This is a genomic window from Rhizobium sp. BK049, assembly GCF_014193135.1.
Taxonomy (GTDB): Bacteria; Pseudomonadota; Alphaproteobacteria; order Rhizobiales; family Rhizobiaceae; genus Rhizobium.
Map to the genome: position 1 here is coordinate 284,514 of NZ_JACHYV010000002.1, position 57,671 is coordinate 342,184.

General features: G+C 60.7%; 47 protein-coding genes, 1 tRNA gene and 1 riboswitch (2 of these 49 cut by a window edge). Of the genes, 32 read left to right on the top strand and 16 right to left on the bottom strand.

The window, feature by feature from the left end:
• The 13 genes from ybgC to serA all read left to right on the top strand — a co-directional run.
• Positions 1–252, top strand: partial view of a tol-pal system-associated acyl-CoA thioesterase gene (gene ybgC, locus FHT70_RS03295; protein ID WP_183698874.1) — the 3' portion only. The gene continues 204 nt to the left of window position 1, outside the view; the window shows 252 of its 456 coding nt (coding positions 205–456); its start codon lies beyond the left edge, outside the window; its stop codon occupies positions 250–252.
• Positions 253–615: 363 nt separating this feature from the next.
• Positions 616–1,335, top strand: a complete 720-nt coding sequence (gene tolQ / locus FHT70_RS03300; protein ID WP_004671617.1) for a protein TolQ — start codon at positions 616–618, stop codon at positions 1,333–1,335.
• An 18-nt stretch (positions 1,336–1,353) separates the two neighbouring features.
• A complete protein-coding gene (gene tolR, locus FHT70_RS03305; protein WP_008536277.1) occupies positions 1,354–1,809 on the top strand; it encodes a protein TolR in 456 nt (151 codons plus the stop codon).
• 8 nt (positions 1,810–1,817) lie between these two features.
• The gene (locus FHT70_RS03310; protein WP_183698876.1) at positions 1,818–2,954 is read left to right on the top strand and encodes a cell envelope integrity protein TolA; all 1,137 of its coding nucleotides are present in this window, start codon (positions 1,818–1,820) and stop codon (positions 2,952–2,954) included.
• A 21-nt stretch (positions 2,955–2,975) separates the two neighbouring features.
• Complete coding sequence (tolB, locus tag FHT70_RS03315; protein WP_183698878.1) at positions 2,976–4,286, top strand: Tol-Pal system beta propeller repeat protein TolB; 1,311 nt, start codon at positions 2,976–2,978, stop codon at positions 4,284–4,286.
• Between the two features lie 152 nt (positions 4,287–4,438).
• On the top strand, positions 4,439–4,975 hold the full coding sequence (gene pal / locus FHT70_RS03320; protein WP_011426686.1) for a peptidoglycan-associated lipoprotein Pal: 537 nt from the start codon (positions 4,439–4,441) through the stop codon (positions 4,973–4,975).
• A 159-nt stretch (positions 4,976–5,134) separates the two neighbouring features.
• Entirely contained in the window at positions 5,135–6,121 is a 987-nt protein-coding gene (gene ybgF / locus FHT70_RS03325; protein ID WP_183698880.1) for a tol-pal system protein YbgF, read from the top strand.
• Positions 6,122–6,132: 11 nt separating this feature from the next.
• Positions 6,133–7,596 (top strand): tRNA lysidine(34) synthetase TilS, encoded by a 1,464-nt coding sequence (gene tilS, locus FHT70_RS03330; RefSeq protein WP_183698882.1) that lies wholly within the window; start codon positions 6,133–6,135, stop codon positions 7,594–7,596.
• Positions 7,597–7,693: 97 nt separating this feature from the next.
• Complete coding sequence (ftsH, locus tag FHT70_RS03335) at positions 7,694–9,625, top strand: ATP-dependent zinc metalloprotease FtsH (RefSeq protein ID WP_085779317.1); 1,932 nt, start codon at positions 7,694–7,696, stop codon at positions 9,623–9,625.
• A 240-nt stretch (positions 9,626–9,865) separates the two neighbouring features.
• Positions 9,866–11,218, top strand: a complete 1,353-nt coding sequence (gene glmM, locus FHT70_RS03340; protein WP_183698884.1) for a phosphoglucosamine mutase — start codon at positions 9,866–9,868, stop codon at positions 11,216–11,218.
• 257 nt (positions 11,219–11,475) lie between these two features.
• Positions 11,476–12,312, top strand: coding sequence for an outer membrane protein (locus tag FHT70_RS03345; RefSeq protein WP_183698886.1), 837 nt, complete (start codon positions 11,476–11,478; stop codon positions 12,310–12,312).
• 190 nt (positions 12,313–12,502) lie between these two features.
• Complete coding sequence (locus FHT70_RS03350; RefSeq protein ID WP_183698888.1) at positions 12,503–13,681, top strand: phosphoserine transaminase; 1,179 nt, start codon at positions 12,503–12,505, stop codon at positions 13,679–13,681.
• A 77-nt stretch (positions 13,682–13,758) separates the two neighbouring features.
• The gene (serA, locus tag FHT70_RS03355) at positions 13,759–15,354 is read left to right on the top strand and encodes a phosphoglycerate dehydrogenase (RefSeq protein WP_183698890.1); all 1,596 of its coding nucleotides are present in this window, start codon (positions 13,759–13,761) and stop codon (positions 15,352–15,354) included.
• A 106-nt stretch (positions 15,355–15,460) separates the two neighbouring features.
• Here the strand turns inward: serA and FHT70_RS03360 are convergent, their stop codons facing one another.
• Positions 15,461–15,727 carry a hypothetical protein gene (locus FHT70_RS03360; protein ID WP_183698892.1) on the bottom strand — a complete coding sequence of 89 codons (267 nt, stop codon included), beginning with the start codon at positions 15,725–15,727 and terminating at the stop codon, positions 15,461–15,463.
• Between the two features lie 476 nt (positions 15,728–16,203).
• Here FHT70_RS03360 and mnmA point away from each other — a divergent pair, with 476 nt between their 5' ends.
• The gene (gene mnmA / locus FHT70_RS03365) at positions 16,204–17,403 is read left to right on the top strand and encodes a tRNA 2-thiouridine(34) synthase MnmA (protein ID WP_183698894.1); all 1,200 of its coding nucleotides are present in this window, start codon (positions 16,204–16,206) and stop codon (positions 17,401–17,403) included.
• Between the two features lie 136 nt (positions 17,404–17,539).
• Positions 17,540–17,616 (top strand) — tRNA-Met (locus FHT70_RS03370).
• A 405-nt stretch (positions 17,617–18,021) separates the two neighbouring features.
• Here FHT70_RS03370 and FHT70_RS03375 read toward each other — a convergent pair.
• The 7 genes from FHT70_RS03375 to pobA form a co-directional block, all read right to left on the bottom strand.
• Complete coding sequence (locus FHT70_RS03375; RefSeq protein ID WP_183698896.1) at positions 18,022–18,852, bottom strand: VCBS domain-containing protein; 831 nt, start codon at positions 18,850–18,852, stop codon at positions 18,022–18,024.
• Between the two features lie 204 nt (positions 18,853–19,056).
• The gene (locus tag FHT70_RS03380) at positions 19,057–19,773 is read right to left on the bottom strand and encodes an ABC transporter ATP-binding protein (protein ID WP_183698898.1); all 717 of its coding nucleotides are present in this window, start codon (positions 19,771–19,773) and stop codon (positions 19,057–19,059) included.
• A complete protein-coding gene (locus FHT70_RS03385; RefSeq protein WP_085779309.1) occupies positions 19,754–20,518 on the bottom strand; it encodes an ABC transporter ATP-binding protein in 765 nt (254 codons plus the stop codon). The genes FHT70_RS03380 and FHT70_RS03385 overlap by 20 nt, the downstream gene beginning before the upstream one ends.
• Positions 20,515–21,516, bottom strand: coding sequence for a branched-chain amino acid ABC transporter permease (locus FHT70_RS03390; protein ID WP_183698901.1), 1,002 nt, complete (start codon positions 21,514–21,516; stop codon positions 20,515–20,517). The genes FHT70_RS03385 and FHT70_RS03390 overlap by 4 nt, the downstream gene beginning before the upstream one ends.
• Before the next feature lies 1 nt (position 21,517).
• On the bottom strand, positions 21,518–22,381 hold the full coding sequence (locus FHT70_RS03395) for a branched-chain amino acid ABC transporter permease (RefSeq protein WP_183698903.1): 864 nt from the start codon (positions 22,379–22,381) through the stop codon (positions 21,518–21,520).
• A 67-nt stretch (positions 22,382–22,448) separates the two neighbouring features.
• Positions 22,449–23,636: an ABC transporter substrate-binding protein gene (locus FHT70_RS03400; protein ID WP_183698905.1), complete on the bottom strand. Its 1,188-nt coding sequence runs from the start codon at positions 23,634–23,636 to the stop codon at positions 22,449–22,451.
• Positions 23,637–23,821: 185 nt separating this feature from the next.
• Positions 23,822–24,994: a 4-hydroxybenzoate 3-monooxygenase gene (pobA, locus tag FHT70_RS03405; RefSeq protein WP_183698907.1), complete on the bottom strand. Its 1,173-nt coding sequence runs from the start codon at positions 24,992–24,994 to the stop codon at positions 23,822–23,824.
• Positions 24,995–25,112: 118 nt separating this feature from the next.
• Here pobA and FHT70_RS03410 point away from each other — a divergent pair, with 118 nt between their 5' ends.
• Positions 25,113–26,003, top strand: coding sequence for a helix-turn-helix domain-containing protein (locus FHT70_RS03410; RefSeq protein WP_183698910.1), 891 nt, complete (start codon positions 25,113–25,115; stop codon positions 26,001–26,003).
• Positions 26,004–26,051: 48 nt separating this feature from the next.
• Here FHT70_RS03410 and FHT70_RS03415 read toward each other — a convergent pair whose 3' ends face one another.
• The 4 genes from FHT70_RS03415 to FHT70_RS03430 all read right to left on the bottom strand — a co-directional run bounded on the left by FHT70_RS03415 (position 26,052) and on the right by FHT70_RS03430 (position 32,421).
• Positions 26,052–28,439, bottom strand: a complete 2,388-nt coding sequence (locus FHT70_RS03415) for a phosphoketolase family protein (RefSeq protein WP_183698911.1) — start codon at positions 28,437–28,439, stop codon at positions 26,052–26,054.
• A gap of 71 nt (positions 28,440–28,510) precedes the next feature.
• Entirely contained in the window at positions 28,511–29,689 is a 1,179-nt protein-coding gene (locus FHT70_RS03420; RefSeq protein ID WP_183698913.1) for an acetate/propionate family kinase, read from the bottom strand.
• Positions 29,690–29,827: 138 nt separating this feature from the next.
• Positions 29,828–31,399 (bottom strand): bifunctional diguanylate cyclase/phosphodiesterase, encoded by a 1,572-nt coding sequence (locus FHT70_RS03425; RefSeq protein WP_183698915.1) that lies wholly within the window; start codon positions 31,397–31,399, stop codon positions 29,828–29,830.
• A 473-nt stretch (positions 31,400–31,872) separates the two neighbouring features.
• Positions 31,873–32,421 (bottom strand): histidine phosphatase family protein, encoded by a 549-nt coding sequence (locus tag FHT70_RS03430; RefSeq protein WP_183698917.1) that lies wholly within the window; start codon positions 32,419–32,421, stop codon positions 31,873–31,875.
• A 56-nt stretch (positions 32,422–32,477) separates the two neighbouring features.
• Positions 32,478–32,627, top strand: a riboswitch (cobalamin riboswitch).
• Positions 32,628–32,652: 25 nt separating this feature from the next.
• Here FHT70_RS03430 and FHT70_RS03435 point away from each other — a divergent pair.
• From FHT70_RS03435 to FHT70_RS03445, 3 genes are all read left to right on the top strand, one after another.
• On the top strand, positions 32,653–32,862 hold the full coding sequence (locus FHT70_RS03435) for a CbtB domain-containing protein (RefSeq protein WP_085779300.1): 210 nt from the start codon (positions 32,653–32,655) through the stop codon (positions 32,860–32,862).
• 114 nt (positions 32,863–32,976) lie between these two features.
• Positions 32,977–33,711, top strand: coding sequence for a CbtA family protein (locus FHT70_RS03440; protein WP_183698919.1), 735 nt, complete (start codon positions 32,977–32,979; stop codon positions 33,709–33,711).
• 53 nt (positions 33,712–33,764) lie between these two features.
• Entirely contained in the window at positions 33,765–34,337 is a 573-nt protein-coding gene (locus FHT70_RS03445) for a hypothetical protein (protein ID WP_246721719.1), read from the top strand.
• Here the strand turns inward: FHT70_RS03445 and FHT70_RS03450 are convergent.
• Complete coding sequence (locus FHT70_RS03450) at positions 34,322–34,984, bottom strand: sulfite oxidase-like oxidoreductase (protein WP_183698923.1); 663 nt, start codon at positions 34,982–34,984, stop codon at positions 34,322–34,324. The genes FHT70_RS03445 and FHT70_RS03450 overlap by 16 nt on opposite strands.
• A gap of 109 nt (positions 34,985–35,093) precedes the next feature.
• Here FHT70_RS03450 and FHT70_RS03455 point away from each other — a divergent pair, with 109 nt between their 5' ends.
• From FHT70_RS03455 to FHT70_RS03480, 6 genes are all read left to right on the top strand, one after another.
• Complete coding sequence (locus FHT70_RS03455) at positions 35,094–36,968, top strand: sensor histidine kinase (RefSeq protein ID WP_259668404.1); 1,875 nt, start codon at positions 35,094–35,096, stop codon at positions 36,966–36,968.
• A complete protein-coding gene (locus FHT70_RS03460; RefSeq protein ID WP_097597379.1) occupies positions 36,965–38,299 on the top strand; it encodes a sigma-54 dependent transcriptional regulator in 1,335 nt (444 codons plus the stop codon). Before FHT70_RS03455 ends, FHT70_RS03460 begins: the two co-directional genes overlap by 4 nt.
• A gap of 249 nt (positions 38,300–38,548) precedes the next feature.
• Complete coding sequence (locus FHT70_RS03465; protein ID WP_183698925.1) at positions 38,549–39,532, top strand: tripartite tricarboxylate transporter substrate-binding protein; 984 nt, start codon at positions 38,549–38,551, stop codon at positions 39,530–39,532.
• Positions 39,533–39,740: 208 nt separating this feature from the next.
• Positions 39,741–40,202: a tripartite tricarboxylate transporter TctB family protein gene (locus tag FHT70_RS03470; protein WP_097597384.1), complete on the top strand. Its 462-nt coding sequence runs from the start codon at positions 39,741–39,743 to the stop codon at positions 40,200–40,202.
• A gap of 9 nt (positions 40,203–40,211) precedes the next feature.
• A complete protein-coding gene (locus tag FHT70_RS03475) occupies positions 40,212–41,717 on the top strand; it encodes a tripartite tricarboxylate transporter permease (protein WP_064804722.1) in 1,506 nt (501 codons plus the stop codon).
• Positions 41,718–41,808: 91 nt separating this feature from the next.
• Positions 41,809–42,978 (top strand): M20 aminoacylase family protein, encoded by a 1,170-nt coding sequence (locus FHT70_RS03480; protein WP_183698927.1) that lies wholly within the window; start codon positions 41,809–41,811, stop codon positions 42,976–42,978.
• An 84-nt stretch (positions 42,979–43,062) separates the two neighbouring features.
• Here the strand turns inward: FHT70_RS03480 and FHT70_RS03485 are convergent, their stop codons facing one another.
• On the bottom strand, positions 43,063–44,835 hold the full coding sequence (locus FHT70_RS03485) for an SLC13 family permease (protein ID WP_183698929.1): 1,773 nt from the start codon (positions 44,833–44,835) through the stop codon (positions 43,063–43,065).
• 265 nt (positions 44,836–45,100) lie between these two features.
• Here FHT70_RS03485 and FHT70_RS03490 point away from each other — a divergent pair, with 265 nt between their 5' ends.
• The 6 genes from FHT70_RS03490 to FHT70_RS03515 all read left to right on the top strand — a co-directional run bounded on the left by FHT70_RS03490 (position 45,101) and on the right by FHT70_RS03515 (position 52,370).
• A complete protein-coding gene (locus FHT70_RS03490; RefSeq protein ID WP_097597390.1) occupies positions 45,101–46,642 on the top strand; it encodes a UbiA family prenyltransferase in 1,542 nt (513 codons plus the stop codon).
• 9 nt (positions 46,643–46,651) lie between these two features.
• Positions 46,652–47,083 (top strand): GtrA family protein, encoded by a 432-nt coding sequence (locus tag FHT70_RS03495; RefSeq protein WP_097597391.1) that lies wholly within the window; start codon positions 46,652–46,654, stop codon positions 47,081–47,083.
• A 7-nt stretch (positions 47,084–47,090) separates the two neighbouring features.
• A complete protein-coding gene (locus tag FHT70_RS03500; RefSeq protein ID WP_183698931.1) occupies positions 47,091–48,413 on the top strand; it encodes an FAD-binding oxidoreductase in 1,323 nt (440 codons plus the stop codon).
• Entirely contained in the window at positions 48,410–49,159 is a 750-nt protein-coding gene (locus FHT70_RS03505) for an SDR family oxidoreductase (RefSeq protein ID WP_183698933.1), read from the top strand. The genes FHT70_RS03500 and FHT70_RS03505 overlap by 4 nt, the downstream gene beginning before the upstream one ends.
• Positions 49,093–50,790: a hypothetical protein gene (locus FHT70_RS03510; protein WP_210282703.1), complete on the top strand. Its 1,698-nt coding sequence runs from the start codon at positions 49,093–49,095 to the stop codon at positions 50,788–50,790. Before FHT70_RS03505 ends, FHT70_RS03510 begins: the two co-directional genes overlap by 67 nt.
• 86 nt (positions 50,791–50,876) lie before the next feature.
• Positions 50,877–52,370 carry a hypothetical protein gene (locus FHT70_RS03515; protein WP_246721727.1) on the top strand — a complete coding sequence of 498 codons (1,494 nt, stop codon included), beginning with the start codon at positions 50,877–50,879 and terminating at the stop codon, positions 52,368–52,370.
• 393 nt (positions 52,371–52,763) lie between these two features.
• Here the strand turns inward: FHT70_RS03515 and FHT70_RS03520 are convergent, their stop codons facing one another.
• Positions 52,764–53,807 (bottom strand): class I SAM-dependent methyltransferase, encoded by a 1,044-nt coding sequence (locus tag FHT70_RS03520; RefSeq protein WP_183698937.1) that lies wholly within the window; start codon positions 53,805–53,807, stop codon positions 52,764–52,766.
• Between the two features lie 254 nt (positions 53,808–54,061).
• Here FHT70_RS03520 and FHT70_RS03525 point away from each other — a divergent pair, with 254 nt between their 5' ends.
• On the top strand, positions 54,062–56,038 hold the full coding sequence (locus tag FHT70_RS03525) for a GGDEF domain-containing phosphodiesterase (RefSeq protein WP_183698939.1): 1,977 nt from the start codon (positions 54,062–54,064) through the stop codon (positions 56,036–56,038).
• Between the two features lie 110 nt (positions 56,039–56,148).
• Here FHT70_RS03525 and FHT70_RS03530 read toward each other — a convergent pair whose 3' ends face one another.
• Positions 56,149–57,671: the 3' portion of an adenine deaminase C-terminal domain-containing protein gene (locus tag FHT70_RS03530; protein ID WP_183698941.1), read on the bottom strand. It continues 265 nt past the right edge of the window; 1,523 of the gene's 1,788 nt are visible here — the last part of the coding sequence; the start codon falls outside the window, past its right edge; the stop codon is at positions 56,149–56,151.

The window sequence follows — 57,671 nt, forward strand, 5'->3', positions numbered from 1 at the left end:
CTCGTCTTCGTCGTCCACCGCATGGAGATCGACTTCAAGAGCCCCGCGCGCATGGATGACGTGCTGACGATCCTGACGCATACTGAAAAGGCCGGAGGCGCCAAGATGGTGCTCAACCAGCAGATCCGGTCAGGTGAAACCCTGCTGATTGCAGCCAAGGTGATTATCGCCGTCATCAACGCCAGGGGGCGGCCGCGGCGGCTGCCGGAAACGCTGGCGGCAAAGTTCCTGGAAGGCAGCCGGCCGCTGTAGTTCCGAATCGGCCTTGTCAAAACTTGAACTTTATGTGAAGGAATTCCCGCGCCGCAGGATGAGCGCTCTTTCGGCAGCCGGACCATGCTCCGGTCAAGTAATCCATGGAACAAAACCTTCCGAACACAGGCTTTCTGTCATCGTCCGGCACTAACGATCTATTAACCATAATAGTGTCTTACTGGGAAAGTCGGAGTTTGTGCGGTGCACGCCTTCCTTTGACCAAATTTGACGGCAAGAAGGCGGAAGAAGAGCTTGGAAGCTTGACCAGGGCTTTGGGCGGCGGTCCCGGACACTTCTTGCGAGATCATTTTGTGCCGCCCGGTCCAGCGCCGGGCGTTTGGATTCGGGGATTTTGGATCAATGGAACAAGTAGGATTGGCAGCAGCCACGACGGACGTCAGCCTCTGGTCGCTTTTCATGCAGGCCGGCATCGTCGTCAAGCTCGTCATGCTCGGGCTCATCGCGGCCTCGGTCTGGACGTGGGCGATCGTCATCGACAAGTATCTGGCCTATGGCCGCGCAAGGCGCCAGTTCGACAAGTTCGAGCAGGTTTTCTGGTCGGGCCAGTCGCTGGAAGAACTTTATCGTTCGCTGTCCGAACGCAACAACACCGGCCTGGCGTCGATCTTCGTCGCAGCCATGCGCGAATGGAAGAAATCCTTCGAACGCGGCGCTCGCTCGCCGATCGGCCTGCAGATGCGTATCGACCGCGCCATGGACGTGACGCTCGCCCGTGAAACCGAATATCTCGGCGCCCGTTTGGGATCACTCGCCACCATCGGTTCGGCCGGCCCGTTCATCGGCCTCTTCGGCACGGTCGTCGGCATCATGACCTCGTTCCAGGCGATCGCTGGCTCGAAATCGACGAACCTCGCGGTGGTCGCACCCGGTATCGCTGAAGCATTGCTCGCCACCGCGATCGGCCTCGTCGCCGCTATTCCGGCCGTCATCGCCTACAACAAGTTCTCTGCCGATGCCGGCAAGCTCTCGGCGCGCATGGAGGGTTTCGCGGACGAATTCTCCGCCATCCTTTCGCGCCAGATCGACGAGAAGCTGCAGCCCCGCGCTGCCGCGCAGTAACCAACGGAGTATTCTCACATGGGTATGGCTGTTGGAGGCAATGGCGGCGGAGGCGGCGGACGCCGCCGTCGCGGCGGTCGGAACAAGGCCGTGATCTCCGAAATCAACGTGACGCCGCTTGTCGACGTCATGCTCGTGCTTTTGATCATCTTCATGGTCGCAGCACCGATGATGACCGTCGGCGTGCCGATCGACCTGCCGGAAACGCAGGCTAAGGCGCTGAATTCCGAGACGCAGCCGATCACGATCTCGGTCAAGAACTCCGGCGAAGTCTACCTGCAGGAAACTCCGATCCCGGCCGCCGAGATCGCCGCCAAGCTCGAGGCGATCGCTACCACCGGCTACAATGAACGCATCTTCGTGCGCGGCGACGCGACGGCGCCTTATGGTGTCATCGCCGACGTGATGGCTCGCATCCAGGGGGCCGGTTTCAAGAATATCGGCCTCGTGACGCAGCAGAAGAAGGACCAATAGCGTTCAAGATGAAGACTAGCGTCGTCACATCTGCTGTTCTGCATTGCCTGGTGCTCACCTGGGCGATGGTGTCGCTCAGTGCGCCAGAATCCTTCAAGGTTGAGGATTTCGAGGCGATGCCGGTCGATCTCGTGCCGGTGGAATCGATCACCCAGATGCAGCAGGGCGACAAGAAAGCTCCGAAGAAGGAGACGTCCGCGCCCGTGCCGACGACACGGCCGCCGATCGCGCAGCCGGCCGAAAATGCCGGCGACAACAATGTCGACCTGAAGACTCCGCCGGTTCCGAACGCGAAGCCGAGCAATACGGAAGCTGCCGCCGCGAATTCGAGCGAGAAGCCACAGCCGAAGACCGATCCTACTCCCAATGACGTCAAAGAAATCGTCAAGGAAGACACCGAAGTCGAGCAGCCGAAGGAGGTCGCCTCTATTCCGCCGCCGAAGCCTGCCGAAATGACGCCGCCGAAGCCCGAGGAAAAGCCGCCCGAAGAACAGGTCAACCCTGAAGTGCCACCGAAGCCGGAAGCCGAGGCGCTGCCTGATAATGTGCCTACCCCTGTCGCGAAACCTCAGGTGAAGCCACCGGAACCGCAAAAGCCCGCCGAAAAGCCGCCGGAAAAGGCGCAGGATCAGCCGAAGACCGCTGACAAGCCGACCGAGAAGAAGAAGGCGGACCAGAAGCAGGAAACGGCGAAATCGGCTTCGTCGATGAAAAGCGATTTCAATGCGGATGAGATTTCCGCCTTGCTGAACAAAACCGACCCTTCCGCCGGCGGCGCCAAGCGCTCGACGCAGGAGGCATCGCTGGGAGCCAAGAAGAGCAATGGCGGTTCCAAGCTGTCCATGAGCGAGATGGACGCCCTGAAGAGCGCCATCGCCGGCAACTGGACTGTCATTCCCGGCATGGAAGGCATGAGCGACGTTCGCATCAAGGTCCACATGAACCTCGACCAGGATGGCAATATTGTCGGCGAGCCGGAGGTCGAGGCAGTCGGTGGTGATAACGAGTCGACGCGCCGGGCGCTCGCCGGCGGCGCCTATCGCGCCATCATGAAATCGGCACCTTTCTCCTCCCTTCCAAAAGACAAATACGATGCCTGGAGCGAAGTCGTCGTTAACTTCGACCCGAGTGATCTGGGAATTTAAATGCTGAAAGGCTTTTACTCCATGAACAAATGTTCTTTCTTCCGCGCGATCGCCGTCGCTGCCGGTCTCATGACCATTGCTGCGTTCGCGACACCGGCGAATGCGCTGGTCGAGATTAACATCAACAAGGGCAACGTCCAGCCATTGCCGATTGCTGTGACGGACTTCCTGCAGGGCGATATGGGCGCGGAGGTCTCGCAGGTCATCGCTGCCGACCTGCAGCGCTCCGGTCTGTTTGCGCCAATCAACAAGACCGCCTTCATCGAGAAGATTTCCAATCCGGATGCCGCGCCGCGCTTCGAGGATTGGAAGGTCATCAACGCCCAGGCGCTGGTAACCGGCCGTGTCACGCAGGAAGCGGATGGCCGCCTTCGCGCCGAATTCCGTCTCTGGGATACGTTCGCCGGCCAGCAGATGACCGGCCAGCAGTTCTACACGCAGCCGGAGAACTGGCGCCGTGTTGCCCACATCATTGCCGACGCGATCTATAAGCAGATCACCGGCGAAGAGGGATACTTCGACACCCGCGTCGTCTTCGTCTCCGAATCCGGCACCAAGCAGCAGCGCAAGCGCCAGCTGGCGATCATGGACCAGGACGGTTTCAACGTGCGGACGCTGACCGACGGCAGCGATCTTGTGTTGACGCCGCGCTTCTCGCCGAGCCGGCAGGAAGTCACCTACATGTCCTTCGCCAACCAGCAGCCGCGCGTCTACCTGCTGCAGCTCGAAACCGGGCAGCGTGAAGTCGTTGGCAACTTTCCCGGCATGACCTTCTCGCCGCGTTTTTCGCCTGATGGCCAGAAGGTGATCATGAGCCTCCAGCAGGAAGGCAATTCCAACATCTATACGATGGACCTGCGCTCGCGCACGACGACGCGGCTGACCTCGACGGCGGCGATCGACACCTCGCCCTCCTATTCGCCTGACGGTGCCCGCATCAGCTTCGAAAGCGACCGAGGTGGCAAGCCGCAGATCTACGTGATGAACGCCGATGGCTCGGGCCAGACCCGCATTTCCTTCGGTGACGGCTCCTATTCGACGCCGGTCTGGTCGCCGCGCGGCGATCTCATCGCCTTCACCAAACAGTCCGGCGGCAAGTTCTCCATCGGCGTGATGAAGCCAGATGGCTCGGGCGAGCGCATCCTGACGTCCGGCTTCCACAATGAAGGCCCGACCTGGGCGCCGAACGGCCGGGTGCTGATGTTCTTCCGCCAAGCGGCAGGCGCGGGTGGCCCGCAACTCTATTCGATTGATCTGACTGGTTATAACGAGCAGCTTGTGAAGACGCCGAGCTATGCATCCGACCCGGCTTGGTCGCCGCTGCTGGAGTAGCGAGTGCATCACTGCCCTTATGTCGCCTCAAAGTCGTGGAAACCGGGCGACACGGGACAAATCAGTAAACTGTTAACCATAATCTTTGAGGGGCGGTTAACCGAGTGCGGTTACTGTCCGGAAACCCTGATGAACTCGCAAGGAGACCGGCCATGAGCCGAATTCATACCCCGGCAATGAGCCGTATGCAGAATTTCGCCCGCAACCCTGTCATGATCGCGCTTCTGGCCGGTCTCGCGCTTGCAAGCTGCGCGAACAAGAAGAACGGCGGCATGCCGAACAGCGCCGGCGACATGGGTCTCGGCGCAGGCGCCGCGACGCCGGGCTCGACCCAGGACTTCACGGTCAATGTCGGCGACCGCATCTTCTTCGATACCGACTCCACGTCGATCCGCGCCGATGCCGCTCAGACGCTCGACCGTCAGGCACAGTGGCTCGGTCGTTACCCGAACTACCAGATCACCGTTGAAGGCCATGCCGACGAACGCGGCACCCGCGAATACAACCTCGCACTCGGCGCCCGTCGCGCTGCTGCCACCAAGGACTACCTCGCTTCGCGCGGCGTTCCGGCACAGCGCATGAAGACGATCTCCTACGGCAAGGAACGTCCGGTCGCCGTCTGCGACGATATTTCCTGCTGGTCGCAGAACCGCCGCGCGGTCACCGTGCTCGGCGGCGCCGGCATGTAATCTTCGGATATAATTCGTTTTCGCAGAGGCGGTCCCGCAGCGGGCCGCCTTTCTTTTTGACCACACTTTGGCCAGACTCCGTTGCTTTTTGACAGCAATTGGAAAAATCTCCTGTTCGTGCCTCATGGCGCGAAGAATCACTGGGACAGGACGATACATATGAAGAAACTTGTCGTGGCAGGCATGCTGTGCCTGGCGGCTATCACCGGGAGCGAACGGACGGCTTATTCGGCCTCGTTCTTCGGGCTGCATCTCGGCGGCCGATCCGCGGAACAGCAGCCGGCCCCGCCCGTCGTCAAGGTGCAGAGCGGAGACGCGGAAATCCGCGTGCAGCAGCTCGAAGAGCAGATGCGGCAGCTGAATGGCCGAATCGAGGAGATGAGCTTTCAGCTTCTGCAGATGCAGGAGACGATCCGCAAGCAGCAGGAAGACAATGAATTCCGCTTCCAGCAGCTCGAAAAAACCGGTAGCGGTGGCGGCGCCAAGGCTCCGGTCAAAAAGAGCGAGACCGATGCCGCTCCGGGAGTGTCCGGCAGCGACGACGTCGCCAGAGTGATTCAAGCACCGCAGGGGGCCGAAACGGCTCCCTCCACCGATGTGCCTGCCAATACCGGCCTCGGACAGCCGCCGAAGCAGCTCGGCTCGATCGAGTTCGACCAGAACGGCAATGCGATCGGCGGAAGCGTCGATGAAAACGCCACCATCGGATCCGGCCCGGTTCCCACTGCCAACAGCGGCACGCCGCAGCAGACGGCCTCGCTCGGCGGCGAGGCGGATCAGTATAAGTCAGCATACGGCCACGTGCTCTCGGGCGATTACAGCACGGCCGAGCAGGAATTCAATCAGTACATCGCCCGTTACCCGAGCAGCGCACGCGCGGCGGACGCCAATTTCTGGCTCGGCGAAGCGCTCTATTCGCAGGGCAAATATAACGAGGCGGCCAAGACTTTCCTCAACGCACATCAGAAATACGGCAGCTCGGAAAAGGCGCCGGAAATGCTGTTGAAGCTTGGCATGTCGCTTGCTGCCCTCGACAACAAGGAAACCGCCTGCGCGACCCTGCGCGAAGTCTCGAAGCGTTATCCGAAGGCGTCACGCGCCGTCATAAGCAAGGTTGCGAGCGAACAGAAACGCCTCGCCTGCTGAGGTCTTCCGGAATGTCTCCGGACGCCGCATCGCCTCGACAGGCGATCCGCCAGTTTCTCGCATCGCTTCGAAGTCCTGCGCGCATTCTCGTCGCGATCTCTGGCGGCAGCGATTCCACCGGCCTGCTTCTTCTCCTCGATGAAGTCGTGAAGGCCGCGCCCCATCTTGAAATTTCCCTTTGTGCCGCGACCGTCGACCACGCGCTGCGTGCCGGTTCCGCAGACGAGGCGCGAGAGGTCGCAGCCCTCTGTGCAGCCCTCGGCATTCCCCATATGAGCGCCACATGGCAGGGCGAAAAACCGAAAACCGGCATCATGGCCGCGGCACGCGAGGCCCGTTACAGCCTTCTAGCCGAGGCAGCCGAAGCGCTCGGCGCCAACCTCATCGTCACCGGCCATACGCTGGACGACCAGCGCGAAACGCTTGCCATGCGTGGCATGCGAACGGAGCAGGTTTCGACCGGTATTGCCGATGCCGTGCTTTTCGACCGGCGATTCTGGATTTTGCGCCCGCTTCTATTTTCCACTCGGATGGATATCCGCGCTTTCCTGCGGGCGCGGGGCGTGCGGTGGATCGACGATCCGAGCAATGAGGATACGAATTACGAGCGTGTGCGGATGCGCCGGCAACTTTCGGCCCATACATCTGTGGAGAAGGATATACGCGCCGCCTGGGCGGAGCGGCTCACTCTCTCGTCTCGAGCCGCCGAATGGCTGGATCGCCATTTCCAGCTTCACGGCGGCGTGCTTGGGCAGGTGATGCCTGGCGGGTTGCGGCAGGACCCTGCGGTCCTCGACTATACGCTCGGCCGCCTGACGGCGGTATTCGGGGGGCAGCCATTCGCGCCGGGCAGGGTGAAGATGGAACGTATTCTCGCATTCGCCGCCGGCAGCAGCGCGCCGGGACGGATGACCGCCGGCAGAGTGGTGTTCGATCTGAGGCGCGACGGGCTTTATCTGGCGCGCGAGTACCGAGGGATGGTGCCGCTGATATTGCAGTCGGGGGAGACGGGGGTTTGGGATGGCAGGTTCCGTGTTGAAAACCGGTTAGGAACGACCATGAGGGTGGAAGCTCAGGCCGCGCGCTCCTCCCTCCTTCCTGTGCCCGTCACAGGAGTCCAGCCACCGCGCGTCGGCGCGGTGAATGACTCACCGATGCGTAACGAGTCTTCTGCGTCCAAGGGCTTGGGCGCGCTGGATCCCTGTGACGAGCACAGGAATGAGGGAGGGCGCGGCAGGGAGCTTCCCACATCCGCATGGAAACGCGCAATCGCGTCGGCGCCTGCCTTATCCTCAGATGGAGCCTATTTATCTCCAGAATCCGCTTCAATGGTTGAACTGACGCCTTATTTCGCACCCTTCGACCGCTTTTTGACACGATTTGATTTCATCTTTGCCGACAGGCTTTCGGCGGTTTTCGCGATGCCGCCCTATTCGGGGCTGCCTTTAAGAAGTATTGACGGAAAAACCATCTGACTTGGGGGATTGCCTTGGCAATAGCGCGGCGCAACCCTATGTTAGAACCTAATAAGACGGTCGCCATGAGGCGGCTGTTGCAGTGCTGGGGAGTTCAATGAACCCTAACTTACGTAATTTCGCATTGTGGGCGATCATCGCGCTTTTGCTGATCGCCCTTTTCAGCATGTTTCAGACGGCGCCGGCGCAGACGGGCTCCCGTGATATCCCTTATTCGCAGTTTCTGCGTGAGGTTGATGCGGGCCGTGTGAAGGAAGTCGTGGTCACCGGCAACCGGGTCTCCGGAAGCTATGTTGAAAATGGCTCCACCTTCCAGACCTATTCGCCTGTCATCGACGACAGCCTGCTGGATCGCCTGCAGCAGAAGAATGTGCTGGTGTCCGCCCGTCCCGAAACGGATGGTTCTTCGGGTTTTTTGAGCTATCTCGGCACGTTGTTGCCGATGCTTCTCATCCTCGGCGTCTGGCTGTTTTTCATGCGGCAGATGCAGGGCGGCTCGCGCGGCGCGATGGGTTTCGGCAAATCCAAGGCCAAGCTCCTGACGGAAGCGCATGGCCGCGTTACCTTTGAAGACGTCGCCGGCGTCGACGAGGCGAAGCAGGATCTCGAGGAAATCGTCGAATTCCTGCGTGATCCGCAGAAGTTCCAGCGTCTCGGCGGCAAGATCCCGCGCGGTGTGCTGCTGGTCGGCCCTCCTGGCACCGGTAAGACGCTGCTCGCCCGCTCGGTCGCCGGCGAAGCCAACGTGCCCTTCTTCACCATTTCCGGTTCCGACTTCGTCGAGATGTTCGTCGGCGTCGGTGCAAGCCGTGTGCGCGACATGTTCGAGCAGGCGAAGAAGAATGCGCCCTGCATCATCTTCATCGACGAAATCGATGCGGTCGGCCGCCATCGCGGCGCCGGTCTCGGCGGCGGCAATGATGAACGCGAGCAGACGCTGAACCAGTTGCTCGTGGAAATGGACGGCTTCGAGGCGAATGAAGGCGTGATCCTGATCGCTGCCACCAACCGCCCTGACGTTCTCGATCCCGCGCTGCTGCGCCCCGGCCGTTTCGACCGCCAGGTCGTGGTACCGAACCCCGACATCGTCGGCCGTGAGCGCATTCTCAAAGTGCATGCCCGCAACGTTCCGCTGGCGCCGAATGTCGATCTGAAGGTTCTCGCCCGCGGCACGCCCGGTTTCTCCGGCGCCGATCTGATGAACCTCGTCAACGAAGCCGCCCTGATGGCTGCCCGTCGCAACAAGCGCGTCGTCACCATGCAGGAGTTCGAGGACGCCAAGGACAAGATCATGATGGGCGCCGAGCGCCGTTCCTCGGCAATGACCGAAGCGGAAAAGAAGCTCACCGCCTATCACGAGGCCGGACACGCCATCACCGCGCTTAACGTCGCCGTTGCCGACCCGCTGCACAAGGCGACGATCATTCCGCGCGGCCGTGCGCTCGGCATGGTCATGCAGCTTCCCGAGGGCGACCGCTACTCGATGAGCTACAAGTGGATGGTCTCGCGCCTCTGCATCATGATGGGCGGCCGCGTCGCCGAGGAACTCACCTTTGGCAAGGAGAACATCACTTCCGGTGCCTCCTCTGACATCGAGCAGGCTACCAAGCTTGCCCGCGCCATGGTCACGCAGTGGGGCTTCTCCGATCAGCTCGGTCAGGTCGCCTATGGCGAGAACCAGCAGGAAGTCTTCCTCGGTCACTCGGTTTCGCAGTCGAAGAATGTTTCGGAAGCGACCGCGCAGAAGATCGACAATGAAGTGCGCCGCCTGATCGACGAAGCCTACGACCAGGCCCGCACGATCCTAACGGAAAAGCACGATGAGTTCGTCGCGCTTGCCGAAGGGCTGCTTGAGTACGAGACGCTGACCGGCGATGAGATCAAGGCGCTGATCCGGGGCGAGAAGCCGTCCCGCGACCTCGGCGACGATTCGCCGCCGAGCCGCGGATCGGCCGTTCCGAAGGCTGGGGTGCGGCCAGCCACCAAGGGCGATGAGCCCGAAGGCGGCCTTGAACCGCAGCCGCATTGAGCTGCGACACGATCTCGAAAAAGGCCGGATTTCCGCGATGGGAGATCCGGCCTTTTTCATTGGTAACGGGATATAATCATTTTTCTCGCTAATTTACGTGCCGATTGCCACAATTTGTGGCATTCCGCTGAAGAGAAGCAAGCATGAATCACGCTCCTGGACTGACGACAATCCATTGAAGCCGGATTTGCTTGGAATGATGCGCTGCCTTGAATGGCGCGCCAAAGCGCAGGAGTGCAGATGAAAAGACGCTATTTTGGTACGGACGGTATTCGCGGTCAATCCAACGTCTTCCCGATGACGCCGGATCTTGCCATGCGGGTCGGCATCGCCGCCGGCACGATCTTCCGCCGGGGCAACCACCGTCATCGCGTCGTCATCGGTAAGGATACGCGCCTTTCCGGCTATATGCTTGAGAATGCGATGGTGGCAGGCTTTACGGCTGCGGGCCTCGACGCCTTCATTCTCGGCCCGATCCCGACGCCTGCCGTCGCCATGCTGACGCGTTCGCTGCGCTGCGATATCGGCGTAATGATCTCTGCTTCGCACAATCCTTATGAAGATAACGGCATCAAGCTGTTTGGTCCCGACGGTTACAAGCTGTCGGACGACATCGAGGCCGAGATCGAGGACCTGCTCGAAAAGGACCTGAACGCGCAGCTTGCCAAATCCGACGATATCGGCCGGGCCAAGCGCGTCGACGGCGTGCATGACCGTTATATCGAACATGCTAAGCGCACGCTGCCGCGCGACGTGACGCTGCAGGGACTGAGGGTGGCGATCGATTGCGCCAATGGTGCTGCCTACAAGGTGGCGCCCGCCGTGCTCTGGGAACTCGGCGCCGATGTCGTCACCATCGGCAACGAACCGAACGGCACCAATATCAATCTCAATTGCGGTTCCACAAGCCCCGTCGCATTGCAGAAGAAAGTCGACGAGGTTCGCGCCGATATCGGCATCGCGCTCGACGGCGACGCGGACCGCGTCATCATTATCGATGAGAACGGTTCGATCGTCGACGGCGACCAGTTGATGGCCGTCATCGCCGAGAGCTGGGCCGAGAACCAGCAACTGCGCGGTAACGGCATCGTCGCCACTGTCATGTCCAATCTCGGCCTTGAGCGTTTCCTGGACGAACGCGGCATGGCGCTTGCCCGCACGAAGGTCGGCGACCGCTATGTTGTGGAGCATATGCGCCAGCACAATTATAATGTCGGCGGCGAGCAATCGGGCCATATCGTGCTTTCGGATTACGGGACGACGGGCGACGGTCTGGTCGCGGCGCTGCAGATCCTTGCCGCTGTCAAGCGCACCGGCCGTACTGTCAGCGAGGTCTGCCGCCGCTTCGAGCCGGTGCCGCAGCTCCTGCGCAATGTCCGCATCAGCGGTGGCAAGCCGCTGGAGGATATTCAGGTCCAGAAGGCGATCGCCGATGCAGAAGCCGAGCTCGCCAGAAACGGCCGCCTCGTCATCCGGCCTTCCGGCACCGAGCCGCTGATCCGCGTCATGGCCGAGGGCGACGACCGCGCCCAGATCGAGCGTATCGTCAACGAGCTGATCGGCACGATCTCGAATGTCCGGACCGCTGCCTGACCCTGCAAGAACAGACAATCAAAAAGCCGGTGCGCGAGCGCCGGCTTTTTTGTTGCGTACGCGGGTGGCATGTATCTCTGCGCAAATCATTTCACGACGCGGTCGATCTTCTGTTTCATGCGGCCGAGATGCTTGAAATCAAAGTAAACAAGCGTGGTTAAGCAGCTTTTAACGTTTCCAATTCATTATCCATGCAAAGCGTATCAGATTGGCAGCGACGGAGCTTGCCGACGCAACGGGATTTTGGAGTGAAATCCATGAAAAGAAGCTTATCCGGCATCTTCGCCGCATTCTTGATAGCGACAAATGCCTATTCTGCGGATCTCGCCCCTGCCGAGCCCATTCCGGAGCAGCCGCCGGAGGTGACTGTCAGCGAAGCGACCGGGTGGTATCTGCGCGGCGATGTCGGTTATGCTTTCACAGATCTCCGCGGCGCGCGATATTTCCAAGGCAGCAACGCCACGGAGGTCGATTTCGACGACGCCGATCTCGATGACGCATGGACGGTTGGTGGCGGTGTCGGTTACCAGATCAACAGCTATCTGCGCACCGATCTGACTTTCGACTATCTCACCCAGGCGGATTTCAAGGGCTCGACATCTGGGCAGTGCGGCTTCCCGCTGGTGGATTGCACCTCGAGCGACCGCTCTTCGCTGACCGCCTATACGCTACTGGCCAACGCCTATGTTGATCTCGGCACCTACGGCTATGTGACGCCCTATGTCGGCGCCGGTATCGGCGGTTCTTACGTCAAGTGGAAAAACCTGCGCAACGTCGCCTGCGCCGACGACGGCAGCTTCTGCGACGATGAGGTGACCCATGGCGGCAAGGGCAACTGGCGCTTCACCTACGCCCTCATGGCCGGCGCTTCGATCGACGTGACCTGCAACATCAAGGCCGACGTCGGTTACCGCTATCTGCATATCGACGGCGGCAATATGTTCGGCTACGCCGATAATGGCGGCCCGGGCCGCGACAGGGGCCTCAACGCCCATGAAGCCCGCTTGGGCGCCCGCTACCTCTTCGGTGGCTGCGCTCAGCCGGTCGCCTACGAGCCGCCGGCAATCCCGCTGCAGCAGCCGGTCTACAAGTAGGCCGATCAACCATCGCATCAGAAAGCCGCCCTCGCGCCGGGCGGCTTTTTCATTTTTTCGCCACCCTGCCTGCGTCAAAATATCTACAGCTTGCGACACTTCGATCTTGACTATGACGCTTCCGATCCATACACACGGCGGCGGGACACCCTTCCCCAACGAAGGGCTTTCTATCTGAGAGGATAGCATCATGGCGAAGACCGCAAAGCCGGACATCCGTCCGCACAATACCCATTTTTCTTCTGGCCCCTGCTCGAAGCGCCCCGGTTGGTCGCTCGAAGCCCTTTCCGACGCGGCCCTCGGCCGTTCGCACCGCGCGAAGGTCGGCAAGGCCAAGCTCAAGCAGGCCATCGACCTTACCCGTGAAATTCTCGAAGTGCCGGCGGCTTACCGCATCGGCATCGTGCCGGCTTCCGACACCGGCGCCGTCGAAATGGCGCTCTGGTCGCTGCTCGGCGAACGCGGCGTCGACATGCTCGCCTGGGAAAGCTTCGGCGCCGGCTGGGTCACCGATGTGGTCAAACAGCTGAAGCTCAAGGATGTGCGCAAGCTCGAAGCGGGCTACGGCGAGCTTCCCGATCTATCCGCCGTCGATTTCGACCGCGACGTCGTCTTCACCTGGAACGGCACGACCTCGGGCGTGCGCGTGCCGAATGCCGATTTCATTCCTGCCGACCGCAAGGGTCTGACGATCTGCGACGCCACCTCGGCCGCTTTTGCCCAGGAGCTCGATTTCGCCAAGCTCGACGTCGTCACCTTCTCCTGGCAGAAGGTGCTGGGCGGTGAGGGCGCCCATGGCGTCATCATTCTCTCGCCGCGGGCCGTCGAGCGTCTCACCACCTACACGCCCGCCTGGCCGCTGCCGAAGATTTTCCGCATGACCTCGGGCGGCAAGCTGACCGAAGGCATTTTCCAGGGCGAGACGATCAATACGCCTTCGATGCTCTGCGTCGAGGATTATATCGACGCGCTGCTCTGGGCCAAGGAGATCGGCGGTCTCCAGACGCTGATTGCTCGTGCCGATGCCAATGCCAAGGTCATCCACGATTTCGTCGCGGCGAACGACTGGATCGCCAATCTCGCCGTCAAGGCGGAAACGGCCTCCAACACCTCCGTCTGCCTGAAGATTGTCGACAAGGACATCACCGCGCTCGATGACGACAGCCAGGCGAATTTCGCCAAGGGCCTCGTCGGCCTCCTGGAAAAAGAAGGTGTCGCTTATGACATCGGCCATTACCGCGACGCGCCGTCGGGCCTGCGCATCTGGGCCGGCGCCACGATCGAGGCATCCGACATGCAGAAGCTGATGCCTTGGCTTTCCTGGGCTTTCGAAACGCAGAAGGCGCAGCTCGCTCAGGCCGCTGCCTGACGTGATCGCATCCGGCTCCGCCACTGGGCGGAGCCCCTGATTTCAATCATCGCTGAACACTTTTGAAGGAGGCCACAATGGCACCTCGCGTTCTCGTATCCGACGAATTGTCGGAAACCGCTGTCCAGATCTTCCGCGACCGTGGCGTCGAAGTCGATTTCGAGCCGCAGCTCGGTAAAGACAAAGATCGTCTGCTCGAAGTCATCGGCAAATATGACGGCCTTGCCATCCGCTCCGCCACCAAAGTGACGGAAAAGATCATCGCAGGGGCGACGAATCTCAAGGTCGTCGGCCGCGCCGGCATCGGCGTCGACAATGTCGATATCCCGGCCGCCTCGCGCCGCGGCATCATCGTCATGAACACGCCCTTCGGCAATTCCATCACCACGGCCGAACACGCAATCGCGCTGATGTTCGCCGTCGCCCGCCAGCTGCCTGCGGCCGATACCTCGACCCAGGCCGGCAAGTGGGAAAAGTCGAAATTCATGGGCGTCGAAATCACCGGCAAGACGCTCGGCGTCATCGGCGCCGGCAATATCGGCTCGATCGTCTGCGCCCGCGCTATCGGCCTGAAAATGCATGTCGTCGCCTATGACCCGTTCCTGTCCAAGGAGCGCGCCGAGGAGATGGGCGTCACCAAGGTCGAGCTGGACGAGCTTTTCGCCCGCGCCGATTTCATCACGCTGCACGTGCCGATGACCGACAAGACGCGCGGCATCCTCAACAAGGAAGCGCTGGCCAAGACCAAGCCCGGCGTGCGCATCATCAACTGCGCCCGCGGCGGCCTCGTCGATGAGGCAGCCCTTGCCGAAGCCATCAAATCAGGCCACGTCGCCGGCGCTGCCTTCGACGTCTTCGAGGTCGAGCCCGCCAAGGAAAGCCCGCTCTTCGGCCTGCCGAACGTCGTCTGCACGCCGCATCTCGGCGCTTCGACGACCGAAGCGCAGGAAAACGTCGCCCTGCAGGTCGCCGAACAGATGTCGGATTACCTCGTCAACGGTGCCGTCTCCAATGCCATCAACATGCCGTCGATTACCGCGGAAGAGGCGCCGATCCTGAAGCCCTTCATCCGTCTCGCCGATGTTCTCGGCGCCTTCGTCGGCCAGGTCACCGAAGAGCCGATCAAGGAAATCGAAATCCTCTATGACGGCGTCACCGCCAACATGAACACGCGGGCGCTGACGAGCGCGGTGCTTGCCGGCCTCATCCGCCCGCAGGTCGCCGACGTCAACATGGTTTCGGCGCCGATCATGATCAAGGAAAAGGGCATCGTGCTTTCCGAGGTCAAGCGCGACAAGACGGGCGTCTTCGACGGTTACATCAAGCTGACGGTGACCACCGAAAGCATGACCCGTTCGGTCGCCGGCACGGTGTTTTCGGATGGCAAGCCGCGCTTCATCCAGATCAAGGGCATCAATCTCGATGCCGATGTCGGCTCGCATATGATCTACATCACCAATACCGACGTCCCCGGCATGATCGGCTTCATCGGTACGACGCTCGGCACTGCCGGCGTCAACATCGCCAACTTCCAGCTCGGCCGCGACAAGCAGGGTGGCGACGCCATTGCGCTGCTCTATGTCGACGGCGAGGTGGATGATGGCGTGCTCGCGCAGCTGACGGCGCATCAGGCGATCCGGCAGGCAAAGCTGCTGACCTTCAACATCGACTAAAGCGCGTCGCGGCGCGACCTGCTCTGGTTTCCTCCTCCGAAGGAAACCATGGACAACCCGGTGCCGGAAACGGCGCCGGGTTTTCTACGTTGGGGAATGATGATTTTCAGTGGTGCCGGCGTTTGCGGCGGACCATCTTGCCGAAGCGGGCTCTGTCGTCCTCGGCCTTCGTGCGGTGAAGGAAGGCGAGTCTGCTTCCGTCAAAACCCCGGAAGAACTCGTCCCAGGAGATTTCCTCCTGTGAGTCCGCCGAGAAATCGACGCGAACAGTTTCGCTATCCCTCGCATCCTTGATCCGGGCGGGATGACCGCCGCGCGCCTCGATCCAATCTCTGATCCTGCTGTAATCTGTCGTCGTGCCGAACCTGGCCATCAAACCCTCCGCAGCATTCGATTGCGACATTGATTACTTGCAACGCATGATCGACGGAATAGTTCCATAGGGTGGTAATTAATTGTCCGGCGATCTCCAGTTGAGCTAGTTGATGTTCAAGCATTCGTTATTTTGAGTTAATTCATATGAGCTGAAATGGAGGATGATGTGAAACGCTATTCATGCTCGATAATCGGACTGGCGATCGTGTCTGTTGTCATCGCCAATCCAGGCATCGTATTCGCCTGCAACAAGCTGATCGGCACCTGAGCCGCACCCCGCTTCCAAGGCGTGACTTCGGCCGCGCCTTCCTTTGTGACGCAATTGCGAAACGATCGGCTCCCCTTGCGTCCTGCTGCAATCCTTTCTATATCGGTCGCTTACCCAGAAAGGCGGCCGATCCCGCCTGAGATCAGCAATCCGCCGCAATTGCAGCGCAAGGGCGGGTTATGAGCGCGCAGAATTTGGCACCACCGTTGAACACACTGGATTTTGATAAGAAGCCGGAAGAGACCCGCGTTGTCGTCGCCATGTCGGGCGGCGTCGATTCTTCCGTCGTGGCCGGCCTTCTCAAGCAGCAGGGTTACGATGTGCTTGGCATCACGCTGCAGCTCTACGATCACGGCGCCGCTGTTCACCGTGCCGGCTCCTGCTGCGCCGGCCAGGATATCGACGACGCCCGCCGTGTCTGCGAAACGCTCGGCATTCCGCATTATGTGCTCGACTACGAGAAGCGCTTCCGCGAAACGGTGATCAATCCTTTCGCCGAAAGCTATGTAGCCGGCGAGACGCCGATCCCCTGCGTCTCCTGCAACCAGACCGTCAAATTCGCCGATCTTCTGGCAACGGCCAAGGAGCTCGGCGCCGATGCGCTGGCGACCGGCCACTATATCCGGTCGCGGCCGAACCCTTCGCCTGACCATCCCGGCCGCCGCGCGCTATTCCGCCCGGCCGATGCCGACCGCGACCAGAGCTATTTCCTCTTCGCCACGACGCAGGAGCAGATCGACTATCTCCGCTTTCCCCTGGGCGGCCTGCCGAAGGCCGAGACCCGCCGGCTTGCCGAAGAAATGGGCCTCGTCGTTGCCAAAAAGGCCGACAGCCAGGACATCTGCTTCGTGCCGCAGGGCAAATATTCCGACATCATCACCAAACTGAAGCCGAATGCGGCGCTCGCCGGCGAAATCGTCCATCTCGACGGCCGCGTGCTGGGAAACCATGAAGGCATCCTGCATTTCACCATCGGCCAGCGCCGCGGCATCGGCATCGCCACCGGCGAGCCGCTCTACGTCGTCTATCTCGACGCCCGTTCGCGCCGCGTCATCGTCGGTCCAAAAGAGGCGCTGGAGACGCACCGCGTCTATTTGCGCGACGTCAACTGGCTGGGCGACGAGACGCTCGCGCAGGCTGCTTCCGGTGATGGCTTTGCCTGCTACGCCAAGGTCCGCTCGACGCGGGCACCGGCGCCTGCCATACTGCATGTCGATGCGACAGGCACCTATGTCGATCTGACCGTCGGCGAGGCGGGCATCGCGCCGGGGCAAGCCTGCGCGCTTTATTCGGCGCCCGGCGACGACGCCCGCGTCTTCGGTGGCGGTTTTATCGAACGCTCCGAACGCGAACCTTCGGCCGAAGCCTCGCTGAAGGCTCTGCTGACCGGCCCCGTCGCCGCCTGAAACCTATCGGAAACGACGGGCGGCAAAGCTCAGCGTTTTTCTCTATCCTGCGCTTGACACAGAGCCGAAGCGCACCTTATAAGCCGCTCATCCCACGAGCCCGCAGCGCTTCGCGAGCAGGTATCGTTTGACCAGTGGCGGAGTAGCTCAGTAGGTCAGAGCAGAGGAATCATAATCCTTGTGTCGGGGGTTCAAATCCCTCCTCCGCTACCATCTCTTTGTTAAAGAATTTGTGATCCTTGCGGCTCGATATTGAGCCGCATTCACGCGGGCCGGTAGCACATTCCAGCTCCAAACGCTGCGGCAAGCGGACAAAACAGTTCGGCCTACGCCGAGAACAGTTATCTGTAGAGCGCTAAATGCAATAGCGGCATTTTCATCGCGTAGAGATGGGATGCGGCAGCGATGATAGCAGCCCATACGGCCAGTGAGAACATCACCGCCGCTAACTTAACCCCGACTGACTGCATCATTTCCTCCATCCGAGTATGTTCGTGCTCCTCCGCACGATCGAAGGCTAGCAGGGTGGAGGTCGATTAGCTATCGCAAGAAATCGCTACCAGAAAAGCCGCTCGGTAAGCTGGGAAAGCCTTCGGGAACCCGACGCCTCCCCCATTCTCAAACGACAAAGTAAAAATTGTCGTATTGCGCGCCATAATAATCAGGCCCGCTCGTTTCGGTGATGACGGGTTCGGTGTCGAGTATGAGATAGTCTATCAGCCCATAGGCGCTGAGATCAATCACTTGCGGGTCATGGATGCTGTCGGCGGTCACGTTGACCGTGACCAAGAACACGGTATCGCCGTTCAGCCTGCCTTCGATCGTCAGAACGTTGTCATAGTCTGATGTACCGTTTGCCACGCTGAATTGCTCGATCTGAAAGGTGCCGCCATCTGCGGCCTGGATGGGTGTCCAGAATACGCCGCCTGAGAGATAGTGATTGCCATCAGCTTCCTTTTGTATCGTTGCATCATCGCCATCGTGCCAGGCGCCCCAATCGAAGCCCTTGTAGCCTGTGGGGAAATCGTGTTTGCCGACATCCTCGAAATTGACAAAGATGTCGCCGCGCTCCGGCAGGTCAACAGCGATATTGAGCAAGCCGACGTCGGTAGCGCCTCTACCGTCCGAAATCTTGAAACTGAACTGGTCGAGGAGTTGATCTCCCGGGCCGAGCGCTGATACCACCGGATTGGAGGGATCGAGTTCATAGGTGTAATAGCCGTTGGAATAGACGGTCAGCGTGCCGTACTTTCCCTCGATCGTCGTCGTGGCCGGTCCATCCGGATTGGGCGGTTGCGGAATTCGCTGCCCGTTCACGAAGTTGAGACGCACAAGATCTCCGTCGGCATCCATGTAACTGGTGCTGTCCAGAATGTTGCCGTCAATCGGCTTGTCGACATCGAAAATAGGCTGGTATACGTCACCTGCGATCGGCTTGTGGTTTGCCATTTCCACCTCCCGTCTAAAGTATTGTTTGAATATGCAACCGTATCGGGTGCTTGGCAACGAAATTGACGGAGCGTCAGATCAATTCAGCTGTCAAATCCAACAGGCGCAATTTTTCTGCAGCTCAAATATCCAAGTAGAGGCGTCGGCTTCGACGTCTGCGAGCCGATGATGACGTGATACCGACGATATACTGCATTGATTGCTTCAATGCAGGCCGCCCACTCCGAGCAAGCTTTCTACTGCTTCGTGATCCTTCGACAAGTCCGACGGCGTACCGGTCCAGGCCACCCTCCCGCGTTCGAGAATGATGACCCGATCGGCGAAATCGAGCGCGCTCTGAATGCGTTGTTCGACCAGAAGGATCGTCATGTCGCCTGATTTGGCGAGTTCTGTGAAGGCCGCCATCAGTTCCTCGCAGATCACGGGGGCCAAGCCCTCCAACGGTTCGTCGACCAACAGCACGGACGGGCGTCCGAGAATGGTGCGGGCTGTTGAAAGCATCTGCTGCTCGCCGCCGGAGAGCTGGTTGCCGAGGTTTCGGCGGCGCTCCTTCAGGCGCGGGAACATGGCATAGGCTTCCTCCAGCGCCGTCTTCGGCCGCGCCTTCAGACCGACGAAAAGGTTCTCTTCGACCGTCAGCGTCGGAAAGACGCAGCGCGTCTGAGGCACATAGCCGAGGCCCCTATGGGCGCGCATTGCGCTCGGTGCTGCGGTGACATCCGAACCACCGAGGTGGATCCGGCCTTGATACCGCCTGGTCTGGCCGGCAAGCGTTGCCAGCAGCGTGGTCTTACCCATACCGTTACGGCCGAGCACGGCGAGACGGGCGCCCGCCGGCACGGTGAAGGAGATGCCTTCGAGCACCCGCGTCGGCCCGTATCCGGCCGACAGGTTTTCAACCTCAAGCGACAGGGCTGGCATTGGCATAGCTCCCGAGATAGGCCTCGCGCACGCGGGCATCCTTGGTGACATCGGCCGGCAGGCCGTCGAAGATGATCGCGCCGGCCGCCAGCACGATGACGCGCTTGGCAAAACGGAAGACGAGGTCCATGTCGTGTTCGATCATCAGGACGGCGAGATCGGCGGGAAGGTCGGCCAGCGCCTGTTCGATGCGGCCGGTATCGCTTTGCGGAACGCCGGCCGCAGGCTCGTCGAGCAGCAGCACCTTCGGCCTCAGCGCCAGCGCCACGGCGATTTCGAGGAGCCGCTGCTGGCCATAGGCGATCTCGCTGACTCTGCGATGCATCAGCGAGGCCAGCCCGAGTTTACCCAGGAGATCGTCGACCTCCGCCATGACGTCGGGCATGGCGAGGAAATTCCCGAACATCTTGCGGGTCTTTCCGTCACGCTGAAGGACGGCGAGCCCCACATGTTCGGCGGGCGTCATATCCTGAAAAAGCCGCGTCACCTGAAAGGATCGGACGAGGCCGCGTTTGACCCTGCCGATCGCATCCACCTTCGTCACCGCCTCGCCGCCGAGGCGAACCTCGCCGGAATCGGGGGAGAGATTGCCGGTGACGAGGTTGACGAATGTGGTCTTGCCGGCGCCGTTCGGGCCGATCAGCGCGATGCGGTCGCCGGGCGCCATTGCCAGCGAGACATCATTGGTGACGGCAAGGCCGCCGAAGGCTTTCCTGAGATTGGTTACTTCGAAGACCGGGCTCATGCGCGCGTCTCCTTCCGGCGGCCGATGAAGGCGGCGGCCGTTCCGTAGAGGCCTTTCGGCGCAAACAGCACGACGGCGATCAGCAGGGCGCCGACCATGGTCAGCCAGTGAAAGGGATTGGCCGCCGAGACATAATCTTCGAAGAGCATGAAGATGACGGTGCCGGAGAGCGCGCCGAAGAGGGAGCCGGTGCCGCCGAGCACGAGCATGACAAGCGCTTCGGCCGATTGCGTGAACGACAGGCTGTCGAGCCCGACGACCTGGGTCGAGATCGCATTCAGCGCGCCGCCGACGCCGGCAACGGCGCCTGAGATCACGTACATCTTGATGAGAGCGGCCTTCGGCGAGCCGCCCATGGCGCGGATGCGCAGCGGGTCTTGCCGGATACCGCGGCAGAGCATGCCGAAGGGTGAGCGAACCAGCAATCGCAGCAGCACGAAGACGATGACGAGCAGCGTCATTCCGAAGAAGAAGGCGGTGTGGCCGTAGAGATCGAATTCGAAAATGCCGAATATCGGATCCGGCGCGATGCCGGAAAGCCCGTCGCTGCCTCCCGTCCAGGCGGAGGCCTTGTTGGCAAATTCATGGAAGAGGTGGACGAGCGCAATCGACAGCACGAGTTGCGGCAGCCCATGCGCGCGCAGGATGATCGCGCCGCAGAGCAGCCCGGCAACCGCGCCCCCTGTTATGCCGGCAAGCATCATCAGCACCGGGTCGTTGATGCCGTAATGCGCCGACAGGATCCCGGCGGCATAGGCGCCGGAGCCGAACAGCGCGGCATGGCCGAGCGTTGCGACGCCGCAATAACCGGTCACGAGATCGAGCGACAGGACGAGCAGGGCGATCGTGATCATCCGCGTCAGAAGCGCCAGATTGTCGGGAAAGGCGAAATAGCCGATCGCGGCGATGGCCGTGATGGCCGCTACTCCGAGAAGATCGGCATTGACTGCGCGCTGATGCCGGAGGCGTTCGGTTTCGTTGTTCATGACGAGCGTCATCCTATTTCATCCTTCCGGCAAGGCCGCGCGGGAAGACGCAGATGATGGCGATTACGGCGAGATAGAAGAAGAATTCCCCGAATTCCGGCATCAGATAGCGTCCCGTCGTATCGATGGCGCCAAGCAGCAGGCAGGCAATCAGCGCGCCGGGAATGGAGCCGGCGCCGCCGACGGAGACGACGACGAGGAAGGTCACCATATAGCGAAGCGCGTAGTAAGGTTCGACCGGCAGCAGTTCGGCGCCGACCACACCGCCGAAGGCGGCAAGCCCGACGGCAACGGCAAAGCTCACCGCATAGATGATCTGGGTGCGCACGCCGAGTGCGGCAGCCATCGCCGCATCGTCGACGGAGGCGCGCAGCTTGACCCCGAAGCTCGTTCGCTCGATCGCGAACCACAGGGCGAGCGCAACGGCGAGACCGCAGAAGATGACGAAAAGCCGGTGCACGGGAATGGTGCGGAATCCGAGATCGGCCGATCCCTGCAAGGCGCCGGCAAGCGGTATCGTCTTCAGCGTCGGTCCCATCACGTAGTTCGCGATGCCGATGACGCAGAAAGAGATGCCGATTGTCATCAGCACCTGGGTCAGTTCAGGGGCGCCATAGATCCGGCGGTAGAGAAAACGCTCGAGCGGAATTGCGATGATGATCGTGACGAAGACGGCCGCGACGACTGCGACAGCATAACTAAGACCGAGGTCACGGGCGGCATAGGAGGCGATGTAGCCTCCGATCATGGCGAAGGCGCCATGCGCCAGGTTGACGACACGCATCAGCCCCATGGTCACGGAAAGGCCGATCGAGATCACGAAGAGCGCCATGCCATAGGCAAAGGCGTCGACGGCGATGCTGAAGACTGTCTGCATGTAAATACCTTACTTCGATGCGGCGGGCGCGATGCGCGAGCCCGCCGCCGGTCCGGATGCCGCAATCTTACTTGGCCGCGGTGAGGCCCGGATCGCCCTGTTTTTCGAAGGTCTGGACCTCCTTGTTGATGTAGGTCCCGTCATCGGCCTTGGCGACTTCGCGCAGATAGATGTTCTGGGTGATGTGCCGGCTTTCCGGATCGATCGAGACCGGGCCGCGCGGGCTCACCCAGGCAAGGCCCTTGACCGCGTCGACGGCCTTCTCTGCATCCTGCTTGCCACCCGTCGCCTCGATCATCTTGTAGATGACATACATGCCGTCATAGGCGCTGACGGCCGGGAAGGAGAGTTCAGCCTTGTTGCCGATCGCCTTGGCGGCAGCCTCGACAAAAGCCTTGTTCTCTGGCGAGTCGTGCGACACGGCATAGTGGAAGGTCGTCTGGATGCCGAGTGCGGCGTCGCCAAGCGCCGGCAGATCGGATTCCTGCGTCAGATCCCCCGGCGCGAAGAACTTGATGCCGGCGGCCTTCAAGCCATTCTCGTTATAGGCCTTGACGAAGCCGAGCGTCGTCGGGCCCGATGGCAAGAAGGCGAAGACGCCCTCGGCGCCGGAATCCTTGATGCGCTGCATGATCGGGCTGAAGTCGTTGGTGGCAAGCGGCATGCGGATGGCCTCGACCACTTGGCCGCCGGCCTTTTCGAAGCCGGCCTTTTCGAAGCCGGCCTTGAAGGCATTCTCGGCGTCGATGCCGGGGCCGTAATCGCTGACGACCGAGATCACCTTCTTGACGCCTGCGTCGAAAGCGACCTTGGCGATCGGCGTCGAGGTTTGCCACGTCGTAAAGGAGGTGCGCACCACGAGCGGGCTCTTGGTCACGATCGCCGAGGTGGCGGCGTTCATGATAATCATCGGCACGTTGCCCTGTTTCAGGATCGGCGTCACCGCCATGGCGTCGGGGGTGAAATAGAAGCCGGCGAGATACTGGACCTTTTCCTTGACGATCAGTTCCTGCGCCAGCGCCTTGGATTGGGCCGGGTCGGCCTGCGGCACGTCGCGGTAGACGATCTCGACCGCGTCGCTGCCGACCTTGTTGCCGTTGACAGCCATATAGGCTTCGATGCCGGCCTTGAAGTTCTTGCCCTGAAGCGCGAAGGGACCGGAGAACGGCCCGATGACGCCGACCTTGATCGTGTCGGCATAGGCGCTGGTGCCCATAACAATTGCCGCAGCGGCGGCCAGAAACAGCTTCCTCATTCTTCTCTCTCCCTTTTCGGCGTACTCCAGCGCCGTATTGAATTTCTGGTTAGCTTGTCATGCGAAATGGTGATGTAAAATGAAATAAATCCCCAAACACATGATTTGCCGGTTATGGTTCTGCGTGGTCATGACCACTCGTTGTTCGCTGCGTCTATGTGCGACTTTCATGCTCGATCTTCGTGTCAGAACGGCAATCCCACGTAGTTTTCCGCGAGCACCGTCGAGGCCGCACGGGAATGTGTGAGATAGTCGAGTTCGGCTTCCTGGATCTTCTGATCGAAATCGCCGGTATCGGGAAATCGGTGCATTATGGTCGTCATCCACCAGGAAAACCGCACGGCTTTCCATACGCGGGCGAGCGCCGTCTGCGAATAGGCGTCGATGCCGCTGTCGGAGCCTTCGCGGTAATGCTCGAGGAGCCCGCAGAACAGGTAATGGACATCGCTAGCTGCAAGGTTCAGCCCCTTGGCGCCGGTTGGCGGCACGATATGGGCGGCGTCGCCGACGAGAAAGAGCCGTCCGAAACGCATGGGCTCGGCGACGAAGGAGCGCAACGGAGCGATCGATTTTTCGAAGGATGGGGCGGTCGTCAATGCTTCGGCGTGATGGGCCGGCAGGCGCCGTCTCAACTCGTCCCAGAAGCGCTCGTCGCTCCAGTCTTCGATCTTCGCGTCAAGCGGGCACTGGATATAGTAGCGGCTGCGCGTGGCCGAGCGCATCGAACAGAGCGCGAAGCCCCTCGGGTGGTTGGCGTAGATCAGTTCATGGCTGACCGGCGCCACGTCGGCGAGTAGGCCGAGCCAGCCGAAGGGATAGACCTTCTCGAAACTTCGGATCGCCCGTTCGGGAACGGCTCTGCGGCTTATTCCATGAAAGCCGTCGCAGCCGGCGATGAAATCGCAATCGATGCGGTGGCCGATACCATCCTTCGCGTAGGTAACGAAGGGCGAGCCACGGTCGATATCATGCGGAGCCACATCGGCGGCATCATAGATCGAAAGGGCGCCACAAGCTTCCCGCCGCTCCATGAGATCGCGCGTCACCTCGGTTTGTCCGTAAACGGTCACGCGCCTGCCGCCGGTCAATTCGTGAAGATCGATGCGATGGTCGCGGCCGTCAAAGGCTAGCGAGAAGCCGTCATGCGGCAAGCCTTCGGCATGCAATCTTCTTCCAGTTTTGGCCTCGTCCAACAGCCCGACAGTGCCTTCCTCCAGCACGCCGGCGCGGACGCGGCCGAGGATATAGTTCTTGCTCACGCGGTCGAGGATGACGTTGTCAATTCCAGCTTCGGTCAGAAGCTGACCGAGTAGAAGGCCGGATGGCCCCGAACCGATGATGGCGACCTGAGTTCGCAAATGCTTCCTCCCTCGCATTTTTGCGCTTTGTCAGATTCTGCCGTGCCGCCATTGCCGCAACAATGGACATTCCGACCGAAAAATTGCACTTATCGAACATTGGCACAGGAGAGAGCCGATGAGCAGGCATATACCGACCTACGAGCTCTATGGCGAAAATACCGGGCGATCTCCGGAATTCTGGTTGCATTGCGAAACAATTCGCTCCCGCAGCAGCCTGCATCAATGGGAAATTCGGCTTCACCGCCACGAGAGCTTCTTTCAGATATTGTACATCGAAGCCGGTTCGGGCGATGCGATCTTCGGCAACAGGAACCACGCCATCTGCCCGCCTGCGATCATCACGGTTCCCCCTGGGCTCAATCACGGCTTTCGCTTCTCGCGTGATATCGACGGCCTGGTGATCACTATATTGAAGTCCCATCTTAGCCACCCGCCAGGCGAGCGAAGCCAGCTGGGCGAGTGGCTGGCGATGCCGCTTCTGACGCCGCTCGCTCCCGATAACGCCGAGGCTGCCTATGTCATGCAGACGCTGAGGCGGCTCGGCGACGAATTCGAAAACCGCCGCGGTGGCCGCAACGAGGTGTTGGCTGCCTATGTCGGGCTGGCGTTGCGGCTGACGGCGCGGATTTCGCATGAAGGACATGCACAGGAGCTTCCGTCAAACGAGAACGAGCGGCGGATGGAGATGCTGGACGAACTGATCCAGCAGCATTTTCGATCGCACAGGCCGGCTTCCTTCTATGCCAAGGAACTCGGCATTTCGTCGACGCATCTCAGCCGTATCGTTCGCTCCATGACGGGAAACACCCCGCATGAGCTGATCGCCGGGAAATTGATCGAAGAGGCGAAGCGCCAGCTCGTCTTTACCATCGGCAGCGTTCAGGAGATCGGATTTCGCCTTGGCTTTGCTGATCCCGCCTATTTCTCGCGCTTCTTCCTGAAATATACGGGCGAAACGCCGCGGGTCTGGCGGATGAACGAAAAAGCTCGGCTTGAACGGGCGTAGGGTCCGGCATTCGGTCTTCCGACATCGCGTGCGTCAGTCGCAGATGTCTCACGCGGCCGGCCACACCCAGTTCCGCACCTCCGGCATGTCCTCGCCATGTTCCCTGACGTAATCATGATGTTCCGCGAGCTTGCCGCGGAAGGCGGCGAGCGCGTCCTTAGCCTTCTCCTTCAGGCCCGGCACGCGCTCGATGGCTTCGATGGCGAGATGGTAGCGGTCGAGTGCGTTGAGGACGGTCATATCGAAAGGCGTGGTCGTCGTTCCCTCCTCGACGAAGCCGCGGACGTGGATGTTTTCGTGGTTGGCGCGCTTATAAGTCAGGCGATGAATGAGATAGGGATAGCCGTGATAGGCGAAAATGACCGGCTTATCGGCGGTGAAGATCGCGTCGAAGGCCTCGTCGGCAAGGCCGTGCGGATGCTGGTCTCTGGATTGCAGCGCCAAGAGGTCGACGACATTGACGGTGCGGATCTTCAGCTCGGGAATGGCCTTGCGCAGAAGATCGACGGCGGCGAGCGTTTCCATCGTCGGGACATCGCCGGCGCAGGCCATGACGAGATCAGGCGAGATCGTGTCCTCCTCGTTGCTTGCCCAGTGCCAGATGCCGATGCCGGTCTCGCAATGTTTCACCGCCTCGTCCATCGACAGCCATTGCGGCTCCGGCTGCTTGCCAGCGACGATGACGTTGACGCGGTCATAGGTGCGCAGGCAATGATCGCCGACCCAGAGCAGGCTGTTGGCGTCCGGCGGCAGGTAGATGCGGACGATATCGGCCTTCTTGTTGGCGACGAGATCGACGAAACCAGGATCCTGATGGCTGAATCCGTTATGGTCCTGTCGCCAGACATGCGAGGTCAGCAGGTAGTTCAGCGATGAGATCGGCTTTCGCCATTCGAGCTCGCGCGTCACCTTCAGCCATTTGGCGTGCTGGTTGAACATGGAATCGATGATGTGGATGAAGGCCTCGTAACAGGAAAAGAGGCCGTGCCGGCCAGTCAGGAGATAACCTTCCAGCCAGCCCTGGCAGAGATGTTCCGAAAGCACCTCCATGACACGCCCATCGCGAGAGAGGTGGACATCATAGGGCTCGATGTCCTCCATCCAGACACGGTCGGTGACGTCGAAGACGCTGCCGAGGCGGTTCGATTCCGTCTCGTCGGGGCCGAAGATGCGGAAGTTTGCCGCCTTGGCGTTGAGCTTCATCGTGTCACGCAGGTAACGGCCGAGGATCTCCGTCGATTGGGCGACAACGCTGCCGCGCCTGCCGATGTCGACTGCATAATCCCGAATATCGGGCACGGCCAATTCCTTGCGCAGCAGGCCGCCATTGGCATGTGGATTGGCGCCCATGCGGCGTTTGCCAGCGGGGGCAAGCGCCCGCAGTTCCGGTTTCAGCCGGCCGTCGGCGCCGAACAGGTCTTCGGGATCATAGCCGCGCATCCAGTCCTCGAGAATCTTGCGGTGGTCGTCATTCCCGCGGCAGTTGGAGACCGGCACCTGGTGGGCTCGCCAGAAATCTTCCACCTTCTTGCCGTCGACCTCCTTTGGGCCTGTCCAACCCTTGGGGCTGCGCAGCACAATCATTGGCCAGCGCGGGCAGCCGGCTGTGCTCTTGCCGCTGCGGGCTTGCTCCTGGATCTCGCGGATGCGCTCGAAGACCCGGTCCAGCGTCGCAGCCATTTGTTGGTGCATGTCGCGCGGCTCATGGCCGGTGACGAAAAGCGGCTCGTAGCCGTAGCCTTCGAAGAGACGTCGGAGGTCGTCGTCACCCGCCCGGCCTAAAATGGTCGGATTGGCGATCTTATAGCCGTTCAGATGCAGGATTGGCAGAACGGCGCCGTCGCGGGCGGGATTGAGGAACTTGTTGGAATGCCAGCTGGCGGCGAGCGGCCCGGTTTCGGCCTCACCGTCGCCGACGATGCAGGCGACGGTGAGGTCGGGATTATCGAAGGCGGCGCCATAGGCATGGACGAGGGCGTAGCCGAGTTCGCCGCCCTCATGGATCGACCCCGGTGTTTCCGGCGCCGCATGGCTCGGAATGCCGCCGGGAAAGGAAAATTGGCGGAAGAGTTTGCGCATCCCCTCGGCGTCTTCGGAAATATCGGGATAGATTTCGCTGTAGGTGCCTTCGAGATAGGTGTTGGCGACCATGCCCGGCCCGCCGTGACCGGGGCCGCATATGTAGATGATGTCGAGATCGCGGGCTCGGATGAGGCGGTTCAGATGCGCATAGATGAAGTTGAGGCCGGGCGTCGTGCCCCAGTGGCCGAGCAGACGGGGCTTGATGTGCTCTGACTTCAGCGGCTCGCGCAGCAGCGGATTGGCAAGCAGGTAGATCTGGCCGACCGAGAGATAGTTGGCGGCCCGCCAGTAGCGGTCGATCAGGGTGAGTTCAGCATCGGTCAGGGCGGCGGCGGTCGAGACATGCTTTTCCATTGGCTTCTCCCGTTCGAAAACACGTTCAACGTCAGTTCTAGCCGTTAGCGCCGGCGCGCCATTGATCTGGATCAGCGGGCGCGAAGAACGGACAGCGCTTCATCGGCGATCACCTGTTCTTCGTCCGTGGCAATGACATGGGCGACCATGCGGCTTTCCCTGGTGCTGATCGTTAAACCATTGGCTGCATTGGCCTTCTCGTCGATCGAAAGGCCAAGCCAGGACAGGTGTTTCGCCACGCCGGCGCGGATTTCCGGCTGATGCTCGCCTATGCCGGCGGTGAAGACGACGGCATCGAGGCCGCGGAGGGTTACCGCCATGCGGCCGATCTCGCCGGCAATGCGCAGTGTGAAAAGGTCGATCGCCTGGCGCGCTTCCGGCCGGCTGTCCTTCAACAGATCGCGCGTGTCGGCGCTGATGCCGGAGACGCCGAGCAGGCCTGAGCGGTGATAGAGCAAATCCTCGATCTCACCCAGAGACCGTTTTCTCTCTCCTGCCAGGTGCAGGATCACGCCGGGATCGAGGCAGCCCGGGCGTGTCGCCATCGGGATGCCGTCGAGGGTCGAAAAGCCCATGCTGCAATCGCGGCTGATACCGTCTTCCATCGCACAGAGGCTGGCGCCGCTGCCGAGATGGGCGACCACAGCCCTTGCCGTATGCGGCGTCTTGCGAGCGAGTTCACTGGCGATGAACTTATAAGAAAGCCCGTGGAAGCCGTAACGCTTGATGCCCTCCTCATGCAAGGAACGGGGTATGGCGAGGCGGCGCACGAGATCGTCCTGCGTGGCATGGAAGGCCGTGTCGAAGGAGGCTGTCTGGACAAGATGCGGCTTCAGATGGCGGAGCGCGCGGATGAAGCGCAGCGCTTGCGGCTGGTGCAGGGGCGCGAGCGGGATCAGCGCTTCGATCCCATCGGTGGCGGCGTCATCAAGCGCGACGGCGCTCGTGAAGCGCTCGCCGCCATGGACGACGCGGTGGCCGGCTACGGCCGCCGCTGCCATATCGAAGTGATCGGCGAGACGCGTGAAGGTCTCGTCGATGACCCCGTGCAGATCGTCCGTCACCTCCGCCTTCAGGGACATATCGAATGTCTGCGATCCCTTGGTCAGGACAAGCGAAAGCGGCTCGGCGCGGAGATCGATGACGCCCTTTCCTAGGTGTCGTGCCTCGGCACCATCAATCGAGAAGACGCCGACCTTCACCGTCGATGAGCCGGCGTTGAATGTCAGGAGGAGGTCGGTGGATGACATGTCTTCAGAGACTCCGCACAGTCGTCACGATGACCGAACTTAGCGCCGAAACTCCCGCCGGAAAGGCATGGCCGCCCGAGCGCCACATGCTGACGGTGCGTGGCAGCCTTGGGGCAGTTTTGTCGAATTACGCGAGGGTCACGCGGTTGACGCCAGATTGGCGTTACGATCGCGGATGAAGATGCTCGCCTCGGCGGCGGGCATCGCCTTACCGAAAAGATAGCCCTGGCCGATGTCGCAGCCGAGCTGCAGCAGGAAGGCAAGCTGGCCATGCTCCTCGACACCTTCCGCGGTCGTCTTGATGTTGAGGCTTCTGCTGAGGCCAAGCATGGCGCGGACGATTTTTTCCTGCCGTTCGTCATCGCGATAGGTGGCGATGAAGCTTTTGTCGATCTTGATCTTGTCGAAGCGGTAGCGGGCGAGCTGGGCAAGGCTCGAATAGCCCGTGCCGAAATCGTCGAGAGCGATCTGGATGCCAGCCGCATGCAGCTCTTCGAGAATGATGGCGGCGATAGCGGGATCCTGGATCAGCGCGTTTTCGGTGATCTCAATCTCCAGGCGTTGCGGCGGCAGCCGGCTTGCTGAAAGGACCTTGAGGATGCGGGAGGCCAGCAGCCTGTCTTCCATCTGCACCGGCGACACATTGAAGGACAGGGTGACATGCGCTGGCCAAGTGAGCGCATCGCCGCAGGCCTGCGCAAGGAGATCCTCGAACAGGGCGGTGATCATCCCGGTTTCCTCGGCAATGTCGATGAAAACAGGCGGCGGAATATTGACACCATCCTCGCCGACCCAGCGCGCGAGGGCTTCGAAACCGCAAAGCTTGCCAGTCTTTAAATCAATCAGAGGTTGATAGAAAGGCATGATCGCCTTGTCGGCGATTGCCGCGCGCAGCCTGCTTTCCAGAGAGGCGCGTTCCGTTACCTTGTCCTGCATCGAAGCTTCGAAGACGAGATAATGGTTAGGGCCGCGTGATTTGGCCTCATACATGGCGAGGTCCGCACGGTGGGCGGCGTCTTCCAGCGGCTCGCTGCCCTCAAGCCAGCGATCGTAGCCGACGCTGGCGCCGACTTCGACGGCAAAGCCATCGATATGGATCGGCCGGGTGACGGCCTGGATCAGCAACTTGGCGAAACGCTCCTCGCGCTCTGCCGTCAGGGAAAAGGCGACGATGATGAATTCGTCACCGCCGAAGCGGTAAACGCAATCCGCGTTGCCAAGCGCGCAGATGCGTCTGGCAACTTCGACCAGCAACACGTCGCCGCCCTTGTGGCCGACGAGATCGTTGACTTTTTTGAAGCCGTCGAGGTCGACGGAGAAGATCGTGACGTTGTCGTCCCATTCCTCGATCTCGGCCTCGCCGCTTCTGACCGGCCGTGAGAGGATTTTGCGCTCGAAGGCGTAGCGGTTCGGCAGCTTGGTCAGATGGTCGTGGGTTGCCGTCCAATCGGCCTTAGCCTGTTCGGTGGCGCGCAGCTCCATTTCCTTGCGCAGGTCGGCGATGCGCAGCACCGAATAGATGAAGCTCATCGCGCCAGCGATGCCGAGAGCCAGAACGAGCTTATCCGCCCCGTACTCGCCGAAACTGGTCATGAAGGAGACGAGGCGGTCGTCGAAGTGCAGCACCGTGCCGAGGATCCAGAGGGTTACTCCGAAAACCACAACCGACACGCATTGCCTTCCGGCCCTGCTTCGAAAAAACGCAGGCATTATCGCATTCTCCATCTCCACCCTCTGCCGGACTATCACGAAAATCTGAAATGTTCGTTGAAACCATAAGGCGAATTGTTGGAGGTGGCAGCCCGTCCGTTGCGGTGCTGTCCGGACCTCGGCTGCGCTACGGCGTTTCGCTGGTGCTGCTTGGAAGATTAGAGGATGTCCGGATTCAAGACGAGGGGAGCCCCACGAAAGAACGAGGGCGAGCGTGCTGTCGCATCGCTCGCCCTGTCTCGCTCTTCAGGCGGTGACGATCAGCAGCGGAACGCTGACGACCAGACCGACCATAACTAAGGTGAGCGTCACGACCCTCATCAAGCGCAGGCGCCGCGTACGCTCCCCACTCCAATCATATGCCATAGCTTCCGTCTCCTTGGGACAAGGAAGTAGTCCCGGTCAGACCGGTTCAATAGAGATGACGCGATTTGCTTGCGTAAGGCTGGATAGTATGAGGGATGTCTAATTCTCTAGAGGCGCAGCGACCAGCGCTGTCCATTGCTGGTCATCCGAACGACCACCAGCGGCTCGACATCGATGAGCCAGAAGGAGGGGAGGGGAGCCTGAAGCACATGCGCAATCGCTGTTCTTATAATCGATGCATGGGTGACGGCTATCACATGACCGCCGAGCGTGGATTGTTCATCCATCCAGCCGGCGACGCGCGTCCGCAGACCGAGAAAACTGTCGCCGCCATGTGGGGCGGCTTCCGGATCGCTCATCCAAGCCATGAGGTTCTCCGGCTCTTCGGTGCCGATTGCCGCAATCGGCCTGCCGGCCCAGCGGCCATTGTCGCAGTCGGCAAGCCGCTGTTCTATTTGAGCGTCGAGACCGAGGGCTGTAGCGGTCTGGCGGGCACGCAAAGCCGGGCTCGTGACGATCCGGTCGGCGCGAGGCAGGGCGGTCATCCGGCCGGCTTCTTCAGCGGCCTTGTCTTCCAGCGGCTCATCCAGCGGGAACAGGGCCTTGCGGCTCGCCGCCGTGGCGCCGTGACAGATCCAGGTGAGGCGGGTATTCACGGTTGTTCCGATCTTCGCAATATGGTGGGGACGACCCTTCGCCGGCGTCTCGAAGTTTCGTTGACAGTCTCTTCGGCGTCCAGATATAACCGTGCTGTTGCGGGTTTGGAAGCCGGTGGAAATCCGGCGCGGTCGCGCCACTGTGACCAGCGTTTCGAAGTTCTTTACGCTGGAAGTCAGACCCTGCCGCACAACACTCTTTCGACTGAACGCGTCATTCCGGAGGGATACATGTCTGACACCACTTTCGCGCCCGTTGCGGCACCGGCGCCAATCCCTGTAGGGGAAATCCTGCCCTGGGCGGTTTTCGGCGGCCTGCTGATGCTCATCGTTCTTTATTTCGTCGGCACCGAGGAAGGCGCGATGGCGCTGTTCAACGGCATGTATGTGCACGAATTCGTGCATGACGGCCGCCATCTGCTCGGCTTTCCCTGCCACTAAAGCGCATCGCGATCTTTCAGATTCGCTTTTCGCGCTTTAGGTCTTTGTTTACGCATGTCGTTATCGCAAAACCGCTGCACACTTTTGCGCGACATGCTTAGGGGGAATATTGACATGGTTGGAAAGCTTCTGCTTCGCGGCATGCTCGCGGGCCTGATTGCTGGTATCCTCGTTTTCGCTTTCGCCCATATCTTCGGCGAGCCGCTGGTCGATGCGGCAATCGCCTTCGAGGAGGCGAGCGCCCAGGCGGCGGGCGAAGCTACCGAACCTGAAATCGTCAGCCGGGCCACGCAGGCTGGTCTCGGCCTTTTCACCGGCGTCATGGCCTACAGTATCGCCGTCGGAGGGCTCTTTTCGCTCGCCTTCGCCTTGGTACATGGCCGCTTCAGCAGCCTCTCGGCGCGCGGCACCTCGGCCGTTATCGCCATTGCCGCCTTCGTGGCAGTGGTGTTTGTTCCCGGAATCAAATATCCGGCCAACCCCCCGGCGGTCGGCAATCCCGAAACGATCGGCGTCAGGACCGAGCTGTTCTTCCTGATGATTGTCGTTTCGCTCACCTCGCTGGTTGCCGCGGTCGCGCTGTCGCGCCGCCTTGGCGAGCGCTTCGGTCTCTGGAACGGCGCGATCATCGCCGGCATCGCCTATCTCGTCTTCATCGGCTTCGTGCTTTATCTGTTGCCGCCGATCAACGAGGTGCCCGAGAATTTCTCGGCGATGGTACTCTGGCGGTTCCGCACCACCTCGCTCGGCATGCATGCGATCCTTTGGGCAACGCTCGGTCTGGTTTTCGGAGCGCTGGCAGAAAGGGGTCTTGCCGCCAAGAGTGGACTGCGGTCGGCGTTCCGGTGATGCAGCATATTGGCAGGTTTGCTTTTCTCGGTCTCATCGCGAGCCTGTTGCCAATGTTTATCGGAAATGCTTTCGGCCATGGGAGCAGCTCTGGCGGCTCCGATACCGGGCTCGATATTCCGGCAATTTCCCACGGCGAGATGGCGATCATTTCGGAGTATCGCAGCAGCATCAGCATGCTGGCGTCACGGGCGGCCGATACGAACGAATCGTTCCGGCGTGTCCTGAACTACGCCGAAATCCAGTATTCCTATTGCCTCTGGGGTCGGATGCCCGGCAGCGTGACGGACGAGGAGAGCCCGTTCAACCAATGCGCCCATGCCTATCTCGCGGCGACGAAAGCCGTGCTGCTGGCGATGCGTGAGATGCCGCGGGAGGCAACCGCGGCGGGCGAAATCATCTCGGCCATCGACGCCGAGATGGCGGGTCGCGGGCTTGCCTTCATTACCTGCCAGTTCAGCGGCGAGGCATTCAATACCGCCAATATCGTCAAGCCGAGTTGGAGCAAGGTGCCGCTTCATCCTGCCAGCATGGCGTCCCTGACGGCGTTGGCCGCCATGTTGGGGCTTGCCATCCTGACGCTTCCCCGCCGCTTCCTGCGGCCGAAGGCTCAGTCGTCGGAATAGCGCTGCTCGCGCCACGGATCGCCATACATATGGTAGCCGTTCTTTTCCCAGAAGCCGGCCTCGTCGGCGGCGAGCAACTCGATGCGGCGCAGCCATTTGGCGCTTTTCCAGAAATAAAGATGCGGCACGACGAGGCGCATTGGGCCGCCGTGCTCCGGTGTCAGCGGCAGGCCGTCCCAGGAGGTCGCCAGGATCGCATCCTCGGCGGCGAAATCGGCGAGCGGCAGATTGGTGGTGTAGCCGTCATAGCTCGTCAGCATCACGTAGGCTGCTTCCGGGTTCGGCATGGCGCGATCGAGCAGATCCCGCGTCGAAACGCCTTTCCAGTTGTTGTCATAACGCGACCAAGTGGTGACGCAGTGGATGTCGCTCACCCCAGTGCTCTGCTCCATCGCCTGGAAATCGGCCCAGGTGAGGGTGAGAGGCGTTTCGACCAAACCACGCACTTCAAGCCGCCAGCTCTCGGTTGAAATGACCGGCTGCTGGCCGAGATCGAGCACCGGCCAATTCTTGACGAGGTGCTGGCCGGGCGGCAGGCGCTCGGTCTCGGGCCTGCTGATGCGCCCGGTCAGGAACTTGCCCTCTGACGCCCAGCGGCGCTTGGAGTTGGTGAGTTTGCTGTCGGCGGGCGTCTGGTCGTCGCTCATGAATGGGTTTCCTTGCGGTGCAGCAATAGGACATCCGTCCCTGCCGAGTGTCAAGTTCCGGTGAGCCCTTGGAAATCCTCGCTTGCCTCATTAAACTGAGCCGTCGGGCATGCCTTGCTGGGGAGTGAAGGCAGAAAGGGAGGAGCCGGATCTGTCTTCGAAATATCGTGCCATCGCGGCGCTGCTGCTGGTGCCGCTCGTCATCTTCGCCTTCTTCACCTATGGAAGCGCGATTGCGACGCGCGCCTATATGCAGGAGGCTTCCGCTCAGGCGGGAACGGCGCTGCGCCTCGCCGTCTCGGCGCTCAGCGGCCACCTCAACCGCTACGAGGCGCTTCCGGCGCTGATCGCCGATCACGACGATATCAAGGAACTGGTGAGCGCGCCCAACGATATGGCGCTGCGTGATGCGGCCAATCTCTATCTCAAGGAGATCAACGGGCTTTTAAAATCCTCCGACATCTATGTGGTGAAGCCGGACGGGGAGACGATCGCGGCGAGCAATTACGATGGACCGGGGAGCTTCGTCGGCCAGAATTTCAATTACCGGCCCTATTTCCAGGAGGCGATCGAAGGCCGGCAGGCGCGGTTTTACGCACTTGGCACCACATCGCTAAAGCGAGGATATTATTTTTCGGCTCCGATCAGGGTCGGTGCGGACATTCGCGGCGTCATCGTCTTCAAGGTCGATATCGACATGATCGAATCCTCCTGGAGCGGTGGCGAATACAAGATCTTCGTCTCCGATCCCGAGGGCATCATCTTCATGTCCGGCAGCCCGGAATGGCTCTATGGCGCGATCCTGCCGCTGACCGCCGATCGTATTGCCCGGACCGAGGCGTCGCGGCGATACGCCAATGCGAAGCTGACGGCGCTGCCGGTGACGCGCCATCGCTTCGAGCCGCATGATCTGATGACGCTTGCGAGTGATCGGGGCGCAAGCGAGTATCTGGTGCTGTCGCATTACATGCCGGCCGAGGACTGGACGGTGAATGTGCTGATGGAGACAAGCTCCATCCGCGCTCAGGCGCGCACCGCGCTTGTCGCCGTCTTTCTCATCCTTTGCATCGCCGGCCTTGCTGTCGCGGTCATTCGCCAGCGGCGGGCGCGACTTGCCGAGCGCATGCAGATGCAGGCCGAAGCGCGGGGTGAGCTCGAGCGGCGGGTGGAGGAGCGCACGGCGGATCTTGCCCGCGTCAATAGCCGCATCGAGGAGGAGATCGCCGAGCGGCGGTTGACCGAGCAGCAGCTTCGCCAGACCCAGGCCGATCTCATCCAGGCGGGCAAACTCGCTGGGCTCGGGCAGATGTCGGCTGCCCTTTCGCATGAATTCAATCAGCCGCTCGCCGCCGCCAAGACCTATACGGACAGTGCCTCGGTGCTGATCGATCGAGGCCGGACGGAGGAGGCGCGCGACAATATAAGGCGGATCGGCGGGTTGATCGACCGCATGGCCGCGATCAGTCGGCACCTGCGCAATTTTGCCCGCAAGCCGAACGAGAAGCTCGGGCCCGTTTCACTCGACGAGGCGATGCGCGATACACTCGAGATCATCGCCTGGCGGCTGAAGGCGGCGGACGCCGAGCTCCGGCTCGATCTCGGAACGCAGCCGCCGGTGGTGCGCGCCGGCTCGGTGCGGCTGCAGCAGGTGCTGGTGAATGTGATCTCCAACGCGGCCGATGCGGTGGAGGGGTTGGATGACAGGCGCATTGAGGTTTCGGCCTTCGAGGAGGCCGGCAAGGTGGTGCTGACGGTGCGCGATCACGGACCCGGCGTGTCGGCGGCGATCGCCGAGCGCATCTTCGATCCCTTCTTCACGACCAAGGGTGTCGGCAAGGGGCTCGGCTTGGGGCTTTCGATCTCCTACAACATCGTCAAGGATTTCGGCGGCAGCCTGACGGCTGCCAATCATTCCGAAGGGGGCGCGGTGTTCCGCATCGAGCTGCAATCGGCGGCAGGGCTGATTCCGGAGGCGGCTGAATGAATGATGCGAAGATCCTGCTCGTCGACGACGAGGAAGAATTGCGCCGCTCGACTGCGCAGGCGCTGGAACTCTCCGGCTTCAGCGTCGAGACCTTTTCGAGCGGCGAACATGTGCTGGAGCTGATTGGCTACAGTTTTCCCGGCGTCGTCGTCAGCGATATCCGAATGCCCGGCATTGATGGCATGACTTTGATGCAGAAGATCCGTGAGATCGATCAGGAGGTGCCCGTGATCCTCGTCACCGGCCACGGCGATGTACAGCTCGCGGTCAAGGCGATGCGCGAAGGCGCCTATGATTTCATCGAGAAGCCGTTCACGCCTGAAATGCTCGCCGGCGTCATTCGCCGAGCGATGGAGCGGCGCGGGCTGGTGCTCGAAAACCGACTGCTGAAGGCGGTTGCCGGCAAACGCGACGACATCGAGGCGCGGCTGCCGGGGCGCACGCAGGTGATGGTGGATCTGCGCTATCGCATCCGCGCGATCGGCGCCAGCGATGCCGATACGCTGATCGTCGGTGATACCGGGGCGGGCAAGGAGGTCGTGGCCCGCGCACTTCACGATATCAGTGCCCGGGCGAGCCGGCCGTTCATTGCGATCAATTGTGCCGCGCTGCCGGCGAACCTCATCGAAAGCGAGCTCTTCGGCCATGAGGCCGGCGCCTTTCCCGGCGCCGTCAGGCCGCGTTACGGCAAGTTCGAACATGGCCGCGGCGGCACCATCCTGCTCGACGAGATCGGCTCTATGCCCTTCGACCTGCAGGCGAAGTTCTTGCGGGTGCTGCAGGAGCGGGTGATCTCCAGGCTCGGATCGAACGAGGTCGTGCCGCTCGACGTGCGCTTCATCGCGACGAGCAAAGTCGACCTAGAGGCGGAGGTAGCCGCTGGCCGCTTTCGCGCCGATCTGTTTTACCGACTGAACGTCGCGACGCTGCATGTGCCGTCGCTGTCGCAGCGGCGGGCGGACATTCCGCTGCTTTTTCTGCAGTTGGTGCGGGAAGCGGCTGCCCGCTACGGCCGCGACGAGGTGGCCGTGCCGCCGGAGGTGATCTCCGACATCGCCCAGCGCGACTGGCCCGGCAATGTGCGTGAGTTGAGGAATGCCGCCGACCGTCTGGTTCTGGGTCTCGACAATGGCGGACGGCATACCGAGGAGGCAATCGGACTTGCAGAGCGGGTCGCCGAATTCGAGCGAGGGATTATCGCCAGCGCGCTCGTGGCGCATGGCGGCAGCCTCAGGCCTGTTTATGAATCCCTCGGCATCTCCCGCAAGACCCTTTACGAAAAGATGCAGAAATACGGCCTCGACAAGCGGATGCTGACTACCGAAAGCTGATCCTCGTTTGCGTCGTGCATTCTCCGGGACAATGGTGCTCCAGCCCCGGAACGTTGCGCGTTGGGTGGAAATCCACCCATCGCCTATGCCGTTTGTTTCCAAATCGACCCATGCTGCATTGCACCGCCGCAGAATCATCTTGCGGAAGCGACGGTAATGATTGCGGCGCGATTTCTCTCGGCGGCAAATAGGTCATCCCCGGCACGGAGGATGTGTCGGCGGGGTTGCTGTTTCATCAGGGAGGAAACGATGAAAATCCTGAAGGCCGTGCTCGGCCTGACCGCGGCTGCCGCGGTTTCTCTTCTTGGCGGTGTCGCTTCGGCGCAGACCTATCCCGAGCGCACCATCACCATGGTCGTCCCCTTTGCGGCGGGCGGCCCGACCGATACCGTCGCACGCTTGGTGGCGGAATCCATGTCGAAGGATCTCGGTCAGCAGATCGTTGTCGAAAATGTCGGCGGTGCCGGCGGTACGCTCGGCGCCGGCCGCGTCGCGAACGCTGATCCCGATGGCTATACCATTCTTTTGCACCATATCGGCATGGCGACCAGCGCCACGCTCTATCGCAAGCTCGCCTACGACACGCTCGGCGCCTTCGAATATGTCGGACTCGTCACCGAGGTGCCGATGACGATCGTCGCACGCAAGGATTTCGAGCCGAGCGATCTCAAGGGACTGATCGACTACGTTAAGGCGAACAAGGACAAGGTGACGGTCGCCAATGCCGGCATCGGTGCGGCTTCGCATCTCTGCGGCATGATGTTCATGAGCGCCATCCAGACGCCACTCACGACCGTACCCTATAAAGGAACCGGCCCTGCGATGACGGATCTGCTCGGCGGCCAGGTCGATATCATGTGCGACCAGACCACCAACACGACGAAACAGATTAAGGGCGGCACGATCAAGGCCTATGCGGTGACCTCGCCGAAGCGTCTCGAGGTGTTGAAGGATGTACCGACGGCTGTCGAAGCCGGCCTGCCGGGCTTCGAAGTGGGCATATGGCACGGCATCTACACACCGAAGGGTACGCCGGCCGCGATCAACGAGCGCCTGTCCAAGTCGCTGCAGCTGGCGCTGAAGGATCCGAATGTCAGCGCCCGCTTCGCCGAACTCGGCACGGCGCCGTCTTCCGATGCAGATGCAACGCCTGCTGCTTTGAAAGCCAAGCTCGAAAGCGAGATAGCCCGCTGGAAGCCGGTGATCGAGGCTGCCGGGGAATATGCGGACTAGTGAGGGATGTGCCAGGAATAGCCCCTCACCCTAACCCTCTCCCCTAAACGGGGAGAGGGGACGTGCCATGCGAGACGTGGCGGGGGACGGAGAGGCTACGGCATGTTCCCTTCTCCCCGCGAGCGGGGAGAAGGTACCCGCAGACGGATGAGGGGCCATCGCGGCAGTGACGGCATCACGAGAACCATCTCCAACTTCAGGAGACACCATGAAATCTATCAGTCTCGATAGCACCAATGCGATCTGCGGTGCGCTTTTCGTCGCGATCGGCGCTTTCTTTGCCTATCAGTCGGTCGGGCTCGACCTCGGCACGGCATTGCGCATGGGCCCCGGCTATTTTCCGTTTATCCTTGCCTGCGCGCTGATACTTCTCGGCGCGATCATCTTCATTCAGGCGCTGCGTGTGGAGGGGGAGCCGGTCGATCCCTTCGCCTGGCGCGGTATGCTCTTCATTCTGCCGGCTCCCGTCTTCTTCGGATTGACGGTGCGCGGGCTCGGATTTGCGCCGGCGCTGTTCTTCACCGCCTTTATCGCCTGCTTTGCGTCGCGCAAGATGAATCTGGTGTTCGCGGTCATCCTGTCGCTGCTGCTGACGGTCTTTTCGGTCGCCGTCTTCAGCTATGGGCTCGGACTGCCGTTCGAGCGTTTCGGCCCCTGGGTCCGGTTCTAGGAGGCGGCGATGGATCTTTTCAGCAATCTCGCGCTCGGCTTTGCCACGGCGGCAACGTTCGATAATCTCCTCTTCTGCCTGATTGGCGTGCTGCTCGGCACGCTGATCGGCGTACTGCCCGGTATCGGCGCCACGGCGACGATCGCCATGCTTTTGCCGATCACCTTCCAGCTCGAGCCGGTCTCCTCACTCATCATGCTCGCCGGCATCTACTACGGCGCGCAATATGGCGGCTCGACAACGGCGATCCTCATCAACATGCCGGGCGAATCCTCCTCGGCCGTCACCGCGATCGACGGCTATCAGATGGCGCGCAAGGGCAGGGCGGGGGCGGCGCTGGCGATTGCCGCGCTCGGCTCGTTCTTCGCCGGTACGGTCTCGACCTTCCTCGTTGCGGTCTTCGCGCCGCCGCTGACCGACATCGCGCTGCAATTCGGATCGGCTGAATATTTCTCGCTGATGATCGTCGGCCTCGTTTCCTCGATCGCGCTGGCGCATGGCTCGGTCGTCAAGGCGCTGGCGATGGTGGCGCTCGGGCTGCTGCTCGGCCTCGTCGGCACCGATATCTATACCGGCACGCCGCGTTTTACGCTCGGCATCCGTGAATATGCGGACGGGCTGAATTTCGTCGCGCTCGCCGTCGGCGTCTTCGGCGTCGCTGAAATCCTGCGTAATCTCGAGGGAGAGTCGACAAGAACGGTGCTGATGGCCAAGGTATCGGGCCTCTTGCCTTCGCGCCAGGAATTCAAGGAGATGATCGCGCCCATCATTCGCGGCACCGCCATCGGCTCGGCGCTCGGCATCCTGCCGGGTGGCGGGGCGATCCTCGCTTCCTTCGCCTCTTATACGGTGGAAAAGCGCTTGTCGAAGACGCCGAAGGAATTTGGCCAGGGCGCGGTTGCCGGCGTCGCAGGGCCGGAATCGGCCAATAATGCCGGAGCGCAGACCTCATTCATTCCGTTGCTGACGCTCGGCATTCCGGCCAATCCGGTGATGGCGCTGATGATCGGCGCCATGATCATCCAGGGCATCGTGCCAGGCCCGAACGTCGCCACCGAGCAGCCGGCGCTGTTCTGGGGCATCATCGCCTCGATGTGGATCGGCAATCTGATGCTCGTCATCCTCAACCTGCCGCTGATCGGGCTTTGGGTGAAGCTGTTGACGGTGCCTTATTACGTACTCTTCCCCATCATCATGGCCTTCTGCTCGATCGGGGTCTACAGCGTCAATTCCAACGTTTACGACCTCTATGCCGTCGCCTTCTTCGGCCTCATCGGCTATGTGCTGGCCAAGCTGCGCTGCGAACCGGCGCCGCTGCTGCTCGGCTTCGTGCTCGGCCCGCTGCTGGAGGAGAATCTCAGGCGCGCCATGATCCTGTCGCGCGGCGACCCCAGTACCTTCATCACTCGGCCGATCAGCGCCACGCTTCTGGCAATCGCGGTCGCCGTGCTCATCGTCGTCTTCCTGCCGAGCGTCAGGAAGAAGCGCGAGGAGGTATTCGTCGAAGAAGCTTGAGGGTTGAACTCGCCAGCTGTTTGATGAAAAACGAATGATCTGACGCGGGCGCCGTTCGGGCGCCCGTTTCACATGGAGGGATATCCAGCCCATGAGTATTCCTGCCCGGATCAACGACGATCTGCCGTTCCTCACCGCCTTGCGCCGCGATCTGCACGCCCATCCGGAACTCGGTTTCGAGGAAGAGCGCACCGCCGGTATCGCCGCGAAGCTTCTCGAGGAGGCCGGCATCACCGTGCATCGCGGGCTCGCCGGCACCGGCATCGTCGGCACGCTGCAGGTCGGCAATGGCACGCGCAGGATCGGGCTGAGAGCCGATATGGATGCGCTCGCCATGCCTGAAATGGCGGAGCGGCCCTATAGATCGACAGTGCCCGGAAAGATGCATGCTTGCGGCCATGACGGCCATACGGCAATGCTGCTCGGCGCCGCGCGGTATCTGGCGGCGACGCGGAATTTTTCCGGTACCGTGCATTTTCTCTTCCAGCCGGCCGAAGAAGGCCGCGGCGGGGCGAAGTGTATGGTCGAGGAGGGGCTCTTCCGGCTTTTTCCCTGCGATGCCGTCTATGGCCTGCACAATATGCCGGGGCTTGCGGTCGACGAGATCGCCGTGGTCGAGGGACCGCAGCTCGCCTCCTCCGACAGCTGGCGCATCACCTTTCGCGGCGTCGGCACGCACGGCGCCAAGCCGCATCTCGGCCGCGATCCGATCACGGCAGCCGGTACTTTCCTATCATCGCTGCAGACGATCGTCGGCCGCGTGGTCGACCCGCTGCAGCCCGCGGTCGTCAGCGCCTGCTTTCTGCAGGCCGGCGATGCCAAGGCGTTGAACGTCATTCCCGATATTGTGGAGATCGGCGGAACGGCACGGGCCTATTCGCCTGAGGTGCGCGACCAGCTGGAGACCGAGATCGCCCGGTTGGCGAGTGGGACGGCTGCGATGTACGGCGTATCGGCCGACTATCGTTTTGAGCGGCGGATACCGCCTGTCGTCAATGATGCGGATGCGACATCACGGGCGCTTGCCGCCGCCGGCATCGTCTTTGGTGAAAAAGTGCGGAGGAGTTTTCCGCCATCGACGGCCGGAGATGACTTTGCCTTCTTCGCTGAGAATGCGCCGGGCTGTTATGTCTGGCTGGGCAATGGACCGGCGGTTGACGGTGCGCTGCACCACAACACGGCTTATGATTTCAACGATGAGGCGCTTGGATACGGGGCGGCTTACTGGGTGGCGCTGGTGGAGGGGGAGTTGAAGGTTTAAGCGATGTCCATTGCTCCGTTTTCGCTGTCTTGCGGCGCTGCGGCAGTCACGCACGACTTTTTGGAAGTGAGGCGTCGTTCCACACTAGTTGACGGGCCAGACAAATAGCAGCGCCGGCACGCTGACGAGAATAATCAACGCCGACAGCGGCAAGCCGAGCCGCGGATAATCGGAAAACTTGTAACCGCCAGGACCGAAGACGAGCGTGTTGCACTGATGGCCGACGGGCGTGAGGAAGTCGCAACCCGCGCCAATGGCCACCGCCATCAGGAAGGCTTCCGGTTTGAAGCCTAGACCCGTTGCGAAGCCTGCGGCGATCGGTGCCATGACAAGAACCGTTGCAGCGTTGTTGAGGAAGGGAGTAACGGCCATGGCGGTCACCAAGATCAGGCCGAGCGCACCCCATGCCGGCAGATTCATCGCCGCCCCACTCAGCCAGCCGGCAATCAGATCGCTGCCGCCGGAGGTGCGCAACGAATCCGAGACGGGAATAAGGGCTGCGAGCATTACGAGGATCGGACCATCAACCGATCTATAGACATCCGCGAGTGGAACAGCTCGGAAAACGACCATGCCCAGGGCGGCTGCGAAGAAGGCCACCGGAACCGGCGCGAGGCCGGCCGCGGTCGTTGCCATCGCGAGCGCCAGGATAAGAAGCGGAATGAAGGCACGGCGGCGGGTGCCAAGCAGCACCTCGCGCTGTGCGAGTGGCAGCAGGCCGAAATCCTGCAGAAGGGCAGTCAGGCTTTTCCGGTTGCCTTGCAGAAGGAGCACATCACCGGTGCTGATGGTCAAGTTTCCAAGACGTTCCTTGAGGCGTTCACCGCGCCGGCTAATCGCCAAAAGGTTGACGTCGCGCGTGTAGGAAAGCGCCAATTCTTTGGCCGAAAGGCCAGCGAGGGATGATTCCTGACTAACGATTGCCTCAAGCGAAATGATGTCTGCTTCCGGATGGCCGCCTTCCGCCAGAGGCTTGCCGGAAAGCTTCAATTTCCCCTGGGATACAATGCGGTCCATCGCTGCCGATGGACCTTCCAGCATGATAATATCCTCAGTGCGAAGCGTGAGATCAGGGAATGCAGCCATTCGGGTACCACCCCGTAGCACAGCCGTGGCTATGACCTCACCATCACCGAGCTTCAGGAGATCGCTCAGCGCCTGCTCAACCAGAGTTGACTGGTCTGTGATCGCGACTTCGCTGGTGTAATTCTTGATTTCGATTGCATCTTCAATCGAGCTGTTCTGCTTGGTGCGGCTTGGCACCAGCCAGTGGAAGAACAAGAGGAAGGTGATGCCAACAATCGTGAGAACACCACCTGTCGGCGTGAAGTCAAACATGGTGAAGGAGGTCCCCGTCATCTCCTCCCGCAATCGTGAAACGACGATGTTGGGCGAGGTGCCAATCTGCGTCATCAATCCGCCAAGTAAAGCGGCAAACGACATCGGCATCAGGTATTTTGAAGGAGAGGCGCCGGATTTTTTCGCGAACTTGAAGGCGACCGGCATCATGATCGCAAGCGCGCCGATATTTTTAATGAAAGCAGAAAGCATCGCCACCGCAATCATCAATAGCGCAAGCTGCGTGTAGAACGTGTCCAGGTTCGGGAAAAATCTCTTGATTGCCGAATCCACAATGCCTGACCGCGCTACGCCTGCGCTGACGACCAGTGCGCTGCCAACGATAATGACGATGTCATCCGAAAATCCGGAAAACGCTTTTTCCGGCGGCACAATGCCCGTCGCGACTGCCAATACAAGCGCACAACACGCGACAACATCATAGCGGAAGCGATCCCATATAAAGACCGCCATCATGAGCCCGATGACAGAAAAGGCGATTATCTGTTGTGTTGTCATGCGGCCCTGGGAAGAGGCTGGGATGTTGCGAACAGCCGAGCTGAAAATGATATTCAGAAACGCTGTAACGTCTGTGCAAGTTCCTCGGCACCAACTCCGGGGCCCGAACCTCTGGATCTGCGGAGATACTCTCGGTTTTACGAGAAAAAACTCAACCTCCGATAAGGTTCTCCCCGGCGGCACCTCACCCATTTTGGTGATGGAACTAAACTGCTTAGCCGTGGTTCGGCGAGCTTTCACGGTTTCGAAGCATAAGGGAAATCCTTTGAACGAGCTGCATCACGAATTCCAGCTACGAAGAGATTTTCTGCCGAGAGCCGAGGAGGACCAGTGGCCTCAACCTGAGCCTGCGGCATTGTCGGTGCACAGTCCACCGGACCTGCAAAGATCGCTGTCGCCCCGCCCATTAGTGGTTGATCTTGACGGCACCCTGGTCCGATCCGACTTGCTAATAGAGGCGGCCTTCTCGGAGCTTAGCCGTCGGCCCCATTCGATCGTCGATTTCATCAGGTCGCTTTCCGCGGGAAAGGCATGTCTGAAGCACCGCCTGTCTCAGCCGGCGGATTTCGATCCATCCATCCTTCCCTATGACGCGGAAGTGCTGAAGGTCATCAAGACCGCACGGGAGGAGGGGCGTTCGGTTTATCTCGCTTCTGCAACCCACGAGCGCCTGGTTTGCGCGGTTGCAGACCACCTCGGCCTCTTCACCGGCTGGTTTGCAACAAGCGAGACGATGAATTGTGTCGCCGAGCTAAAGGCGGCAAAACTCGTCGCCGCCTTCGGAGAGGGTGGCTTCGACTATATCGGCAACGACTCGGCCGACTTGGCAGTCTGGCGCCACGCCGCAAAGTCTTATGCCATAAGGACATCGGCGGCAGTTGCGCGAGCGCTTTCGTACCAATGCGAGAACGTCGAGCATCTGAGCCACGACAAACCGACATGGCGGACTTGGGCGCGTTCGTTGCGAGTGCATCAATACGTCAAGAACGCGTTGGTATTTGTCCCGCTGCTGACAAATCAACTCTTTGAGCTCCATAGCCTTGCGAATGCCTGCTTGGCTTTGGTGGCTTTTTCGCTCTGTGCCTCGGGCGTTTATCTCCTGAACGACTTGGTCGATCTGCAGGACGACCGCCGCCATAAAACCAAATGCCGCAGACCCCTTGCCTGTGGCGAGATACCGCTGTCGCGCGCCGTTCTGGCAATCCCGATCCTGCTTTTGCTGGCGCTAACGGTCGCCGCCATGGTTTCATCGGTCTTTGTGCTCGTGCTGGCGGGATATTTCGCCTTGACCACCGCCTATTCTTTCTTCCTCAAGCGGAAGATGATCCTGGACGTGGTGGCTCTCGCCTCCCTTTACACCACACGGGTGATCGGCGGCGCTGCCGCCGTCTCGGTGTGGCCATCTCCCTGGCTGCTTGCCTTCATGATGAGCTGGTTTCTCTCGCTCGCTTTGGTGAAGCGATACACCGAGCTCATTTCGCGACGCGCCGCGCACCTGCCGGACTCCAGAAACCGCGATTACAGGAAGGCGGATATCGGTATGGTGGGTGCCCTGGCAGCTGGAGCAGGAATGAACGCGCTGACGTTATTTGCCCTCTATGCCGCAAGCGACAGTGCCCAAGACATCTACACTAGGCCAGCTATGCTGTGGTTGGCCGGGCCGATCCTTGCCTGCTGGATTGCCCGCATCCTCATGCTCGCCCATCGGGGGCAGATGCATGACGATCCAGTCGTCTTCGCGATGAAGGACAAGGTCAGCCTTGCCACGCTCGGCGTTGCCGGCGCACTTGTCATCGCCGCGATGTGAGGTGGTCGCATGGGTCGTCAGTGTTCAGAGCGAAGCACTTCTGCCAGCCTCGCAACCCGCTACCTCGCCTTTGCCATGCTCTCCACGGCCGCCAATTTCGCGGTCCAGGCTAGTGTCATGCAGCTGGCCCCGTCGCCGAGCCTCATGCCATCTATGCTCGCAGGGACTGCTGCCGGCTTCGGCTTGAAATACGTCCTCGACAAAAGATGGATCTTCTTCGACGGCTACACGTCATACGGCGACGAGATGCTCAAGGTGGCGCTTTACGGCCTGTTCAGTGTTCTGACGACGCTCATATTCTGGGGGTTTGAAATTGCTTTTTGGACGGTCTGGAAGACGGACCTCGCAAAATACACCGGCGGAGCGCTCGGCTTGGCGATCGGCTACATCTCCAAATACGCATTGGACCGGAAATTCGTCTTCAAACCAGAGGAGGCGTGACAAACTCATGGAGGGCTGGGGACGCTATCCGCACCATGAGAGCGAGGCGATCGACTGCCGGCTGCCGGAAGCGCTTGCAGGCACCGTGGCGGCTCGCGTGGGACTGATCGGGCGCGGAAATGGGCGCTCGTATGGTGACGCGGCGATCGGCGAACACTCCACCTTAATGTGCCGTGGGCTGAGCCGGATTCGGAGCTTCGATCCCACCAATGCGACGCTGACCGTGGAAGGGGGCGTAATGCTCTCGGACATTCTGCGCTCGTTTGTCCCGAGAGGCTATTTTCCGCCTGTGGTACCGGGCACCAAATTTGTCACAGTCGGCGGGATGATCGCCTCTGACGTGCACGGCAAGAACCATCATCGCGACGGCGGGTTCGGTGACCATGTCAGCGAGCTCAAGCTGGTGGTCGCCGGCGGAGAGATCCTCACCTGTAGCCGCACGCGCAACCCTGAGCTTTTCTTCGCGACGGTCGGTGGCATGGGCATGACCGGGATTATCGCGGAAGCGACCTTCCGCTTGAGACCGATCGAATCCGGCTGGATCGCGCAAAAGACGATCGTCACGAAAAACCTTGGCGAGGCGTTGAAGGCGCTGCAGCAGACCGAGGATGCCACTTATTCGGTTGCCTGGATCGATTGCCTTTTGCAAGGCGCTTCCCTTGGACGCTCGCTGATTTTCGCCGGCGAACACGCGTCGCTGGACGAGGTCGGCGGCATGCCGAAGGCCGATCGTTTTGCAGCGGAAAACGCGGGGAGGTTTTCACTGCCATTCGATCTGCCGCAATGGGTGCTCAACAAAACAAGCGTAGCAGCCTTCAACGAGCTTTATTTCAGGGCGGGAGCGCGAAAGGCGGCCAAGACGTCGCTGGTTCACTGGGATAAATACTTCTTTCCATTGGACGGTATCTTTGAATGGAACCGGCTTTATGGCAGGAGGGGCTTTCTGCAGCATCAGTGCGTGGTTCCTGCCGAGGATGCGCTGGCAGTCCTGAGTGGCATTCTCGAGCGCTTTGCGCGCTCGGGAAAAGGCTCCTTTCTTGCCGTTCTGAAGAAGCTGGGGCGCGGGAGCGGGCTGCTGTCCTTTCCTGCCCCGGGCTACACGCTCGCACTCGACCTTCCCGTCACGCAGGAAGTGTTCCGGCTGCTCGACGAAATCGACGAGCTGGTTGTCAAGGCAGGGGGGCGGCTCTATCTCGCCAAGGATGCACGACAGTCACGTCACACATTCGAGGCCGGTTACCCTCGGCTGGCTGCGTTCAAAGAGCTACGCAAAATAACGGGCGCCGATCGTCACTTTAATTCCCGCTTGGCAAAGAGGCTCGGCATATGACGGGGATCTGCAAGACATTGCTCCTGATAGGCGGGACGTCGGATATCGGTCGCGCGACGGCGCTGATCTATGCGGAGGCCGGATGGAATGTGATTCTCACCGGACGAAAGCTTTCCGCCGTACAGCGCGAAGCCGACGACATCAGCGCGCGGATCGGCGCTAATGTCCTGGTGCACGAACTCGATATCCTCGCCACGAGCCACTTCGAAGATTTTGTGGGCGTCGTTTCGCCTCTGCCCGACACGGTGGTCTGCGTTGTCGGCGAACTGGGCGAGCAGTCTCGCGCTGAACGGCAGCTCGAGCACGCCGCCATGATCATGCGGACGAACTTCGAAGGACCAGCTTTGCTTCTTGGCCTTCTGGCAGAACGTTTTGCGGCAAGGGGATCAGGTACCATCGTCGGCATAAGCTCCGTCGCCGGAGATCGCGGACGCGCGTCCAACTATGTCTATGGCGCCGCAAAAGCCGGGTTGACCGCCTACTTGTCCGGCCTGAGAAACCGGCTGTCCGGGTCCGGCGTGCGCGTGCTCACTGTGAAGCCGGGTTTGGTTCGGACACGCATGACGCATGGCATGAAGCTGCCGCCGCTTCTCACAGCCGAACCTCGGGAGGTCGCGCAGAAGATCTTTACTGTCGCGGAGGGAGGCAGAGGCGGGGACGTCGTCTATGTCAGACGCATATGGCGGCCGCTCATGACGGCGATCCGGTTAATCCCGGAACCGATCTTCAAGAGGTTGCGGCTGTGACGGAACCAGGCAATCACGCCGCTTACGCGGCCATCGGAACGAGCGCAGGTGCCAGCAAGCGACCGGCGGCGAGGATACGGCGGTTGCTGTCGGCCGAAGGCGCAATCATTCTAACAGCATTGGCCTGCGCAGCCATGCTTGCCCTGCCCGGGAGGACCATCAACGCCGCCTTTATCAATGACGTGCTGGTCTTTATCGACGGTGCGCACCGCATCACGTTCGGTCAGGTGCCGAATCGCGATTTCCACACGGCGCTCGGGCCACTCGTCTTTTATCTTCCGGCGGCTGGATATCAACTGACGGGGAATTTCGGCGCTGCCATACCGGTCGGAATGGCTATTGTTGTCGTCGCCTTCATCCCGGCGATGATCCGCATTCTCGTGTCCCGCCTCAGCCCGTCATTGGCGGCCGCGCTCGGCATATTCCTCATTCTCATCCTCGCGGCGCCGATTAATCTCGGCAGTTCCATCTGGTATCCTTCCTTCGCGATGTTTTACAACCGCTTCGGTTGGGTCGCGCTTGGCCTGCTGCTGGTGATGTATCGGACGCCGCAGCCCGCGCGCGGGCGAAGCGATGCCGCCGATGCTCTTGCCGCCGTCTTTCTTCTGCTCGTCTCATTCTACACCAAGGCGACCTACGGGCTTGCTGGAACCGCCTTGCTCGTGATCATCCTATTGGATCGGCAGCAGCGTCGCTGGGTCGTGACCGCCCTGCTGCTGACGGGGCTGGCCATGATCGCCATCGAGTTCTTCTGGGGCGGAACCGCTCAGCACATTGAGGATCTGCGGGCGGCGGCGCGTGTCAGCGGCGGCCATGATCTCGGCAGCATCCTGAAGAACCTACGTGAGAACCTTTCCGACCTCGTCGTATTTGCGACCTTCGCTTTGATCGCCATCTGGCAAACCCGCAGCTTCCGAGATTTTCTCTTCTCCGGGTTCTGCGTGGGCGCCGGCTTGGCGATCATCAACCAGAACGCCCACAGCTGGGGCATCATCACGCTCTACTGCGGCGCAGTCGTTCTGGCGCAGAAAGCCGCGTGGCTTCAGCAAGGTGATGAAGGGAGACGGGCGGGAGGTTTGGCTCTTCCTGCCACGGCTCTGCCGCTGCTTGCGACCTTGTTCCTGTTGCCGCCGATCGTACACCACGCCGCAGCTCTCATTCTGCACACATCGCTTGCGGCTGAGAAAGCAGGGAAATCTCTCGGGCTGCCGCGTTTCGACGATGTTCGGGAGATCGATCCGCCCGGCGGCGAGCCTGACTTCATAAGGCGTTATCTCGACGACATCATCACCGGGGGAAGTCTGCTGCAGGCATTGCCGGTACCGCCGGAGCGCGTTTTCGTGCTTGATTTCGCCAATCCTTTTTCAGCGGGGCTCGGCATTCGTCCGCCTACCGGTGACTCCGCATGGTTTCACTGGAACCGCAATATCAACGAGAAAGCCTACATCCCACCGGAAGTGCTCTTTGCGGATGTAAAGTTCGTCATGGTGCCAAAAACAGGAATCAACAGCCTGCCGCTGCAGGCGCTGTACGGCCCGTTTCTTTCGGCTCGGTTCGAGGTCGTTCAGAAAACATCCGAGTGGACGATCTACCAGTGGCGCCAGGCGAAGACGCAAAGCGAGGTGCAGTGACTGAGACGGAAAGGTCGGTGGAAACGGCAGACGCCGCATCGCCCCTGGCGTCACGGTTGAGCCGGTCGTGGGTTGTCATCGTCGGCATGGGTTTCGTTCTCGCCGCCCTTCTCGCTTTGCCTGGCCGAACGGCGACGACCAAGTACGTCAACGACCTCTTCGTTTTCCTGGATGGTGCTCATCGCATCGTGCGTGGCCAGGTGCCGAATGTGGATTTCCATTCGTCGCTTGGGCCGCTGACATTTTATATTCCCGCTGCCGGCTATGGCTTGTCGGTCAATCTGGGCGGCGCGATGCCGTCTGGAATGGCGATAGTGGTCCTCCTGCTTACTGCCATTGCCGCGGAAATCGTGAGCGGCCGGATGCATAAGGCGTTCGGACTTCCGCTTACGCTCTTCCTGCTCCTGATAGTTGCGGCTCCCGCGAATCCGGGCGAGCGGATAGGGGAGCTAACTTTTGCCATGTTCTACAACCGGATTGGATGGGCGTCGCTCGGCTTTTTGCTGGTGATGTATCTGCCTCGATTGCCGGCCGCCGGGAGTAGCAAAGCAGTCGATGCGGCATGCGCCAGTTTCCTTGTGTTGCTGATGCTCTACACCAAAATCACCTATGGGATCGTAGGGCTTGGCTTCCTATTGTTCATGCTTTTCGATCGTCGCCAGATCGGTTGGGTGAGGTTGGCGCTGGGGATGATCGCCTTCAGCGTCATCGGGATTGAAGTCGTCTGGCGCGGCGGGTTCAACTACCTTGCTGACCTTGGTCTTTCAGCAAAGAACAGTGGCGGCGTTCTGACGTTGACCGCCCTCGGTCATTTGGTACGGAACAATCTCGCCGACCTTCTTGTCTATCTGACAGTCGTGCTCATCGTGCTCAGCCTGACGCCGAGCTATCGGCATCTGCTCTTCGTTGCCTTCTGCGGCACGACCGGACTCCTCTTGATTGGGCAGAACTTCCAGACCGTCGGTATTCTGACTCTGGGTGCAAGCGCCGCCATCATCACGGAAAGCCTCTTTCGCGCCAAGCTGCTCTCCCGATTCGGGAAAGCGCGGTTCGCGCTGCCGCTACTCGTGGGATTCCTGTTATTGCCCGCCGCCGTCGGCAACGCTGCATCATTCGCAATTCACGCCTATTACGCTGCCGGCGGCCGAGGCAAAGCGATCCCGCTGCCGGCGTTTTCCGAGATCAGGCTCGTTGAGATGTGGAGCTCCGGCCAATACGAATATTTCGAGGAATACAACAGGACACTGGTGGACGCCTCGGCCATCCTGTCGCAACTCATGTCTGGTGACGAGCGCGTCGTGGTTCTCGATTTCGTCAATCCCTTCTCCGCCGGCCTGGGGCTGACGCCGCCCGCGGGCGACAGCGTCTGGTATCATTGGGGGCGAACTCTTGGGCCGTATGATCATCCGGCCGCGGAAGAGATGTTCGCCGACGTCGATCTTATCCTCGATCCGAAATGGCCGATCGAGATCTGGACGGGCAACGGGCTGCGCGATCTTTATGCCCACTATATCGCCCGCCACTATGCGCTGGTGCGGGAGACGGCCGATTGGCGCATTTACCGCAGAAAGGCTTCCTGAGCGGGCGCAGCCTGTTTTTTCACCTCCGCGGCGATCAAGGCCGATGAGCATCAGTTCGAGCGCGCAGGCGCAAATCGACCCTGCGCTGCCAAACGGGTAGCAGGAAAAGCGTGTAGTGGATTCATCCGAGCGGCGAAGCCAGCGGGATGCCAACAGCACGAAGCCACTCACTGCGACGACCGCCAGGAACAGGAATGCCGAAATTAGTGGATTTTGGCGCCGTATGCTCCAGTTCTGTGTGCTCGTCGCGGCCTCGTCATCAGCATGTCGCGGAGTGGCCCTGCTGCGTCATCGCAATCCGATTGCTCCGTCTGTCTTTGACGCTTGCTAACTCTCCCTTGATGCGGATGTCCCGGCCGGTCTGCAGCAGCGCGGCCGGGCGGCCGTCCCGACTTACGACAGCTTCCTGATGGTGCTGTAAATGATGTTACGGTTGGCACCGAACCAGACTGTCTTCTCAACCGTGTTTTCCGCCGCACTACTATTGGCAATACGCCACATGTCGGCCTCGGAACGCTGGAGGAGCTCCCAGTTCATGTAGGATTCCATGTATCCGTCATCCGCCATCTCATCGGAGAAGTTGGCAAATAGAAAGACGCCGCCCGGTTTCAGCATTTCCATGCAAATCTGCGTGAGCCGGATTGCTACTTTATCGGCAAGGTAATCGTACAGCCCTGCTGCGTAGATCAGATCGAAGGTGCCAAGCTGATGTTTGCGCGCGAGCAAACCGCGCACCGATCCGTCGATAGGCTCGACAGAAGTCCCATGGAATTGGCTCGCGATCGAACCAATACTTTGCGGATCCTGATCAAGAGCAACCCAGCGCTTAAGGCGGCCTTCTGCAAGCGCCTTTGATGCCTCCGCTTCGCGAAGGTGACCCGCGGCGATTGCCAGAACCTCGGTGTCCGATCCCCTTCGCGCAGCGGTGTCATCAACGTAGCGGGTCAGAATGTCGCGACGTTCCCTGACCGCTACCGGGCCGGGCGCATTGATCGTGTATTCAAAGATATCCAGGCCGAGAAGCGTGGATCTGGCAACTTCTTCGGCGACCGCCGGATGCCCATAAATAAAGTCTATAAGACTGGCGTCACCGGAATAGCCGCGAGGTTTTTCAAAGGACCAACGAGTGAACGGGCACTGCTGCAGAATCTTTGCCGAGGGATGGGCCTGAATGAATGGAATGAGCTTTTGCCATACAGCAGTACCGAATTTTTGGCGGACGTCATGAAGCTGGCCGATCAACCACCTGACTGCACCAGGCAGGTCTTTCCCGGCGCTGAACCGCTGCATTGCAATGTTGATGAGAATCGCAAACTCGGCCTCTGCCGTCCGCAGGAGGTCCGTTTCATTATGGTGGTGAGGTGAGGGGAACTTTTTGCTGACTGACTGCGGTGTAATCAAGCTTTGGCCATCAAGAGAAAAGAGGGGCTGAGCCACGGAAACCTCATTGGGGATAATGATTTAAACATTGAGTAAAATCTTCATCATTCTCATGAAGGTCAAGCGTCAAGGTTGGGGCGCAGTCGAAGTGCACGTCTTAATTTTAGAAAATATTAGTGAACCCGACAGATACTCTGCCCGCCGGAAGCTCGGTGCAGCGTTATCGGTTGATGTGGAGTCTGCGGGGGGCTATCCAGCGTTAGCTGGCAGTCTGCGTAGGGCAATGCTGCATTATTTTGGGTGGCAGGGGCATGATGCACGTGTTAGCCGAGACCGCAGTCGCCACCATAGGGCCGACGCTATCGTCAGAACAGTTGCGTCGCCTGTACAAGCAGAAGAGCGAGAGCGGCCGAAAGACCGCTACGCGCAACGGCCTCTGGATAGCGGTGGCTGCTTACCTTGCATACTCTTTCACTGACTACCTTTTTATTGGCGATGTCGTCCGGTACACGATCGCCGGCCGATTGGCGGTTGGCGTCGGTGCGATATGCATGCTGGAGCTCTTGCTCTACCGCAAAGCAAAGGCCGATACGGTCGATATGGCGGCGGCGACGTCCGTGCTAGCGGCTTATTTAGTCTGGCTTCTGACGGCACAGATGACCACGGTCAGAGACGCCTTCTCATATTACATGGTTTTTGGCTCGATCTTCATGATGAGCGTCAACTTGTTCTTCAGTTTCCGGTTTCCGCTAGCTCTTGCGGCCTCCGTAACGAACATGCTCATCTTCATCGGCGCCCTCTGTTTATTCGCGCCGATGCTGCTTCTTCATAAGCTGATCCTGGGTGCGTTCTGCATATCCTGCTTCATTTTTACCTCTTACGTGAACCTTCAGCTCAACAGAGAGCGCTATAAAGTTTTCCTGAATGCTCTTGAAGCGAGTTTGCAGCAGGCCGCCGCCGAGGAAAGGGGCAAGGCGCTTTTGCACCTCTCCAACACCGACTCGCTGACCGGCCTGGAAAATCGCCGGGCGATCGACCAACGGCTGCGTGATTATTGGCAACGATGGCAGGACCATAGGGCGCCCTTTGCCGTGCTGCTCATCGATGTCGATTATTTCAAACATTACAACGACTGCTATGGCCATCAAGAAGGCGACCGATGCCTTGTCGCTGTCTCGCAGCTTCTCCAAAGTGTGGCCTCGTCCTGGGACTCCATCATCGGACGATACGGGGGTGAGGAATTCATCCTCATCACACCAACGCTGAATTCGGAAAGAGCGACGGAACTCGCAGAAGCGATTTGTGCTGCCGTCCGAGCGTTGGCTTGGCCACATGAGCATAGGCGAGACGGGACCACGGTCATCACCGTGAGTATCGGCGTGTCCTATACGCGGGATGAGACCAAACAGGTCGACAAGGTCATCCATGAAGCTGATCGCGCGCTTTATGCCGCCAAGGCATCGGGTCGCAACACCCTCGTGGTCTTCGATCCCGAAGACCCGCAGGGGAGCGATGACAGCGAGGATATAGCCGCGACCTTGAAAATCGCGATTGAACACGGCCTTGTCTCACTCGTCTATCAGCCGATCCGCAACATTCAGACAGGCAAGACGGACGGCGTTGAAGCTTTGATGCGTTTGAGGATGTTGGACGGGACGCAGGTGTCACCTGCTATGTTTATTCCTGTTGCGGAAAGGACAGGTTCGATCGTTGAACTCGGCCGGTGGGCAATTCGCACCGTTTGCCGAGACCTGTTGGCGACCGGCTTGGTGCAAGTTGCCAGCGTCAACGTTTCGCCGATTGAGCTCAAGATGCCAGGTTTCGCCAGCTATGTCGCAGCGACGCTCGCAGAATTCGGGGTGACGGGCGCTCGGCTTGCTTTCGAAATTACCGAAGGCGTTGAGCTGGAAATCGACCAGACCGTGGTTCGTTGCATCAGCGACCTGAGAAGGTTGGGCGCTCAAGTCTGGCTGGACGACTTCGGCACAGGCTTCGCCGGGCTCTCGTGGCTGCGCCTGATCGAATTCGACACCGTCAAGATCGATCGATCCTTCCTCCATGATTGCAATACGGAAAAAGGCAAGAGGATGTTGCTTGACATCATCAGCCTGCTGCGCAATCGCGGCGTGAGGATACTCATTGAAGGCGTTGAGACCATCGAACATCAGCGGCTGATGCAGCAGTACGGAATCAACCAGATCCAAGGATATTACATTGGACGGCCCGCGCCGGCAGCTCAGCTTGAATCTGATAATGTGCTGCCTTTCGGCCTGGTCAGGACTCATTGATTCCAAACGTCCATTCCGGAATGGGCAATAAGTTATGTTGGTCACGGCGGCAGGCGCCCGTAGGCGGATTGCACAGCACTCCCGCTCGCTTTTGATCCGTGCGTCCCTGCCTAGAAAATCTCCAGCACCGGACCTTCCAGCACTTTCCCCGTCACCACATCCGCAACCCCCCGGTCCGTCTGATGCGGGCCGGCATTGCAGGCGAGTGTCGCGCCGAAGCAGGCCTTGAAGACGCGGTAAGGTGGCTTCCAATCGACGATCTTGCCCATGGCCTTACGGATGTCGGCAAAGGCTGAGGCGGTGTCCTTCAGTGAGGCGTCGGTGACGAGGCCGGAGAGCGGCAGCGGCAGGATCGCTTCGATTTGGCCGTCCTTGGCGACCGCCATGCCGCCCCCGGCTGTTATGACAGCGTTGGCGGCGAGCGCCATGTCGGCTGCATTGCCGCCGAAGACGGTGAGGTTGTGGCTATCATGCGAGACGGTGGTGCAGAAGGCGCCGCGCCATTCGCCCCAGCCGCTGAGGAAACCGTTGCGCGGGGTGCCACCGGCCCTTCCGTGGCGATGGGCGACGGCGATCATGGCGCTGCCGACAGGTGGCACGACGAAGCCGTCCCGGATATACGTTTCCGCCTCTCCCCATTGAGTGAAGCGTGGGCGGTCGATGGTGGCGACGCGGACGCGCTCGCCTTTCGCGGGGATGCGGAAATCGTCGTCGGTCAGCAGCGGCAGCTTCACGGACTTGATCAGCGGCGCCGTATCGAGCGGCTGAACGGTCGCCTCCATGCTGCCGTTGCGGGCGACGACGCGGCCATCTGATATGACGAGGCGTGCTCGGAATTCCGTGAGATCCTCGAAGAGAACGAGGTCGGCGCGGCGGCCGGAGGCGACAAGGCCGAGATCGGAACGCTTCAGCCGCTCAGCGGCGTTGAAGGTCGCGGCGCGCAGTGCCCATTCCGGTTTCATGCCATAGCGCACCAGGCGGCGGGCGACATCATCGAGGCCGCCGCTTTGGTAGAGTTCATCGGGAAAGACGTCGTCGGTGCAGAGCGTAATGGTTGGCGGCAGATGGCCGAGGCCGTTCAGCACCTCGACGAATTCCTGCAAGAGATGATCGTGAGAGCCACGGAGTTCGATCGTCAGACCGGCGGAAAGTTTGGCGCTAAGATCGGTGCCGGAGGTGAGTTCGTGGTCCGACGTGACGCCCGCTGCCATGAAGGCGTTGAGGTCCGCGCCGGTGAGGCCGCGGGCATGGCCACAGACGAGCTTGCCGGAAGCAAGGCCTGAGTTGACGATGGCGCTCATGCGCGGATCGCCGTTGATGACGCCGCGCATGTTCATGACTTCTGCAACGCCGCCGACAGCAGGAGAACGCAGCATCTCGGTGACGACGGCGGCATCGAAATCGGCGCCGGCGAGTTCCAGGCCCGGCGCAGACGGCACGCAGGAGGGGGCGAGCAGGATCATGCGCAGCGGCAGAGCACGTGCCGCCTCGATCGCCCAGCGCACGCCGTCGAGGCCGTGGACGTTGCCGAATTCATGCGGATCCCACACGACCGAGGTGACACCGCGCGGCAGCACGGCGCTTGCATATTCGGCGGGTGTCACCATCGAGCTTTCGACGTGCATGTGCGTAT

Coding starts and splice junctions, on each gene's coding strand:
- FHT70_RS03415 (WP_183698911.1), bottom strand. CDS start 28,439: ATGGAAAAGCATGTCTCGACCGCCGCCGCCCTGACCGATGCTGAACTC.
- ybgF (WP_183698880.1), top strand. CDS start 5,135: ATGAAGAAACTTGTCGTGGCAGGCATGCTGTGCCTGGCGGCTATCACC.
- FHT70_RS03450 (WP_183698923.1), bottom strand. CDS start 34,984: ATGAGCGACGACCAGACGCCCGCCGACAGCAAACTCACCAACTCCAAG.
- FHT70_RS03425 (WP_183698915.1), bottom strand. CDS start 31,399: ATGCCTGCGTTTTTTCGAAGCAGGGCCGGAAGGCAATGCGTGTCGGTT.
- tolB (WP_183698878.1), top strand. CDS start 2,976: ATGAACAAATGTTCTTTCTTCCGCGCGATCGCCGTCGCTGCCGGTCTC.
- FHT70_RS03385 (WP_085779309.1), bottom strand. CDS start 20,518: ATGAGCCCGGTCTTCGAAGTAACCAATCTCAGGAAAGCCTTCGGCGGC.
- FHT70_RS03395 (WP_183698903.1), bottom strand. CDS start 22,381: ATGCAGACAGTCTTCAGCATCGCCGTCGACGCCTTTGCCTATGGCATG.
- tilS (WP_183698882.1), top strand. CDS start 6,133: ATGTCTCCGGACGCCGCATCGCCTCGACAGGCGATCCGCCAGTTTCTC.
- FHT70_RS03470 (WP_097597384.1), top strand. CDS start 39,741: ATGAAATCTATCAGTCTCGATAGCACCAATGCGATCTGCGGTGCGCTT.
- FHT70_RS03475 (WP_064804722.1), top strand. CDS start 40,212: ATGGATCTTTTCAGCAATCTCGCGCTCGGCTTTGCCACGGCGGCAACG.
- FHT70_RS03510 (WP_210282703.1), top strand. CDS start 49,093: ATGGCGGCCGCTCATGACGGCGATCCGGTTAATCCCGGAACCGATCTT.
- FHT70_RS03360 (WP_183698892.1), bottom strand. CDS start 15,727: ATGGCCAGGTTCGGCACGACGACAGATTACAGCAGGATCAGAGATTGG.
- FHT70_RS03400 (WP_183698905.1), bottom strand. CDS start 23,636: ATGAGGAAGCTGTTTCTGGCCGCCGCTGCGGCAATTGTTATGGGCACC.
- FHT70_RS03505 (WP_183698933.1), top strand. CDS start 48,410: ATGACGGGGATCTGCAAGACATTGCTCCTGATAGGCGGGACGTCGGAT.
- FHT70_RS03310 (WP_183698876.1), top strand. CDS start 1,818: ATGAAGACTAGCGTCGTCACATCTGCTGTTCTGCATTGCCTGGTGCTC.
- tolQ (WP_004671617.1), top strand. CDS start 616: ATGGAACAAGTAGGATTGGCAGCAGCCACGACGGACGTCAGCCTCTGG.
- FHT70_RS03380 (WP_183698898.1), bottom strand. CDS start 19,773: ATGCCAGCCCTGTCGCTTGAGGTTGAAAACCTGTCGGCCGGATACGGG.
- FHT70_RS03460 (WP_097597379.1), top strand. CDS start 36,965: ATGAATGATGCGAAGATCCTGCTCGTCGACGACGAGGAAGAATTGCGC.
- FHT70_RS03515 (WP_246721727.1), top strand. CDS start 50,877: ATGGGTTTCGTTCTCGCCGCCCTTCTCGCTTTGCCTGGCCGAACGGCG.
- pal (WP_011426686.1), top strand. CDS start 4,439: ATGAGCCGAATTCATACCCCGGCAATGAGCCGTATGCAGAATTTCGCC.
- glmM (WP_183698884.1), top strand. CDS start 9,866: ATGAAAAGACGCTATTTTGGTACGGACGGTATTCGCGGTCAATCCAAC.
- FHT70_RS03480 (WP_183698927.1), top strand. CDS start 41,809: ATGAGTATTCCTGCCCGGATCAACGACGATCTGCCGTTCCTCACCGCC.
- FHT70_RS03420 (WP_183698913.1), bottom strand. CDS start 29,689: ATGTCATCCACCGACCTCCTCCTGACATTCAACGCCGGCTCATCGACG.
- FHT70_RS03465 (WP_183698925.1), top strand. CDS start 38,549: ATGAAAATCCTGAAGGCCGTGCTCGGCCTGACCGCGGCTGCCGCGGTT.
- tolR (WP_008536277.1), top strand. CDS start 1,354: ATGGGTATGGCTGTTGGAGGCAATGGCGGCGGAGGCGGCGGACGCCGC.
- FHT70_RS03435 (WP_085779300.1), top strand. CDS start 32,653: ATGTCTGACACCACTTTCGCGCCCGTTGCGGCACCGGCGCCAATCCCT.
- FHT70_RS03495 (WP_097597391.1), top strand. CDS start 46,652: ATGGGTCGTCAGTGTTCAGAGCGAAGCACTTCTGCCAGCCTCGCAACC.
- serA (WP_183698890.1), top strand. CDS start 13,759: ATGGCACCTCGCGTTCTCGTATCCGACGAATTGTCGGAAACCGCTGTC.
- FHT70_RS03440 (WP_183698919.1), top strand. CDS start 32,977: ATGGTTGGAAAGCTTCTGCTTCGCGGCATGCTCGCGGGCCTGATTGCT.
- FHT70_RS03390 (WP_183698901.1), bottom strand. CDS start 21,516: ATGACGCTCGTCATGAACAACGAAACCGAACGCCTCCGGCATCAGCGC.
- ftsH (WP_085779317.1), top strand. CDS start 7,694: ATGAACCCTAACTTACGTAATTTCGCATTGTGGGCGATCATCGCGCTT.
- FHT70_RS03455 (WP_259668404.1), top strand. CDS start 35,094: ATGCCTTGCTGGGGAGTGAAGGCAGAAAGGGAGGAGCCGGATCTGTCT.
- FHT70_RS03500 (WP_183698931.1), top strand. CDS start 47,091: ATGGAGGGCTGGGGACGCTATCCGCACCATGAGAGCGAGGCGATCGAC.
- FHT70_RS03445 (WP_246721719.1), top strand. CDS start 33,765: ATGTTTATCGGAAATGCTTTCGGCCATGGGAGCAGCTCTGGCGGCTCC.
- FHT70_RS03525 (WP_183698939.1), top strand. CDS start 54,062: ATGATGCACGTGTTAGCCGAGACCGCAGTCGCCACCATAGGGCCGACG.
- FHT70_RS03485 (WP_183698929.1), bottom strand. CDS start 44,835: ATGACAACACAACAGATAATCGCCTTTTCTGTCATCGGGCTCATGATG.
- FHT70_RS03410 (WP_183698910.1), top strand. CDS start 25,113: ATGAGCAGGCATATACCGACCTACGAGCTCTATGGCGAAAATACCGGG.
- FHT70_RS03350 (WP_183698888.1), top strand. CDS start 12,503: ATGGCGAAGACCGCAAAGCCGGACATCCGTCCGCACAATACCCATTTT.
- FHT70_RS03345 (WP_183698886.1), top strand. CDS start 11,476: ATGAAAAGAAGCTTATCCGGCATCTTCGCCGCATTCTTGATAGCGACA.
- FHT70_RS03375 (WP_183698896.1), bottom strand. CDS start 18,852: ATGGCAAACCACAAGCCGATCGCAGGTGACGTATACCAGCCTATTTTC.